Raw genomic sequence first — 44,338 nt, 5'->3', positions numbered from 1 at the left:
GATTAAAAGTTATGAACTCTCAATCGTTCAGGTATAGTAGAGGCTGAACTACTTATGTCTCAGTCTCTTTCTTGTGTCTAGGGTTTCACTTTAAATTGTTAATTGTTTTCGCTGCATCAACTGTATTTTTCAATAGCATCGTAATCGTCATTGGACCAACACCGCCTGGTACTGGTGTAATATACCCTGCTACTTCTTTTGCTGGTTCATAATCAATATCACCAACAAGCTTTCCATTTTCCATCGTGTTCCCAACGTCAATAACGATAGCACCTGGCTTTAAGTCTTCTGCTTTCACTAAGCGTGGTCTACCAACAGCAGACACTAAAATATCAGCTTGCTTGATCATTGCTGATAGGTCTTTTGTGCGTGAATGAGCAATCGTTACCGTTGCATTTTCTTGAAGAAGAAGCATAGCAACCGGCTTTCCAACAATGTTGCTGCGACCAATTACAACTGCATGTTTACCTGAAATCTCTTCACCTGAACGCTTGATTAGCTCAATGATTCCGTGTGGTGTACATGGGAGATAGCACTCGTCTCCAATCACCATATTTCCAACACTTACAGGGTGAAAACCGTCTACATCTTTTTTAGGAGAAATCGCGTTTAACACAGCTTTTTCATCAATATGATTTGGTAATGGCAGCTGTACTAAAATTCCATGTACAGCTTCACTTTCATTCAGCTGTTGAATTTCTTGTAATAATTCTTCTTGTGTAATGTTAACATCACGCTTAATTACTTCTGATGCCACGCCAATTTCTTCACATGCTTTTGCCTTAGCTTTCACATAAGAGTGTGAAGCTGGATTATCACCTACTAAGATAACTGTAAGTCCTGGTACAACACCTTGCTCTTTTAATTGTGCGACTTCTTCTTTTAAATCGGCACGTAATTCTGCTGCTACTTCCTTACCTTTAATAATCGTTGCTGTCATGTAAAACGGCTCCTTCCAAATCTTTATCTACGAATTATATTAAATAATCTAACACAAAAGTTCGTATTTTTTCAACATTTTTATAAAAAACTATTATTTTTTTATATATAATTCAAAAATAAACGGATAATATCTACAAAAAAACGTGTATGATATAAATCACACACGTCGCTTGCTCTATTCGTCATCTTCCATTAATCTTCCATAGATATGACTAACAATTACTTTTAACACTGTATAAGTTGGCAGTGCTAATAACAATCCTAAAAATCCAGCTACGCTACCCGCTATTAATAAAAGCAAAATCACGGTTACAGGATGAACGTCAAGCTTTCTTCCCATTACTTGAGGAGAAATTAAGTTACTTTCAATTTGTTGAATAATTAGTACGCCTAAAATAACGTAAAGCGCCATATACGGATCTTGAATTAATCCCATAATGACACCAGGAAGAGTCCCAATAAACGGTCCAATAAACGGAATAAGATTCGTAAATAATGCAATTAACGCTAACACAAGTGCATTATCTAACCCAATTAATAAATACCAAATATAAACGCAAACCCCAACGAACATACTGACAATAATTTGCCCTTGGATAAATGCACTCAATCCTGTATTTATCTTACTTAAAATTCCGTCGATATCATGACGATAGCGCTTTGGTGTCAAACGAACGATGCGCTTAGGTAAGTTTTCTCCATCTTTTAACATATAGAATAGTACAAACGGAACGGTAATAATGACAATAATTGTGCTTGTCAAAACGTCAAAAATCTTTAACGTACTTGTACCAATCGTCGTTGCCATATCCCCCACGTTCCCAAGTATATCAGTCAAGCGCTGCTCTAAATCAAACTTTGTTGCTTCTTCCGCAAAGCGAGCGGTGAACGGTGAATGTTGGAGATCTTTAATTAAATTCATCACGTCTTTCGCGAGCGTTGGTAGATAATTTGCTAAGGACAACAGCTGTTCTTGAATAATAGGATATAAAAATACGATTCCACCGGTTAGAAAACCAATGAATGAAAGAAAAACAAATAGAATCGCTAATGTTTTGGGGACCTTTGCTCTCATAATCAGTCGAACAATAGGGCTAAGTAAGTAATACAAAACCCCTGCGATTAAAATCGGAGCTAATATAGTTGTAATCATAACGCCAATCGGCTGTAAGATATACTGCACTTTTGACAGCATAAATAGAATTAATAATAATAATAAAATTCCTAATCCACTTTTAAAGAAACGCGGCATTTTCACACAATCTACTCCCTAATTTTATCTTAATTTATTTGTTAACTTTACTAGCTTAAAGATTCACTCCTCCTTACACATGTATAAATATATGTATTTCGTATATACGTAAATACGAACTATATTTCATCTAGTTTCATATTTTTTTAAAATTTTCACATTGTACTTTATCATACCAAATTAACAGGAAAATTCAAGAAATCCGGTCTCATCATACACAAAAAAAGAGCTGGGACATAACCAAATGGTCCTTTTAATTTGTTTCCGGAATGAACAAAAAGATATCCGATCTATCAAAAGTCGTTAACTTCTAATAGTTCGGATATCTCGTTAGCTAAAATATTTATACCCCAGCATAAAATTTGTATAGAGGTTATGAAAAATCTTTATTATATTCCATATAAACTACTTGCGTAACCAGAAAATCTTCTACGCCGTGCTTACCATCCGCTCCTCCTAATCCAGATTGTCTCATACCAGCATGATAACCTTGCATGGCTTCAAAATTTTCTCTATTTACAAATGTCTCACCAAACTTTAATTCGTTTGCTGCTTTCATTGCCTCATGAATATTATCTGTATAGATTGATGAAGAAAGACCATATTTAGAGTCGTTCCCAAGCTCTATGGCTTTATCTAGGTCGTTATAAGTCATAATTGGCAGAACTGGCCCAAACACTTCTTCCTGCATGATTTCCATATCCTGCGTCACGTTCAATAAAACGGTAGGTTCGTAAAAATAACCTTTTTCTTTCTCTAAACGTTTGCCACCTGCTTGAATTTCCGCACCTTGCTTTACTGCATTTTCCACCATCTTTTCTACTGTTTCAAGGCGCTCTTTACTAACAAGCGGTCCCATTTCAACATTTTCATCTGTTAAAGGATTTCCAATTTTCACATTGGACATTTCCTGCGTCATCTTTTTAATAAATTCCTCCGCAACGTCTTCATGAACATAGACACGTTCAGCATTTGTACAAGCTTGACCTGCGTTTGTAAGACGAGATGTTTTAATGCTTTTAACCGCAACGTCTAGATTTGCATGCTTTGTTACGATGGCTGGCGCTTTCCCACCGAGCTCTAGGTTGACTTTGGTAATGTTTTTCGCTGCTGTTTCCATCACTTTTGTACCCGCCGGAACACTTCCAGTCATTGTGACAATGCCTACTTTCGGATTACTGGCCATCGCTGTACCAATTGTAGATCCTGTTCCTGTAATAAAATTATAAACTCCTGCGGGGAGCTCTTTCATGTGTGCAATAATTTTTGTAAATTCAGCAGCTGTGTTTGGTGTTTGTTGACTTGGTTTTAAAACGATGCTACAGCCGGTAATCAATGCTGTCGCTACTTTTCGCGCTAGAATAAACATCGGAAAATTCCACGGCACTATTCCTGCTACAACACCAATCGGACGTTTGTACAAAAAGATGTTTTCATTGCGTTGATCACTTGGAATAATTTCACCTTCAATGCGACGAGCCCATTCTGACATGTAGTAAAAGTACTCAATAGCAGTATCAATTTCTCCTTCAGCTTGATCTTTACTTTTCCCTTGTTCTTCCATAAGCAGCTCCACAAAACGTTCACGCTTTTCTTTTATTTGATTTCCAAGCTTTCGAACCACTTTCCCTCTCTCTGCAGAAGGAACCTTCTCCCACTTTTTTTGTGCTTCGTATGCCGCATCGATTGCTTTGTTTGCATCTTCTTCTGTACCCTTATAAATTTTCGAAATAACTTCTTCTGTAGAAGGGTTTACTACTTCAATCAATTCACTCGATGTTGAGTCTGTATACTGTCCGTTAATATACAATTTATGCGTCATCATTTCAGGCCCACTCCCCGTTATTCATTAAATAGTTAGTATGTTCTTATTGTGTATCTTCCACTCTTTCTGAATTTTAAACATAAAAAAGCAGGGAAGGTATTAAACCTATCCCTGCGTTGTTAATGGATTCATAAATTGCTTTGTTTTTAAATTCGTTATTTTATAAGGTTCAGTAGGTGCGTGAACAAAGTGACTTTCAGGCGGTTCGACCTTTTCCTCTACCCATTGAATAAGCAGCTCGAACGCCTGATATACGTATGGAAGCATGGGTTGAAGCTTACGATTGGGATCCACATGCTCATTCCAAACAAGCCCATCAATATGATTTCCATTTTCAATTACGTAATGACGGTGCCATTTAGCTTTACCTGTTTTTTTTACTAGCTGTTCATAAGGATAAGCATGTACGCGCGGGAAAATAAGGGTATCATATGCTGCCGTTACGCTAATTAAAGGCGCGGTAAGGTCTCCTGTGTTTTCAATTTCTTTCACTTTTTCTTTAACCTTCTTTGGGCGCTTTGCATAACTATACTGTTCAAAGATATCATCACGGGAACGGTCGCGGATACCTTGCTCATTCAAAGCTAAATATTCAGGCCACTGCAGTCTTTTAGGCGCATGAGAATCAAAATGATCTCGGTAAATATTAAGCGTTAAAAACCAATAATATTGATCGTGGTAAGGCCACAAAAATTCGGTTCCTTTAGGTAATCCAGCTTCATATAAAGAATTGACTGCTGCCAAGTTCCCACCATATAGAGCAGCCTTTGCTGACTGAACAACAGTTGTAAGAGATGTAATCAAGTTAGGCTCTTCTGCTCTCCAGAGTACACCTTCCCACTCTACAGCTCCGTTAAAAAGCTTAGGCTCACCGTTTTTCCCGTCGCTTTCTATCGCATACCGAATAACGTAGCCACCATTTGAAATGCCAAGACCATATGTCGGAATCTCAGATGCTACTTGATCCGTCTTACGGTGCGTAAATAAGTATTCTTGAGCATAGCGTACCGTCGCACGAAATTGCCTATTCCATTTAGCAATAGAGGCACATTCTACTGATAGGGCATTTTTTGCTTTTGCAAACGGATCACCTTCTTGCTCCTCTCCAGGTGTTCCTTTATCAGAAGCTACAAACGCATATCCTTTAGCTAGTACGTAGTCACTAAACAATAAATCGGTTGACGTTTCGCCTCGCGTAGCCGGAATACCAGCAGCCACTAGCTTTCCATTCCAATTATCAGGAATTCGCAGAACGATATTCCCATCTTCTACTCTATCTTTGACCTGAACTCCCGTAATCCCTTGAGGTTGATACATATGATACCATCCTGTTTTTTCTTGTTCGCTCCCCCAGGAAACAGGTGCTAAACCGCTATTTCCATCAACGGTTGCCGCTGCAAGCTGAGCGGGGTTTTTCGTTGTCAACCAGTTGTCATTTTTTCCATCAAATACTTGGACATTCACACTATCAATCTCCCGTCATATTTATATGTTATGGATGATTATCTAGGTGAAAACACTATAGTTAAATTTTACCTCTTCCATCATAAAAAGTATAGGTAAAGATTATAGAGGTGGGATAAAGATGATAAACGCTTGGGAACTAAGACTTACTTTTATAAACCCTGCTGCTCAGTCGTATGAAACATGGATAGTATCTGAGTTTGACCTTATTAAAGAACAAAACGTTATATCATACAAAAATCAATGTGCTTCTATACTCGGCTCGTTCACTGTTCCTTCCAATGAGATAACGCCGCTAAAAACTGCAATTGAAGTTGACTTACTAAAAATATTTGATTGCTATTATAGTAGCTTACCCGCTAAAGAAACCTTTCTTGATACACCTATTTATATTAACGTTTTAACAAAAAATTCAGCTTATAGTACATGGAAGTACTTTAAAACACCTCGATATTACTTAGAAAAACTTCACCAGTACACCAACCATCCCGTTTACTAATTGATAAACAATCATTTAATTTATACTAATTGAAAGCGAGTGAAATGGATGTATTATTACCATTGGAGCTACCCAGACTATACTCCAAACTATCATACAATGCCTCAATACACCTACGCTGTACCAACAATCAATACGTCTTACGAAGAACCATATCGATATGACGAGAGTCAGTATGCATACTTGCCTCATCAAGCTGAATTCATACGCGCTACTAAAGACGTAGACCGCGTGATGAAAATCTTAAAAAGGCAATACCGAAGTATCTATCGTGAAGCACAGCGTGGAGGCATGGACGATAAACTAACAGAATATTTGTTTCGTTCAATTGTAAGATTTGTAGATGATAACTATAGTAGCTTTACAGGAACGATTAATCAAAAAGTTGAAAAAGCGTACCGACAGCTTCAACGAAAAGAGCCGTGGATTTTTGAGCTTATGACGTTATACAGCGTGTCCCCTGCTTCACAAGCTCGCATCACCACAACTGTTTTAACCGTCGCTTTCGAGCATCTCCGCAAGAACCCTGGACCTGGGGCACCTAACCCACGCTAAAAAAGAGGACTACAGTGTAGTCCTCTTTTTAAACGTTATGGCAGTACAGTAGCTCCCATTAAGTAATGATCTACTTGTTTTGCTACTTCGCGCCCTTCATGAATAGCCCATACAATCAGGCTCTGACCACGACGTGCGTCTCCAGCAGCAAATACCCCTTCAACATTTGTTGTATATTTACCGTACGCTGCAGCCACTTTGTTATTTTTCGTTTCAACACCTAACTGCTCAAGCACAGGTTGCTCAGGCCCCTCAAAGCCAATTGCGATAAAGACAAGCTGAGCTGGCCAAACTTTTTCTGTTCCTGGAATTTCGTTAAATGTATAACGACCGCTTTCATCAACAAGCTTCTCCATTTGAATTGTATGAAGCTCCTTTAAGTTGCCATTTTCATCAGCCACGATTTTTTTTGTTTGAATTGAATACTCTCTCGGATCATCTCCGAACTTTGCTTGAGCTTCTTCATATGCATATTCAAGGTTAAATACTTGAGGGTACTCTGGCCACATGTTATCAGATGTACGTTCTGTTGGAAGCTGAGGATGCTTACCAAATTGAACGACGCTACGACACCCCTGACGTAGTGCTGTTGCTACACAGTCTGCTCCTGTGTCCCCTCCTCCAATAACAATTACATCTTTACCTTTAGCATCAATGTACTGACCGTCTTTGAAATTGGAATCTAACATACTTTTTGTTGTCGTTGTTAAATAGTTCATCGCAAAATGAATGCCTTTTGCTTCTCTACCCTCAATGACTAAATTACGCTGCTTTTGAGCACCTGTACAAAGGATAACCGCATCGTACTGCTCTTGAAGTTCCTCGCGCGTCACATCTTTACCAACTTCTGTATTTGTGACAAAATCAATACCTTCTTGCGTTAGTAAGCGAATTCTTCTTGCGACTACCTCTTTATCAAGCTTCATATTCGGAATACCATAAGTTAACAAACCGCCAGGACGATCTGCACGTTCATATACAGTGACTGAGTGTCCAGCTTGGTTTAACTGATCTGCACTCGCTAAACCTGCTGGCCCTGAACCGATAATTGCTATCTTTTTACCTGTGCGCTTCTCTGGGATACGTGGTGTAATCCAACCGTTTTCAAACCCTTTATCAATAATTGCTCGTTCAATATTTTTAATTGAAACCGCAGGATCTGAAATAGCTAATGTACAAGACCCCTCACAAGGCGCTGGACAAACGCGCCCTGTGAATTCAGGAAAGTTATTTGTTTTCATTAAACGATCAAGCGCTTCTTTCCACTGACCTCTATATACTAAATCGTTCCATTCTGGAATCAAATTATAAATTGGACAGCCCGATGTAAAAGCGTTAATATCCATCCCCATATGACAAAATGGAGTTGCACAATCCATACATCGTGCTCCTTGTCGACTCAGTGCTTCATCAGATAAAGGAGCAGCATATTCGTTCCAGTCACTTAAACGTTTTAAAGGATCTCTTTCTTTGCCTTTTTCACGTTTAATTTCCATAAATCCTGTTGGTTTTCCCATTTTACTCTCCCCTTTCTTACTGAGCTACCGCTTCTTGTTGTTTTGAAATTGACTTTTTTTCTTGCTGTGCATTTTCTTCAAACGCGCTCATGATTGCTTCCTCTTCAGAAAGCCCCGCTTCTTTTTGTTCTTCAATTCGAGTAATCATACGCTTATAGTCATTTGGAATAACTTTTACAAACTTACTGCTCATTTGTGACCAGTTTTCTAAAATAAACGCTGCTTTTTGGCTATCTGTATATTCAAGGTGACGCTCAATCATCGCTTTTACTTCGTCAGCTTCTTGAGCTTCTAAACCTTCAAAACCAATCATTTCTTGGTTACATAGTTTCTTAAATTCTGCTTTATCATCTGCTAGTACGTATGCAATACCACCTGACATACCTGCACCGAAGTTTTTACCAACAGTTCCCAGAACAACAACTCGACCGCCTGTCATATACTCACAGCCGTGATCACCGATACCTTCTACCACAACATGCGCACCGCTGTTACGAACTGCAAATCGCTCACCTGCTCTGCCACTTACATACGCTTCACCACTTGTCGCACCGATAAACGCAACATTTCCAACAATAACATTATCACCTGAAACGATAGTGGATTGCTTTGGCGCAGATACTGTAATCTTTCCACCTGACAAGCCTTTACCGATATAATCGTTGGCATCTCCTGTTAAATGAAGCGTCATACCAGTTGGAATAAATGCTCCAAAACTTTGACCAGCTGAACCTGAGAAGCGAAGCGTAATCGTATCCTCAGCCAATCCTTTCTCACCATAACGCTTGGTGATTTCACTACCAACAACGGTACCTACCACTCGGTTTGTATTGTGAATATCTAACGAAAGATCCACTTGATATTGCTCTTCAATCGCTTGCTGTACAGCAGGTAAGATTTTTTGCACATCTAGAGACTGGTCAATTTTATGATTTTGCGGCGTCTTAAACGTACGAATACCCTCTACCTGATGTAAAAGTGTTGTCAAATCTAAATGCTGCGCTTTCCAATGTGACTGTGCACGTTCACTAACATGCAGCACATCTGTACGTCCAACCATCTCTTCTACCGTTCTGAATCCTAACTCTGCCATAATTTCACGAACTTCTTGTGCAACAAAGCGCATATAGTTTACGATATGATCTGGCTCACCTAAGAACTTTTTACGAAGCTCTGGATTTTGTGTTGCTACGCCAACAGGACATGTATCTAAATGACAAGCACGCATCATGATGCAACCTAATACAATTAGCGGAGCCGTAGCAAATCCGTACTCTTCTGCACCTAAAAGTGCTGCCATAACAACATCTTTTCCTGTCATTAGCTTTCCGTCTGTTTCTAGCACTACTTTCTCGCGAAGACCGTTTAACATTAACGTTTGGTGAGCTTCTGCTAAACCTAGCTCCCAAGGTAGGCCCGTATGTTTAATACTCGTTTTTGGTGACGCACCTGTTCCACCGTCGTATCCACTAATAACAATTACATCTGCCACACCTTTTGCAACACCAGCTGCAATCGTCCCAACACCTGCTTTTGATACAAGCTTAACGCTAATACGAGCGTTACGGTTGGCATTTTTCAAGTCATGAATAAGCTGAGCTAAGTCTTCAATTGAATAAATATCATGATGTGGCGGAGGAGAGATTAAGCCTACTCCCGGAGTAGATCCACGTACATCTGCAACCCATGGGTATACTTTGTTCCCAGGCAGCTGTCCACCTTCTCCTGGCTTAGCACCTTGAGCCATTTTAATTTGCAACTCATCAGCATTCACTAAATAGTGACTTTTCACACCAAATCGCCCTGATGCAATTTGTTTAATGGCACTGCGACGGTTATCACCGTTTTCATCAAGCTCATAACGTCTTGGATTTTCTCCACCTTCACCACTATTGCTTCTAGCACCTAATTTATTCATCGCAATTGCTAATGCTTCGTGTGCTTCTTCACTCAAAGAACCAAACGACATAGCACCTGATTTAAATCGCTTGACAATAGAATCCACAGATTCTACTTCATCGATTGAAAGAGCTGGGCGTTCTTGTTTAAAGGCAAAAAGGTTACGTAAGAACCCGATACGCTCTTCGTTTGCAGCTTCTGAAAACTGCTTAAATAAATCATAGTCACCTTTTCGACAAGCCCATTGTAAGGTATGAATCGTTTTCGGGTTAAACGCATGATGCTCACCTGTTTTTCGCCATTGGAAGTCACTTCCTGACTCTAAAGTTTGTTCGTACGCTTCAGCATAAGCTGCTTCGTGTCGTGTGCGCGCTTCTTTTCCAATGACATCTAAGCCAATTCCTCCTAACTGAGATGCTGTACCTGTAAAGTAAGCTGCAATAACTTCTTCACCGATTCCAACTGCTTCAAAAATTTGAGCTCCTCGGTAACTTTGCACAGTAGAAATCCCCATTTTAGACATTACTTTTACAACGCCTTCGGTAACTGCTTTTACATATTTCGCTACCGCTACTTGATAAGAAGTTTTTAAATTGCCAGCTGCAATTTCATAATCATACGTTGCAAACGCTAAATAAGGATTAATTGCATCTGCTCCATAACCAATTAAAGCTGCAAAATGATGAACTTCACGAACTTCTCCAGATTCAATAACTAAGCTGACTTTTGTACGACTACCACGACAAATTAAATGCTGGTGAAGAGCACTTGCAACTAATAAAATTGGCATTGGTGCACGGTTTGCATTAATCTCTCGATCACTTAAGATTAAAATACTAGCACCCTCTACGATTGCTTTTTCTGCATCGTTAAATAAATCTTCTAAAGATGCTTTCAAATCATCCTTAAATACCGTTGAAAGAACAGCACTCTTGAAACCTTTAATGCTATCTTCTTTTAATGTTTGAAGCTGTCCATTCGTTAACACTGGTGTTTCTAGCTGGATGCGACGACTATTTTCTTTTGTTGGGTGTAGCAAATTGCCCTCTGCACCTAGCAGCGTCATTGTTGACGTCACCAGCTGCTCACGAATTGCATCAATCGGTGGGTTCGTTACTTGTGCAAACAACTGTTTAAAATAGTTGAATAAGGACTGAGGACGATCTGAAAGAACTGCAAGTGGCGTATCATTCCCCATTGAACCTAACGGATCTTTTCCTTCGTTCACAACCGGCAGTAAATATTTATGAATATCTTCATACGTATAGCCAAACGCTTTTTGACGAACAACTAAGTCATCAAAAGATTCTGGCTTTTCATCAGCTGAAGCAGCTAACTTTACCATCTGCTCATCTAACCACTGCTGATACGGTTCCGCTTGCGCCATTTCAGCTTTAATTTCTTCATCTGAAATGATGCGTCCTTCTTCTAAATCAATTAACAACATTTTCCCTGGGCTTAAACGCTCTTTATAAAGAACATTGTCCTCTTCTACTGGAATAACCCCTACTTCAGAAGAAAGGATAATATAGTCATCTTTTGTCACATAATAACGCGCTGGACGCAACCCATTTCTATCTAAAATTGCACCAATTTGTTTTCCATCAGTGAATGAAATAGCAGTCGGTCCATCCCACGGCTCCATAAGAGCACTATGGTATTCATAAAATGCGCGCTTCTCATCAGACATATGAGGATTTTCAGTCCAAGGTTCTGGAATCATCATCATTGCAGCATGCGCTGGCTTTCTACCTGCTAACACAAAGAATTCAAGCGCATTATCTAGAATGGACGAATCGCTACCTTCACTATCTAAAATTGGCAGTATTTTATGAAGATCTGAACCAAAAGCTTCTGATACGAACTGCTGCTCACGTGCTTTCATCCAATTTTGATTTCCACGAAGCGTATTAATTTCTCCATTGTGAATTAAATAACGGTTTGGATGCGCGCGCTCCCAGCTTGGAAACGTATTTGTACTAAAGCGTGAGTGTACTAAAGCAAAAGGAGATGTAAAGTTTTCATCTTGTAGGTCAAGATAAAATGCATCTACTTGCTCTGGTGTTAATAAACCTTTATAAACAATCGTTCTGCTAGATAAGCTTGAGAAGTAAACGCGATTTTTACGCTCTGCTGCCCAATATTCAGCTTGTTTACGAATAATATATAGTTTGCGTTCAAACGCTAAATCATCTGTAATACTTTCATCTGCACCAATAAATACTTGGCGCACGTGCGGACAGCTTTCCTTTGCTACTTTTCCGATTTTTCCGACATTTGTTGGTACAGTTCTCCAGCCTACAAGCGTTTGTCCTTCTTGTTCAATTAAAGCATTGATATACCCTTCAATTTCTTTTTGTTCTTGCTCATTATTTGAGAAAAAGATCATACCTACACCGTAGCGACCTTTTTGAGGTAATGAAAAATCAGTACATGCTTTTGTGAAAAAGTCATGTGGAATTTGAACCATTAGTCCCGCTCCATCACCCGTTAGCGGATCACTTCCTTGACCACCGCGATGATCGAGTTGACAAAGCATATTTAGTCCTTTTTTTACGATGTCGTGCGATGCCACTCCTTTTAAGTGTGCATATAATCCGATTCCGCATGCATCGTGCTCAAACTCAGGACGGTAGAGACCTTGAGCTTTCGGCATTTGATTGTATGTCATATTTTTCTCCCCCGTTCGTTTTCTTTATCTATTTATTAAGACCACTTGTTTATATTTTAAGTTTTCAAATTAATATAAACAATATATAATTTAGATGAAACCAATCTCATTTTGATATATAGAAAAGGAGTAAGCCGATGGAACTTAGACAATTACGCTATTTTATGGAAGTTGCCAGACGTGAGCACGTATCTGAAGCAGCTGAACATTTACATGTTGCGCAGTCTGCTATCAGTCGACAAATTGCCAACTTAGAAGATGAACTGGGCGTGGAGTTATTTCAAAGAGAAGGAAGAAATGTAAAGTTAACGTCGATTGGAAAGCTGTTTCTAGAACATACAGAAACGGCCATGAAAGCAATTGATTACGCAAAGGAACAAGTGGATGAATATTTAGATCCTGAGCGAGGAACGATTAAAATTGGATTTCCTACCAGTCTATCAAGTCATCTATTGCCTACGATTATATCTGCGTTTAAAGAGAATCACCCAAACGTCGCTTTTCATTTAAGACAAGGGTCTTATAAATTTCTAATTGAATCCGTTAAGAAGCGGGATATTAATATTGCGTTTTTAGGCCCTGTACCAGTAGACGATGAAGATATTGAAGGGCACATTTTATTTACAGAAAAGATACTGGCACTTGTTCCTTCAAGTCATCCTTTAGCAACACAGGAAAATTTACGCCTCCGCGATTTACGTAACGAAGATTTCGTTTTATTCCCAAATGGATTTGTGCTTCGTAAGATTGCCGTAGATGCTTGTAAGCAAGCTGGGTTTATGCCAAATATTTCATCTGAAGGTGAAGATTTAGACGCAATTAAAGGGCTAGTCTCTGCAGGTATGGGAATTACACTTTTACCTGAAAGCACCGTTTCTGAAACAACGCCCAGGTTTACAACAAAGATTCCTATTCACACACCTGAAGTAAAACGAACAGTCGGAATGATTATTCCAAGAAACCGAAATTTAGCACCTTCTGATCAAATTTTTTATGAGTTTGTTAAATCCTTTTTCGCTATGTTAGAACAGTATAAATGAAGAAACTCTTCATTTATACTGTTCTATTTTATATATGCTTAAAAAATATTAAGTAGTTCGTTTACCATTAAGACAATAAACAATAAAATACAGACAGCTAGCATGATGTTATTCCATAACGGATTACGATACTGTTTTTCTACTCGCTTTGAATTTAAAAGCCAAAGTAGCGACAGAGCTAAAAATGGCATAAATAACGCTCCTAGCGCCCCGTATGCCATAATAAGGCCAACAGGCTTTCCAATAAACAATAAAAGCATGGAAGGAAATGTTAACCAGATTAAATACGCACGGTATGGTTTGGTTTTCTCCACGACGACCCCTGGATTTTTCGCCTCTTTTTTCATAATGCGAACAAAATCAGCAAATAGATATGGTACACCGTTCCATACCCCTAACAATGACGTAAAGGAAGCTGCCCAAAAACCGATTAAAAACAGCCAGCGCATCGGTTCATTAAAGCGCTCGCCTAGCATACTCGATAACTGAATAAGACCTTGTTCACCACTCAACGTTATGCCTGTCCCAAATAAAAACTCCGCTCCTACTACGAGAAGAGACAGCGTAAAGATAGCGGTTACAATATAAGCAACAGCTGAATCAAGGCGCATAATTGAAATCCACGAACGATGGTTCCAGCCTTTTTCACGAATCCAATATCCGTAAGAAGCCATTGTAATAGAACCACCTACTCCTCCAATTAAAGCTAGAGCGTTCATCAGCGATCCTTCAGGTACTTTTGGTACCATGCCTCCAGCAAGTGCTGTTAAATTTGGAGATAGTAATATGGCAGTGCCTACAACCGTAACAAACATGATGCCAACAAAAACAGTCATTAGCTTTTCAACCAATGCATATCTCCCATTCCAAACTAATAAAAAACCAATAAGTGCATGAATAATAGCCCAAGCCCAAAGCGGGAGCTGAGGAAATAACGCATGCATGGCTAAGGCACATGATGATGAAACAGCAGCTCCAAATACAAACCCCCAAAGGACTGAATACACTCCAAAATAGCTGGTAGCCCATTTCCCCATTGAATTCCAGCCTTCTAAAATAGTTTGTCCAGTTGACAATTGCCATCTTCCTACGCCTTCATTTAAGTAGTACTTTAAAATGGCCCCTACTACAATAGCCCATGCGAACGTCATCCCAAGCGTCGCCCCCGCTACCAATGCGGCTACTAAATCCCCTGCTCCTACACCCGTTGCAGCCGTAATCAATCCCGGACCTACTTTTGAAAGTCGACTCCTCAGCCGAGTAGGTGCTTCATTCGTATGTAATTCTACAGTCATACAATTCCCTCCTTTGTTTTACTAGACTCTCGTTATCTATTATACTATTTTTTGTAAATTTTAGAAAGTTTAGATTTTTCAACCCTTTCGATATTTTATTTATCATTGACGCTTTTTTCTTTTTTCTACTATACTGAAATGATGAACTCTTAATGAAACAAGGTGAATCTATGGACTTTAAAATTAATTTCTTATCTTTTTACGTCATCCAAGTAGATGGTAAAGACGAGCAAGCAGACAAACGCTACAAGCATTTTCAAACGCTGAATACAGAAGAATACGAAGAAAGCTCAATTAAAGACTTCTTAGACGGTGAGTTTAAAAAAATTGTTAAACGTAAGGTTGAACGCCATCCAAAAGCTGAACAAGTTCCTACAAAGCTTGGTTACTTTGTCACGGAACCTGGGCACGCATTAGATTCTAATCCTAACTATAATTTATTTCATCGCACGCGCTTTGCAACGGCAAAGGAGGAATTTGAGGAAAATAGCGAACAGTTTATTCACGCATATTTAGATACCGCAGCTGTACGAGGCGGTGCTTTTTTAGTTATATCCGCTGTACCGCGCAAATATTTCGATCAGGCGTTTGTATTTATTTTAAAATGTGATTTTGAGCCCAAAGTTGCCTCAATCACCGATGAATCAACGCTCATTCGCCATGTCGAAATGGCCATTACAACCAAGAACATGAAGTCTATTCAATACCCATACATGCCTGAAGAAGGCATGGTCGAAGAAAGCGAACTTGTCATCCACCAAGCGTCTCACGCTCGTTACTTTGAAGACTTCTTGAAATTCATTGACTACAACGAGCCGATGCCCGAGATTATGAAAACACAAGTGATGGATATGGTGCGTGAACACGTCAGCGAAACGTTTGAAGCAGAAAGCGTAGAACTCGAACAGTTTGAATCAGACATGGAACTGTGGGCAACAAGTGAAAAGCGTGAGCTTCAAGAACGTTTGGATACCCATCAAGTTATGGAAGCTGCTGCTCATATCGTCGAGCATACGCCTGATGCCGAGCTTAAAATGAAGCTTGGCGAAACGGAGATTAAAGGACTGTTAGCGGATTTCGGGGAAAATATTCACTTAGCGAAAGTGAACGGACGCTATGTGGCGTTAATTGAAGCAGAATCGATTTTGTTTGAAAAAGGCGCGTCTCCAATTGAGTTTCATAAGCCTGGGGATTTGCACGGGATTATTGAGAAAATCAGCAGTAAGCGCTGGGAAGAATGAGCCAAAAATAATAAACGGACGCATCTATTTTTTACTTTACTTGCAATACTGAACTGTTTCTGTTATTCTTAAGAAGAATTATTTTTGTTCGGTAAGGATTGACAAGTTAACAACTTTCGTCTGAAGATTTGAGCAAGAATAGTAACACAATGTGTGCAAAGCACACGAGGAGGCAACAACAATGGAACAAGGTAAAGTAAAATGGTTTAACGCAGAAAAAGGTTTTGGATTCATCGAGCGCGAAAACGGAGACGATGTATTCGTACATTTCTCAGCAATCCAAAGCGAAGGTTTCAAATCTTTAGATGAAGGTCAAGCTGTAACTTTTGAAGTAGAGCAAGGTCAACGTGGACCTCAAGCTACTAACGTTCAAAAAGCGTAATTAATACGGACATCTATGTACAGACTCTACTTGTAGAGTCTGTTTTTAATTTACATTGAAATTTGGACATAATAAAAACCCTACTCACGAATGAATAGGGAACATCAAAACACAGATAGTAACTGGTAAAGAAAATGGTAAACTTAGTATAGCATAGTATTCTTATAATACCTAATTTTTTATTACACATCTCATGATAATCAGTAACTAACCATCCACTGCGATATCCGCCCTCTCCCTCTTTCTCCTCGTCTTAACTTTCACTTATTTGTACAGTTACAATAATTTGTTTACATTCTACTTTAAATATTCTCAAAATACAGTATTTTAAGCTCATGCCTTTTTTAACTAATGGCACATTAAACAAACAATCACTACTTTAGACTCAACTGTAAGAGCTATTTCAGATGGCTCAATAGAAAATGCAGATACAAGCTTTTGGGACACGCTTGCCTCCCAAACAACTCGCCCTTCTGGAGAAGACGAGTAATAAAAATTATCACAGGAAAGCGACTGATAGGCGCTTTCCTTTTTTTCTATTTATAACAATTGTACCCTTTTCCCTTTGCTGAACTATTGATGAAAAGCCTTAGCTCCTACCTCTCCTCTCACCTTTTGCTTCCATTGCTCTATTTTTAAGTGTGATATAGCACAAAACACTCTCCCATTCTAAGTAAACATGATGAAACAATAGAAATGTTCAAAAAACATTGACTATCTTTTCTTTTGTTGATATGATTTTTCTATTGGTTTTTGAGCCAATGTTAAATTGAATATTCCCCAAGCAATGATTGTTGTGGATAACACTACAACAGGAGCAGCTTCTGGAGAGACCGCTTAGGCGGCGCCGAAGGATTCACAATCTCAGGCAAAAGGACAGAAGAGTAACGATACATACGTATGTTATTCGATGACCTATTCGAGATTGGATTCTTCCAATCTCTTTTTTTATTTTCTATATTATTTTTGAGGTGATTATTATGCAACAAAAGCGCGCTGTGGTTAGCGTAATTGGACAAGATCAAGTAGGGATTATTTCAAGCGTCACAACTGTCTTATCAAATCAAGGTGTTAACATCCTCGATATTAGTCAGACAATATTACAAGATTTCTTTACGATGATGATGATTGTCGATGTATCAGCTATTGAACTAAACTCGCTACAACATTCTTTAAATAACGTTAGCGAAGAGCTTGGTTTAAAAATTCACGTGCAGCTTGAAGAAACGTTTCAAGCTATGCATCGCGTATAAAAGGAGGAATAAATATGAGTATTGCTTTAACAGAAATGATGGAAACCATCCGAATGGTTCAAATGGAGAACCTCGATATCCGTACAGTAACAATGGGTATCAGTTTAAGAGACTGTGCTGATTCTAACTTTGAAACAATGAATCAAAATGTCTACAACAAAATTGTTTCATATGCAGGTGAATTAAAAGAAACTGCTGAACAGGTTGAAAAAGAATATGGAATTCCAATTGTAAATAAACGTATTTCAATTACTCCTATCGCAGAGATTTTAGGTCATGCAACGGTTGAACAAACAATCACGCTCGCTAAAACATTAGACCGTGCTGCACAACAGGTTGGTGTCGATTTTATCGGAGGCTTCTCAGCTCTTATTCATAAAGGAATTTCAAAGAGTGATCAAACGTTGCTAGACGCGTTACCTGAAGCTCTTAGCGTAACAGAACGCGTTTGTTCTTCAATCTCAGTAGCCACCACTCGTACCGGTATTAATATGGATGCTGTAAAACAGCTCGGCGTTATTATTAAAGAAGCGGCTAACCGTACAAAAGATCGTGATGGCATTGCTTGCGCCAAGCTGGTTGTGTTCTGTAACCCTGTTGAAGATAATCCATTTATGGCCGGGGCTTTTCACGGCTCAGGTGAAGGTGAAGTGGTCTTAAACGTAGGTGTTAGTGGCCCTGGTGTTGTTTTAAATGCACTAAAACGTCATCCTAATGCTGATTTAGGTGAGGTATCTGAAGTAATTAAAAAGACGGTATTTAAAATTACGCGCGCTGGTGAGTTAATTGGACGCGTAGTGGCTGAACGACTAAACGTTCCCTTTGGCATCATGGATTTATCACTGGCTCCTACTAATGCTATTAACGACAGCGTTGCTGAAATTTTAGAAGAAATTGGGTTAGAACGTGTGGGTACTCATGGTACAATTGCTGCGTTAGCACTTATGAACGATGCTGTGAAAAAAGGAGGCGCAATGGCTAGCTCTTACGTTGGTGGTCTAAGTGGGGCTTTTATTCCGGTCAGTGAAGATAACGGGATGATTAAAGGTATTACCGACGGTTCTCTAAATCTATCAAAACTTGAAGCGATGACCTGCGTATGTTCTGTTGGTTTAGATATGATTGCTTTAACAGGAGATGTTAGTCCTGCTACGCTTTCAGGAATGATTGCTGATGAAGCGGCAATTGGAATGATTAACAAAAAAACAACCGCAGTACGCGTTATCCCTGTTCCCGGTAAAAGTGAAGGTGAAATGGTAGAATTCGGTGGTCTTCTAGGACGAGCTCCAGTCATGGGTGTTAACCCTTATAGCTCTGAGCGATTAGTAAATCGCGGTGGACGAATTCCTGCTCCCCTACAAGCATTGATTAATTAAGTAAAAAGAGTCAGCGTAATCATTACTCTTCACGCTGACTCTCTTTATACGCTTGCAGACAAGATTTGCAAATGCAAGAATGACTAGATTTTGCTTTTAACGCATCTGGAAACTCTTCTTCTGCGCACCAGCAAGTAAACTCTTCTTCTTTTAAAACATGCTGACATCCATTCTTTTTTCCACACAGTGGACAGGTTCTGTTAATCATAACTCACTCTTTCTTTACATCCCAATGTGTAGCTTTATCAAAGATCGGCTTCCATATGCGCTCCGGTAAATAGCCAACTCCGTAGGAAGAACCAAGACCCATTGTTGATACAATAAGATGACGACATCCTTTTTCCCAAAACCTGCTGCTTGCTTTCACCTTTACATCCTGAATCTTTCTGCGCTGCATAACCGTTGTTTTTCGAGTAATAAACTGCGATCGAATACTTAAAAATTCATGGGTCATCGCTACGCCTCCTTGGTGATATCCAAACCATGTTAACAACGAAGTAGCTAACAAAATGACAACCACTCCCCACACAAGCTGAACTTTCCAAAAGCTGATTGCTACTGCTGCAATGCAAGCTGTAATGAAGACATATGATAGCTTATACCATACATAATTGCGCACTACGTTTGGCTTAAACTCAAGATAACGATAAGTAGGAAGATACTCTGAAAAAACCTCCGTTATTTCCTTTTGTTTTAAAAATGGGTGTAAATACACTTTTTGCTCTAAATCAGAAGTTACGACTTTTAACGAAATGGCTCCCCAACCAAATAAACGCTGAAGCAAACCTTCTTCAACTGTAACCGCCTTAATTTTTTCAAAAGGAATCGTAAGCGAGCTTTTGTTTAATAGCCCGTATTGAACTTGAAGGTGCTTTTCATAGCGCTCCACCATAAAATTACCAAAGCGGATTACGTACAAGATAATAGAAAGTATATATGCTATGCATAAAATAAAAAATACTAATATGATAATAGCTAATATAGACTGCGTAACAATCTGTTCATAAGCATCTTGAATCCACGGGTTGATTAAGTCATCCACGTATTCGTATAGTACACCCAGTCCAGCAAAGATATAGCCAAAGTTCGCCGATAGCGCAGCAGCAATCACTAAGCGACTGGTGGGCACCTTTAATGTTTTAATGATTTGTTTTCTTTCAGGACTCTCTTCTACTGAAAAAGACTCCCCTGCTTGCAGCATTGTTTTTAACTCATGGGCGTCTTTCATTAAAACACCTGGTAAATCGACTTCTGCACCCATTCCTGTTCCACCTGCTGTTTCAATACGAAGCCGTGCCAGTTTAACTAGGCGAAACAGAAAAGGCTGATCAATTTGAATCGATTGAATACGCGTTCGTTGGATAAAACTATTTTCTTTTTTAAAGACTCCTTTTTTAATTCGAATTTCTTTTTCTGTAACTTCGTAGCGAAATGTTTGCCATTTAACAAATGCAAAAAACAAGCTGATACCTATAATAATTAAACCAACCCACCAGTATGTCAGTACTTTATCTCGCTGAAGAATGATTAAAAATGCAAATGGTAAAATATTGTCTTTTATGTACTTTGCAGCTTGAACAATAACGGCAAGTGGGTGCAGCTTTTTATTCATATTCGTCCTTCACCTCTGCCATCTTTGCGATTGTTTCGCGTAAATTATTTGCGTCTTCTGATTGTAGTGCCGGAAATTCAAGAAATCCTGCAGCTGTTACAACATTAATTGAAGCCAGACCGTATTTACGCAAAATTGGCCCCGTTGATGTTTCCACATGTTGAACCTTCACAATCGGCACTTTTGTATGATTCCAGATAAACAAACCTTTTTGTACTTCGATATGCGTCTCTGTTAGTTGATACGAATACACTTTCATGTAAATGCTCGGAGCGATGACAACATAAACAATAAAGCTAACGATTAGCAGAGCTCCAGAAACCCAAAAAATCCAGATCCACCAATTAAAAAAATAGACAAGAACATAATAACCAATCGTTCCTGCTAACCACAATATATGTGGCAATAGCGCTTGAATTCTCATTGCGCTTTTTGCTTCGGAAGGTAGCTTCCCCTGTAAATGTGTAATTTCCATATGTATTTCCTCTCAATTCATGTATTCTTTCTTCTTATACGCTTGAGCTGCCCAAAAAGTTTCAATAATATGTATTTTTTCATATTTTTTCATATTTTTTCTAATTTGTATACAAAAAGAGAGTAGGACATACCAAAACAAATTTTCAACAAGACGAACACTCCCTTTTCTCACCTCCTTACATTGTCACAACATGTTCGTTCCATTGCGCTACGGCCACTCGCTTTCCGCGGGGAGGAACCTGAGCTTCCTCGCTATGCTGCGGGATCTCCGTTTTCCCTCTCTTTCCCGCAGGAGTCGAGTGCCCTACGCTCCATTCCACCCTGTTTCCAAACTAGGTTTTCCCAATCAACAAAAAACCTGAACGATTAAAAGTGAGGAACTCTCAATCGTTCAGGTTTATCATTGACTGAATTACTTATGTCCCAGCCTCTTTTTATTCATTATTGATAAACGTTCTTTTTTACGTCACTTTGTACTGCTGCGCGCTCTACTGCTTCAGCAACAGCTTCATGTACATTAACATTTAGCGGATGAGGCACTAGATCCCCTGGCTTTGTTGAATTTGCAATCGCTTCTGCAGCTGCAACTAGCATTTTGTGAGTAATATCACGAACACCAGCGTTTAGTACGCCACGGAAAATACCTGGGAATCCTAATACATTGTTTACAGAGCGTCCATCTGTTGCATAAATTGCACCAGCTTCTAACGCATCTTCTTGTTCGATTTCAGGTTTTGGATTTGATAGAGCCAAAATAATTTGTCCCTTTTGTACCCATTCTTTTTTAATAAGTCCTGGTACACCAGTTGTTGCAATAACAATATCACTTTGCTCCATTAGCTCTTCTAAGCTATCAACTGTTTCGCCTCCATAAGAGCGAAGACGATCTTTTGCTTCTTCAGATTTATCAGCGCCAACTACGCTTTCGACACCATATGCCATTAGCATGCGGCATATGGCAATACCAGCTGCCCCAAGGCCAATTTGACCAACGCGAGCTTGTTTTAAGTTAACACCTGCACTGCGACAAGCTGAGATAGCTGCAGCTAACGTAACTACGGCCGTTCCATGCTGATCGTCATGCATAACAGGAATGTCTAGTTCTTTCTTTAAGCGCTCTTCCACTTCAAAACAGTGTGGAGAACCAATATCTTCAAGCAAGATACCACCAAATCCTGGTGAAATATTTTTAACTGTTTGAATAATTTCTTCGGGACTATTTACATCTAATAAGATAGGAATAGCATTAATATTAGTAAGCTGATCAAAAAGAGCTGCTTTACCTTCCATAACAGGCATACCAGCTACTGGTCCAATATTACCTAAACCCAAGATTGCTGTTCCATCTGTTACAACAGCTACAGTGTTGCTAATGCTTGTATAAATTTTTGCTTTTTCCGGCTGTTCTTTAATCGCCATACATACGTTAGCTACACCTGGTGTATACACGCGTCGTAAATCCGCTAACGTTTCAATTTTCATTTTACTTTTCATTTGAATTTTCCCGCCTTCGTGAGCGTGTAAAACTTCATCTGAAACTGTGTGTAGCGTAATTCCGTCCAAGCTACGAACTGCATCTAATAATTCTTCTAGCTGCTCTTCGCTCTCAACCTGTACAGTAATACTTCTTCGCGTATAGTTATGGCCTACCTTAACTGTTTCAACCTCGCCAATATCGCCACCTACGCGACCAATTGCCGTAGCTACTCGTCCTAGATTTCCTGGTACGCTTGGTGTTTGAATCATTAAAGTACGGATAATATTGCTCATGTTGACTCCTCCATTTTTATCATTTTAGTGTTAATTATCAGTCTGTCTACTTGTCTAACGATTATTGACGATCAAAAAGTGAGTTACCTGCAATACCTGGATTTGTCATTTCATAAGGATTTAAGATTAAATCTAGCTCTTCTTCTGTCAATACGTCATATTGTAAGCAAAGTTCCCGTACAGATTTCCCTGTCATAATGGCTTCTCTGGCAATACGAGAAACAACTTCATAACCTAAATGTGGGTTAACAGCAGTAATGACGCCTACGCTTTTCTCTACATATTCTTTCAACCGTTCTTCGTTTGCTTCAATACCTTCTAAGCAATATTTTGTAAACGCGTCAAAACCGTTGTTCATAATGCTAATAGACTGCAGTAGGTTAAAGACAAGCACAGGCTCCATTACGTTTAACTCAAGCTGTCCTGCTTCTGAAGCTAAGCAAATGGTAGTATCATTTCCAATAACTTGGAATGCTACTTGGTTAATCAGCTCTGGCATTACTGGATTTACTTTTCCAGGCATAATAGAAGATCCCGGCTGACGAGCAGGAAGGCTAATTTCTGCTAAGCCTGCCCGTGGACCTGAAGCCATTAAGCGTAAGTCGTTTGCAATTTTAGACATATTCATCATACACACTTTTAAAGCAGCAGATACTTCGGTATAAGCGTCTGTATTTTGCGTTGCATCCACAAGGTGCTCAGCGCCATATAATGGTAGTCCACTAATTTCTGCTAGATATTTCACAACGTTCTCGATATATTTCGGATCAGCATTTAAACCTGTTCCTACCGCTGTTGCTCCCATATTCACTTCATATAAGTGTTGGCGAGACTGGCTTATACGTTTAATATCTCGCTCTAAAACACGGCTATATGCAGCAAATTCTTGTCCTAAACGAATAGGTACTGCATCTTGAAGATGTGTTCTTCCCATTTTAATAATTGGATCAAACTGCTTCGCTTTCTTTTTAAATACTTCAACCATCTTGTCCATTGTTGCTAATAAATCATCTAATAGGCGCAATGTTGATAAATGAATAGCCGTCGGGAACACGTCATTCGTAGATTGTGACATGTTTACATGACTGTTCGGACTAAGCTTTACATAATCACCTTTTTCATACCCCATTAGTTCTAGCGCTCGGTTTGCGATAATTTCGTTCATATTCATATTCATTGACGTACCCGCTCCACCTTGAATCGGATCTACAATGAAATATTCATGCCATTGACCTGCAATCACTTCGTCAGCCGCCTGTACGATAGCGCTTCCAATACCATCGTATAATCGTTTTGTATCCATATTCGCCATAGCAGCTGCTTTTTTGATCATCGCAAGAGCACGAATCATCTCTTTGTTCACTTTGTATCCAGTGATTGGAAAGTTTTCAACTGCGCGCATTGTTTGGACACCGTAATATACGTCTTTTGGAAGTTCTTTTTCGCCAAGAAAATCTTTTTCAATACGACTTTGCTGTTCCTTTTTCGCCATACTGCGACCTACTTTCTATTAGTTAATCTTTATGTGAGCGTGCTTAATTCTCAGCTTTTTTGTTTTAACTAGCGTACTACGCTGTATGACACCTTCTATTAAACACTTAATATACGCTTTGATTATAAAGAAAATTATACTAATAATCAAGGTAACTCCAAAAGAGGTTTTACTTTTTTTAGTATCAAAACAAAAACACCTGTTCTCATTTCTATTAATCGATTATTTTTTATCATAAAAAAGGGTTTTATCATAAATAAACGAAATGTTATGACTATACGCTGTGAAAAGGAGGACCTGTATATGAAAGCCATTTGTGTATTTGCTGGATCTAATTCTGGTGTTCATCCTCACTATAGAAACGTTGCCGTAGAACTTGGAGCGTATATGGCTCAACACGATTATAAATTAATTTACGGGGGCTCAAAAATGGGCCTGATGGGTGAAGTAGCCAATGAAATGTTAAAGCATGGTGGTCACGTAGTTGGCATTATGCCAAAAGGACTATTTAGCGGTGAAATTGTTCATACCGCCCTCACGGAATTAATTGAAGTAAGCAGCATGCATGAGAGAAAAGCCACCATGCACGATTTATCTGACGGCTACATCGCTCTTCCAGGAGGGTTCGGTACGTTTGAAGAATTGTTTGAAGCACTTTGTTGGGCACAGATTGGAATTCATAAAAAACCAGTTGGATTACTCAATGTTAATGGATATTATAATGCGTTAATGAGTATGGTTGAACATGCTGTAACAGAGGGCTTTTCACAAGAATCAGCCATTCAGCTTATCAATATTTCAAGCAGCCCGCAATCGTTAATTTCATCAATGATGAACTTCACTTCTCCTTCCACTCGTTACACAAAATGGAACAACACTTCTTCTTAAATCAAAAAAAGAGTACGCTACTGTACTCTTTTTTTATTTGTCTTCTACATATTTTCTATCCACTTTGGACATTCTCTAAAAAAAGAGAGAATAGGGAGATGGTGTCATGGAGCACATTTTTGATTTGCTGTTACGAGGAATATTAGCTTATTTTTCTCTGCTTATCTTAACTAGAATTATGGGAAAAAGAGAGCTATCCAAGATGAACTTCAGTGACTTTGTTGTGGGAATCACCATTGGATCCATTGCTGCTACGGGCGCGGTTGACCATAACCAACCTTTTACTAACTATATACCAGCTTTGGTCATCATTCTCGTCCTTGAAATTTTATTTTCTTACCTTTCAATGAAATTTGATAAATTTCGGCTATTAAACAATGGTGAACCCATTATCTTAATGGAAAACGGGCGAATTCTTGAACAAAATTTAAGAAAGGCACGCTTAAATGTCGAAGAGCTTGCTAGTCAGCTTAGGCTTCAAAGTATCTTTTCTTTTCAAGATGTAGAAACGGTCCTTATTGAACAAAACGGTGGCTTTAGCGTGCAGTCACCAAGCTGTCACCATGGAAGCAATGAGCATTGTTAAAAGCCGCAGCGGACTACCTCGGCTTCTCATTAAAGATGGAAAGCTAGTTGAAAAAGAATTAACTGCGTCCTCTTTTACACTCGACTGGGTGCACCAACAGCTCTCTATTCGTAATATCGCCAGCATTTCTGATGTTATGCTTGGTCAAATTGACCGTAGTGGCTTTATCTATATTGATTTGTATGAAAAAGAACAAACGACGTAACAATTTCTGCTGCTTCCTGTGAATTTTTGCAAGAGTCTATCAATAAAAGCGGTATTTTCTCGACTGCTCTGGGATTTATTGTTGGAGCAGGAACTTTTACAGTATTCGATGTATTGTTAGCTAGAAAAGGTGGTCATAATCCCAAGCGCTCTACTTCCCAATGTAAACAAAGTTCTGGTTTAGATTATTTTTCTTATCAGCTATTGTAAAATTATCCTTATGATGTATATAATTACAATGTTATTTTCAAGCAAAGAATGGAGACTTATCATGCGCTACTCTGCTTTTTTATGTTGTTTTTTTGTTTTTATCACGCTATTAGTTGGATGCCAAGCTATAAATAATGCTTCTCAAAAGAATGATTCGATTGAAGCTGAAAAATTAAAGGCTAACCACTATTCATATAATGAAGATCAACGTGATGCTATTTCTGTTATTAATGAGCTTCCTGGACATGAAAATGTTCATAACGTAACGTTGCAAACCCAAAAATCTCCTTCCTATATTTCAGTTGATTATACACAAGCATCGACCGAAACGAGCAGGCAGTTTGAACACAATTGGTCGGCGGATTTTACTAAAAAACGCGTATTCAACAACGCTACCATACTGCTTGGGTTGATTGACCATGCTGATTCTGTCCACTTTAACGTTCATACCGTTGTTCCTCAAAGCATTACGATTACACGTGCAGAACTAGAAGCATTCTATCGACATCCGCTTACACCAAATGCTTCAAAGGGTATTCAAAACGTTAACGTTGAAAACAATAACAATGAGTATAAAATAAATGAGTTTTTTCGTCGTCACCCAATTACAGAACTAGACTAATCACTCTGTGCGAAGCATCTTTTAGCTGCTTCGCTTTTATATGCCTTTTTGCCCTTACGTGTGTGATCTAGGAAACTTCCTTTCACGTAACTTGAACAAAAATTGAACTACCTGTTCTTTTGTAGTACGATATGAACATATTGTCATAGAAAGGAATTATTAAAATGGCCTATAAAATGATTGTACTAGATTTAGATGATACTCTTTTACGAGATGACCATACAATCTCTCCCCGTACAAAGCAAGCTTTAATGGATGCGCAAGAAGCCGGAGTAAAAGTTGTGCTAGCTTCCGGTAGACCAACCTATGGCATGATTCATATTGCTGAAGAGCTTCGACTAGCTGATTACGGAAGCTTTATCCTCTCCTTTAACGGAGCAAAAATTATTGATTGGCGTACTAAGGAAGAATTGTTTAGTAGTACATTATCACCTGAAACCGTTCATCAATTAGATGCATTGAGTAAACAAGAAAACGTATTGATTCATACCTATGTAGGAGATGAAATTATTACGGAAGTAGAAAACGAATTTACGGATATCGAAAGCAATATTACTGGCTTACCTATTAAACTAGTACCTAGCTTCGTTGACGCTGTGAAAGATCCTGTTGTAAAAGTCTTGATGCTTGCACCAAGTGAAGAGCTGGTTCATGTTGAAGAAAAGCTACAAAAACAGCTTGATGGACAGCTAAGCGTTATGCGCTCAAAACCATATTTCTTAGAGTTCACAGAAGTTGGAGTAACAAAAGGTACAAGCCTTGATTTTCTTATTCAGAAGCTAGGGATTACGCGAGACGAAGTAATTGCCATGGGCGACAGCTATAATGATGTAGCCATGATTGAATTTGCGGGTTTAGGCGTTGCGATGGGAAATGCACCTGAAGATATTAGAAAGTTAGCAAATCACGTAACAGATACAAATATGAACGATGGTGTTGCGAAGGTAGTAGAAGAATTTGTTTTAAATCGTTTAGCCGTTAAATAAAGAAAAGCCAGCTGGCGCTGGCTTTTTTATGTGTCATTTTGTTGTAACAAGCTCTGGAACTTCATTTGTTTGAAGCATTTTATTGCGTAAACCTTCCACATCGATTGGTTTCCTTGCCACCCCTGAATCCATTGCCGCTTTCGCTACGGCAGCTGCAACATGAGCTGCGACTCTCTTATCGAATGGATCTGGAATTACATAGTCAGCATGGATATTTGTTTCATCAATTAATCCAGCAATTGCATACACTGCAGCTACTTTCATTTCTTCGTTAATTTCTTTTGCTTGTACATCTAGTGCACCGCGGAAAATGCCTGGAAAAGCTAATACGTTATTGACTTGGTTAGGGAAGTCTGAACGTCCTGTACCAATCACTAAAGCTCCTGCTTCTTTCGCTTCTTCTGGCATAATTTCCGGAACTGGATTTGCCATAGCAAAAATAATTGAATCATCATTCATTGAACGAATCATTTCTTGTGTAACGGCTCCTGCTGCTGAAACACCAACAAAAACATCTGCATCTACTAATGCATCCGCTAAGGTACCTTCTTGTTGATTTTTGTTCGTCATGCGTGCCATTTCTTCTTTAAATGGATTCATACCAACAGGACGTCCTTCATAAATAATTCCTTTTGTATCACATAATATAACGTCTTGCACACCCATGTTTAAAAGAAGTTTTACAATGGCAACACCTGCAGCACCAGCACCGTTTGCTACAACTTTAATATCTTCAAGCTTTTTATTTGCTAAGCGTAGCGCATTTAACAAACCTGCAGCCGTAACAATTGCCGTTCCGTGCTGATCATCATGAAAGATTGGGATATTACAAGCTTGTTTTAAGCGTTCTTCAATTTCAAAACAGTAAGGTGCTGCAATATCCTCTAAGTTAATACCGCCAAACGTAGGTTCAAGAAGTTTAACCGTTTCAACTACCTTGTCTGGGTCCTCAGTATTTAAACAAATAGGAAATGCATCGACGTTTGCAAATGACTTGAATAGCAATGCCTTCCCTTCCATAACTGGCATTGAAGCACCTGCACCAATATTACCTAATCCAAGAACGGCTGTCCCATTTGAAACAACGCCAACCAAATTCCCTTTCATCGTATAATCATAGATTTTCTCAGCATCTTCTGCAATTTCAAGACATGGCTCTGCTACTCCTGGTGAATAAGCAAGGCTTAAATCTTTTGCGCTTTGAACTTCTACTTTGGAATGTACTCCAAGCTTTCCTTGTTTTTCTTTATGCATTTTAAGTGCTTCTTCACGTAATGTCATTTTATTTGTCAACGTCCCTTCTTTTATTAGCTAAATGCTTTCATTAATAATGTTGCAATAATTACTGTCGATGCGCCTCCTAAACGAGTTGCTACCTGAGCAAACGGCATAAGTGACATTCGATTTGATGCTGATAAAATGGCAACATCTCCAGTTCCTCCAAGACCGCTATGGCAACCTGTAACAATGGCAGCGTCAACCGGATACATTTTTAATAGTTTACCAACAAAATAACCCGTTCCTACCATCGCAATTACAACAGATGCACAAATTACGATATAAGCAGGTGTGATAATTTTCACAACGTCATCTAATGGAATAAATAAAATCCCTAAACCAACCATTAGTGGCCATGTTAAGCTTGATGAAATAAATTTGTATAAATGATAAGATCCTTGTTCCATCTTTTTCGGCATAAGCTGTAAAGATTTGACTAGTGTTGCTGCTACAATCATTAACACCGGACCTGGGATTCCTAAAAATTTATGAGCTAAGCTACCGAAGATAAAGAACGAACAAGCAATTAATACGCCTGCACCCATTAAAGAGAAATCGACAGGTTTATCAATGTTTGTCTCCTCGTTCATTTTATCTCCGCCTGCTGTTTTAACTAATACACCGTTACCCGTAAGTTCCGGTTTGCTTTCTCCTAAGCGCTTCATCATACCCGCACAGATAACGGCTACAATGTTTCCAATTACAGCAGCTGGTATCATTTGTGATACAAACGATTCCGCTGAGTCACCTAGAATCTGAGAATACCCTAGAGAAAGCGGAAGAATACCTTCACCGATCCCTCCTCCAATAATTGGGACAATAATATAGAAGAAAGTATGCTTCATTTCATAACCGAATAGTAGTCCTACAAGTAGACCAACCCCAACTGATGCCAGTGTCCCAACAACTAGTGGAATAAACATTCTGGTAAAGCCTTGAATTAAAACTTTTCGATTCATTCCCAAGATACTTCCCGCTACTAAAACTGAAATATAAAAATAGAGAAAGTTTGATGTTTTCATTAATGTTGTTACCGCTTCCATAGAAGCAGGGTTTATCAAATTATAAAAAACTAGAATGGATGGAACAAGCAATGCTAATATTGCGGGTCCACCGATATCTTTTAAGATAGGAATTTTCATACCCAAGTCTCCAAGTAAAATCCCCATTACCATAATAACTGCAAATCCACCGATCATATCGGGTGGAAGCTGATTATAAACAGATGCTCCGTAAACAATTAGCGCTAACACAACGTAAAGTGGGAGCGGAAGTACACCTACTTTTACATCGTTAATTTTGGCCCATAGCCCTTTTGATTTCTTAGGTTGTTGATACTCAGAAAACGTTTCCAATTTACGAGCTGTACCCATTCCCTTAACCTCCTGTCTTTCTACAAAGTCTATGATACTTAATGTTCAGATAACTTGATACGTTTTGTAACTTTTAAAGCACTTTTGTAACTAAAAAAATTAAATGATTAAAATGTATAGAGCTAGCCATGTTCGGCTAGCCTTAAAAGTGTAGTGAATATTTTAACAATGTTTCCATACATATATAATAATGACGAATTGAGAGTAGGAGGAAATAGTTATGCTCAAACCTGATACAGCTATCATTTTAGGTCTAATGATTGAAGAGCCGTTTACACGATTAGAAGATGAAGCGATTAGGCATATTGCCGTAAATGAGCTTGAAAATGGATTGGCAGTATTTAATGAAGCATCCAATCTTTATTACGAAAAATTTCTTTATTTTGATGAGCACACGAAGGTACAGCTTCGTAAAGAAGTTTTCTCGCTTCATTTAACGCTGAACCAAATAAAAAATGCATATGCTAATGGTTATACATCCGAAGCCGTTCATATCTATCAAATTATTGCTGAAACTGAAAACTCAACGAATACGATGAACGCTCTCTTTCAATTTCCCACTTATAACGGTGAAGAAGATGATCAAAGCTACAGGTCATTTATGAATATCTTTGGATCAAAAAAATAAAGAGTTTGGGACATAACAAAATGATTGCTTCTAAAAGACGAACACTAGTTGTTCCCATCTCTTTGGTTTGTCTCAACTCGTTCGTTCCATTGCGCTACGGCCACTCGCTTTCCGCGGGGAGGAACCTGAGCTTCCTCGCTGCGCTGCGGGATCTCCGTTTTCCCTCTCTTTCCCGCAGGAGTCGAGTGTCCTACGCTCCATTCCACCCTGTTTCCAACATTGTTTTCATAACCAAAAAAACCTGAACGATTAAAAGTTATGAACTCTCAATCGTTCAGGTATAGTAGAAGCTGAACTACTTATGTCTCAGTCTCTTTATTAATTAATCCCCTTCATTAATTGCTTAATTTTTGAAGAAGAAAGGAAGATGATGATACCTAGAACAACAGAAATTCCACCTAATAATCCGAAATATGAGGATTGTGAAATCCCCTCATAGAATCGAACGATTTGTGCGTTGATTGCCTGTGCAGCTGCGCTTGCTAAGAACCATAAGCTCATCGTTTGTGCGGAGAATGCTTTTGGCGCTAGTTTTGTTGTTGTCGATAATCCAACTGGGGATAAGCAAAGCTCACCAATTACAACTAAGAAGAAGCTTAAAACAAGCCATAATGGACTTGTTAAATGATTCGCATCACCTGTTACTGACGGGATAACCATTACTAGGAATGAAAAACCGGCAAATAACAATCCTAAAGAAAATTTTTGCGGTGTAGACGGTTGGCGATCTCCAAGCGTTACCCACAGCCTAGCAAATACAGGTGCTAATAAAATAATAAATAACGGGTTAAGCGACTGGAACCACCCTACTGGAATTGTAAAACTTCCATAAGTTAACTGCGTTGATGTTTCAGCATAAATGGCTAAGATTGTTGAACCTTGCTCTTGAATTGCCCAGAACATGACAGCAGAAATAAATAATGGAATATAAGCAAGTAATCGAGAGCGTTCAACATCAGTTGTTTTGGAACTACGATACATAACGGTGAAATAAATAATTGGAATAATAACAGCTAAGAAACTAATGAATGCAATAACATTCGTTAGAGTTAAGAAGCCTGCTACTCCTGCTATAATTAAAAAGATTACGAGAACAGCAACGATTAAACCAATAATTCCAAACGTTTTTTACGCTCACCAGGCTTTAACGGATTTGGAACTTCCGTACCTGCTAAACCTAGGTTTTTCTTTTTTGTCATAGAAAAAACAATTAATCCACCTAACATTCCAACTGCTGCGGCACCGAAACCTAAATGGAATCCGTAGTTTTCTCCAAGCGTAGATACGATTAATGGAGCGATAAAAGCACCTAAGTTAATTCCCATATAGAAAATACTAAATGCGGCATCGCGTCGGTTGTCGTTCTCTCTATATAAGTCTCCCACAACACTTGAAACGTTTGGCTTTAATAAGCCTGTCCCTAAAATAATAAACAGCATGGCTACTAAAACACCGTTAAATCCGGCTGGAAGAGCTAAAACGATATGACCAATCATGATCAACACGCCGCCCCAGAACACTGTTCTTGAGGTTCCTAATATCCTATCAGCAATCCATCCGCCAATAATTCCTGACATATAAACAAGCGCTCCATAAATGGACATAATGGATGCTGCTGTTCCATTATCAATACCTAGTCCACCTTTAGACACTTCCGTGTATAAATACACGATTAGAAGTGCTTTCATTCCATAATAGGAAAAGCGCTCCCAGAACTCAGTGAAAAATAGCGTAAATAATCCTTTTGGATGGCCAAAAAATCCTTTTTGAGGAACACTTTGGACAATTTTCTCTTTATCAAGCGACATATTTTACATCCTTTCTCTCTATCTTTCTCCCTTTTTCCCCTGTTTACTAATTTTTAAAATATCAAAAAATTATGATGATATATAATTAGAAACAATAAAATTTTATTCTTATAAAATGATTCTGTCAATATAAAAAATATAAATAAACATATTTTTTATACATCTTTTTTCTTATCCGCGCTTTAAAAACAGCTATATAACCAGCTTATTCTAAATAAAAAATCCTTTATATTTTTTATTTTAATTATTCATCCCCCTGATTTTTTATAATATCAAGCTAATATTTTCTATTTCTTTTTACCCTACTATTCTTTTAAAACTGTGTCTTTTACCCTATATAGTTTTTCGATATAATAAAAGGTATAAAAAAAAGAGTTTGGGACATAACAAAATGATTGCTTCTAAAAGACGAACACTAGCTGTTCCCATCTCTTTTTTGTTGGGTGTGAGCTTCCTCGCTGCGCTGCGGGATCTCCGTTTTCCCTCTCTTTCCCGCAGGAGTCGAGTGTCCTACGCTCCATTCCACCCTGTTTCCAACATTGTTTTCACAATCAAAAAAACCTGAATGATTAAAAGTTATGAACTCTCAATCGTTCAGGTATAGTAGAGGCTGAACTACTTATATCTCAGTCTCTCAACGTACGTTTGTATTTTCGATTTGTTGTACAAACCTTGACTTATTAATAGGTTGCTGAAACGTGTTAGTGTCAAACTCGTATACTATTTCACCTTCACAAATCGTATAGCGAATTGTACAGCTGAATTCATAGCCTTCATAAATGCTGTGCTTGTGTTTAAAAAACATGCGGTTTTGCTTTACGATGTAGGAATTCTTTAAATCAACGATTGTTAGATCTGCATCTCCGCCCACTTGAATACTACCTTTTTGAGGATACAACCCAAAACGCTTGGCAGGAGCCGTTGAAGTTAACTGTGCAATTTTAGTAAGAGGGATGCTTCTTTTTTGATACCCTTCTGTGATCATTGCTTGAAGCGTATATTGCCCTCCCGATATTCCTCCCCACACCTCAAACATATTATTTGATTTCTTCAAGTCCATAGGACACGGCGAGTGGTCAGAAGATATCATATCAATTTCACCTTTTTCCATCGATAACCACAGTTTCTCTTGTTCTGCTTTTGACCTGAGCGGTGGTGCACATTTAGCCAGTGCTCCAATTTGTACAAAGTCTTTTTCTCCAAACAATAAGTAGTGTGGGCAAGTTTCTAAAGTAACATCTTCCCCTCTTTTTTTAGCATCTACGATTAAGTCAACAGCTTCTTTGCTACTGATATGTACAAAATGGAGTGAACATCCAGTTTGCTCAGCATACTCTAATGCTTCTTTAACTGCTTCTACTTCCACTTCAATTGGCCTTGTTTCTAAATAGCTTCTAATCGATGTAAGCCCCTGTTCCTCTTTTTGTTTTTGAAGCTCTTTAATCGTTTTGTCTTTCTCTGCATGCAAAGCGAGAACCTTACCCAACTTCGCGATTTCTTTCATCCCTTCATAGAGCGTAAGTCCATCTGAAAATTCGAACTCTGATCCTGCTTCTGACATAAATGCTTTAAAACCAATAGCCCCTTGCCTTGCCATCTTTTTAAGTTCATCTTTATTACCAGGTACTAATCCTCCCCATAAACCAAAGTTTACAAATGACTTCTCATTTCCAAGCTTCTTTTTATTTAAAAAAGCTTCTTTCGTTATGGTAGGCGGAACACCATTTAGAGGCATGTCAAAATAGGTTGTACACCCTCCTGCTGCCATCGCTTTTGAACCATTATCAAATCCCTCCCAATGCTCTCTTGCAGGCTCATCAAAATGAACATGTATATCAATAGCTCCAGGTAATACATGCATTCCTTCTGCTCTTAGTACCTCTTTCGCTAGGCTGGTATCAATAGTAGACTTTAAAGCAATAATCTTACCCTCATATATACCAATATCTATTACGCATACCTCGTTTTCTAACACAACCGTTCCACTTTTGATAAGTAAGTCATACTTTTTCATCCATAAACCCCTTCCACTTGCATTAGATTATTTTAAATATAACTGAATTTTCTAATTTTTTCATCGTGTATTTTGCCTTTTTTTAAAAGATGTTTTGTGCAAACTAGACAAAAAATGTACCTAGATACACGAGTATCCGGCACATTTTCATTGAGGTAAACTGATTCGAAAAGTGGTTCCTTTCTCAGGTTCACTTTCCACTTTAATTGTTCCTTTATGCATATCAACAATCCATTTCGCAATTGCTAAACCAAGACCATGTCCGCCCATTTGTCTAGACCTAGATTTGTCCGCTCTGTAAAAGCGATCAAAAATTCTTTTTTGTTCATCTTTATGGATACCAACACCCGTATCAGCCACTCGAATTTCAACTGCATTCGGTCTTTGCTTAATCAATACTTTTACGTGTCCTTGTGGAGTGGTGTATTTAATTCCGTTATCCAATAATATATACATGAGCTGCGTAAGCTTTTCTTCATCTCCCGAAAGCTCTATCTGGTCAGGTGCTTCTAGATGTAAGCTAATATTTTTAGAGTGAGCAAGTGGCTCAACGGACTGCATTACTTTTTCAACCATTTTTTTAATATCAAATTTATTAAAGGCTTGCTGGTTTTTGCTAGCATCAGACCGAGCCAGCGTAAGCAAATCACTTACAAGCTTAGTCATCCGCTTTACTTCTGCTTTCATATTACCGACAAGCTTTTTAGAAAAAGGATCTTCATTTACTTCATCCTGCATTTCGAGCGCATTAATAGATGATAGCATCACGCTTAATGGCGTTCTCAATTCATGAGAAGCATCGGCTACAAACTCTTTTTGCTTTAAAAATGCGTTTTCAATGGGAATCATTGCACGCTTTGACATTAAACGACTCATGTAAATGGCTACGCCTACAAATAAAACTGTTAACGATAACATGATGACCAAAAGCCACTTTAGCAACTGGTATAGAAACGAAACGTTTTTACCAATGTAAAGCATCCCTAAAAACTCACCTTTATAAAAAATTGGCTGTCCAGTCATAAGCAAATCAATACTTACCTTAAATTCATCTTCAGCATGACCATTCCGCTCAAACTTTTCCACATTTGGATGAATTGTTTCAATGCGTTCTTTACGCACTTCATTTTCAATCGGAATCCAGCCGTTAATTAAGTTTAGCAATTTCGGTCTTAGTCCTTCACTTGCTTCGCTGCCCATTAGTAACTGACCTTCTGGACTAACGACATAATAAAAGAACGCATCTTCCCTTGCCACAACAATATCTTGGTATTCATCTTCTACTTGGTCATTTTGCTCGACCAAAAGACTTTTCACAAATTTTGTTTCTTGCTTGAGCAACATGTTTAAGCTTTGCTGCTGGTTACTGCTAATCACAACGTAAACAAGTGAATAGACGATAAACACAAATAAAAGCAGAAATATCATTAACAGCGCACTGTAGCGAAAGGTAAGACGATTTTGCGTTTTGCTAAATAAATCTTGCTTCATCCGGTTACGAGCTCTTCTTATTAACTTTTTAGTCAATTTTATAACCTACTCCACGTATACTTTGGATGAGCTCTTGTTTCCCAAAATGATCTAGCTTTTTTCGCAGGAGTTTGACCGTTGCATCGATTGTTTTAATGGATACATCCGATTCATAGCCCCAAACGCGATCTAATATAATATCTCTTGATAAGACCTGTCCCTTATTTTTCAGTAAAAAGTCCAACAGCTGAAATTCTCTTGGGCTGAGCTGGATTGATTTGTCTCCACTATTCATCATTTGACTCGAACGGTTTAAGGTGATTTGATCGATTTTAACAGTTTCTTCAACAATTGGAGCATAGTTGCGGCGAGACAAAGCTCTCAGCCTGGCCAACAGTTCATCAATTTCAAACGGCTTCACCATATAATCGTCCGCACCAGCATCTAATCCATGCACGCGATCTTGAACAGCATCTTTTGCTGTTAACATTAAAATTGCGCCATTATAGCCTTCCTTTCGAAGCTGTTGGCAAATTTCTACTCCATCTCCGTTTGGCATCATCCAATCCAAAATGAGAATATCATAATGCGCATCAACAGCATAAAAGTAAGCATCACGCCCCTCCGTCACCCATTCGACGTTAAAGCCTGCTTTTTTCTTTAACATATAACTTACTAGCTCTCCTAGTTGCAAATCATCTTCTGCTAATAAAACATTCATATTTTCTCAGCTCCATTCATTTATAAATATACTACTTTATCGCTAGGACATAAACAATCAGCAGGTAGGTTTACCTGCTGATTGTTTATGTCCTTATTTATTTTATTTATGTCAACGGTTAAAAGCATGTTGAGAATGAGAATTTGATTGGTTGTTTACACTTTCTGTTACTTGTACCACGCGGCGACATATTTCAGCTCGTACTCCGCGCTCTTTTAATTTTTCTACGATTTGTTCTAACTTATTGTAAGGCTTTTGCGTTTTCATTTTCATTCCTCACTTTATTTAGAATAATGGATTACGAAAAATTCTCAATGTCATACTTTTTCTTTGTTTCTTCTAACCAAGTTGGATATTCAGACTGAAATTTATTCTCTAACAAGAGTTGTTTAATTTCCTCTTTGCTATTTTCATAGTTCGCATCTTGAGCTGCTTTTTTATCAATTACTTTAATAACGTGATAACCATACTCTGTTTTAACAGGCTCACTAATTTCATTAACATTTAAGTCGAATGCAGCATCACTAAACTCTTGAACCATATCTTCTTTACTAAAGTATCCCAAATCTCCTCCATCTTCCTTAGAGGCTGTATCCGTCGAATATTCTTTTGCTAACTCAGCAAATTTCTCACCATCGCTCAGTTTTTTCTTAACTTCATTAGCCGTTTTTTCATCTTTTACAAGAATATGACTTGCTTTTACCTGCTCTGGCTGATCAAATGAGTCTTTGTTTTCATCAAAATATGATTTCATCTCGTCTTCAGAGATGTCAATTGTATCTTCTACCAGCTTTTTAGCTTTTAAGTTTGTTTCTAAATCCTTTTTTACTTCGCTTTCTTTAATACCATTTGCTTCTAAAGCTTGATTAAACGTATCTTCTCCACCATATGATGTAATTAACGCATCAAGCTCTTTGTCGAGTTCTTTTTCACTAATTGTTACACTTTTCTTTTCCGCTTCTTTATTAATGACTTTTTGTTCAATCATTGAATCTAAAACGTCAGTTCCACCTTGAGACATTAACACTTCATATAATTGGTCTTTTGTGATTTTGTCTCCATCAACACTTGCTACTGCATCAACGCGATTGACTTGGTACACGACACCCGCAATGATAGCACCAGCAGCAATGATACCAAGAAAAGAAAAAAGCTTTTTCTTTTTCTTCTTATCCATTTTCTTACCTCTCCTAACTTCCATCCATGACTTACGCTATGTATGTAAGCGCAAGAATTATGAGCTTTTTGAACAGTTTTCTTTCTACGCTTCTAACTATACAAAAACAAAATGAAAAGTTGGTGAAAGCGTAAAAAGAGTTTGCTCTGTTTACGAACCATGTGAGGTAATCTTTGAAGTTGTTTATCTTATATAGAGAAATTTGGAGGACATTATGATTAAAGAAGTTGCTTTTTTCCGTATTAAAAAAGAGCTACTAGCAGAGTTTGAAGAAGCATTTCATCAAGCCGCTCACGTTATCGCATCTGTACCAGGATATATTAATCATTCCATTCATCGATGCATTGAAACAGATACTAAATATATGATTATTGTTGAATGGGAAAATGTTGAAAGTCATATGGTGAATTTTGTCCAATCTTCATTATTCGAAGAATGGGACAAACAAATGGGACGTTTCTTCGAGCCAAACGTTACAATGGACCATTATGTCAATGTTCATCCCTCTAAACATTGACATTCGTATGAAAAAAGCTTATTCTTAGCTTAGCACCCTATCCATCACCATTTCGCTTGTTGCGGGACACTTAACCAGTTCGGAATGGATAGGGTGTTTTTGTCTGTTTCAAATATAAAAAATACATAGAATAATAAAGAGACTGAGACATAAGTAGTTCAGCCCTTACTATACCTGAACGATTGAGAGTTCATAACTTTTAATCATTCAGGTTTTTTGTTGATTGTGAAAACAATGTTGGAAACAGGGTGGAATGGAGCGTAGGACACTCGACTCCTGCGGGAAAAAGAGGGAAAACGGAGATCCCGCAGCGCAGCGAGGAAGCTCAGGTTCCTCCCCGCGGCAAGCGAGTGGCCGTAGCGCAATGGAACGAACGTGTTGAGACAAACTAAAGAGATGGGAACAGCTAGTGTTCGTCTTTTAGAAGCAATCATTTTGTTATGTCCCAAACTCTTTTCTTACTTTGCCTCACTTTGATCTGTATATACGTTTAATCCTTTACGTCGTCTCCAATAATAAACTGCATAACATAGCAGTGGTAATAACCCAAGTTAACCAATATAACCACCCTACAGCAAATCCTGTTCCAATTACACCTCCGAGTGAGACCATAAATAAGTGACGACTTTTCATCGTCCGCTTCAGATCATTTTGTCCTTCATGTTGTGCCATTAACTTCACTTCTTTCCTTCTATCTTTCCCAACATTCTTTTACTCGCTTTTCGTTCTAGTTGTTTGACTACAAGCAAGTATTACTATCAGAATCATTGTTTGATTATAAAATTTTTCTGGTTTTTTACAACATTTCATGAATACAAAATAGAAAGCTAACGTTTTCAAATAAAAAACGCTAGCTTTTCAGCTAACGTTCTTATTTTCATCTGTTGTATACCAAATAAATTTTCCAGTATAACCATAAATAATAGCAATAATAATAGAAACAAAGCTTAACCACATAAACGGTAGATAAGCAAACGTTGATACACCTAGGATCGTTGTTAAGAAAATACCATTATCGGTCCATGGAACCATACCTGAGGTTAACGTTCCACCTACTTCAGAGTTACGCGCTAATACAAGTCGATTGATTTTTAAACGATCATAGCTATCTTGCATAATCTTTGGCGTTAAGATAAGCGATACGTACATAGCGCAACCGAAGATATTTCCTAGTAGACCTGTAAAAATCGTAGCTGTCGTGACGTTCCCGGCATTTATTAAAAGTTGTTCAAATTTAGAGAGAAGTACTTTTAGTACACCTAACTCTTCCAGCAAGCCACCAAAGCCTAATCCAAAAATAATAACAATAATTGAACCAACCATACTCTCAATTCCACCGCGGTTTAGCAATTCTGTTATAAAGGTGATGTCTGACTCGATGGAAAACCCGCTGTAAGCTGTATGAAAAGCAGTTGATACGCTTAAATCTTGAAAAAGGACTCCCCATACTACACCAAGTAAAGAACCCACTGCAATTGATGGTAGTGACGGCTTTTTTAATGCTAATAAAACAATAACAACAACCATTGGAACAAGCATCCACACATTAATTTGGAACACATCGTGTAAAGATGATTTTAAAAACTCTACTCGCTCACTATCAAAGTTGTTACCACCGTACATAAATCCAGCAATGGTAAACAAAATAGATGTAACAATATAAGCTGGAATATCTAAGTAAAGCATTGCTCGCACATGAGCAATTACATCCACTTTTGCCATGGAAGCAGACAAGATTGTACTATCAGATAGTGGAGATAGCTTGTCTCCGAAATATGCTCCAGAAATAACTGCCCCAGCTACGAGCGGTAGAGGCATTCCCATTCCTTCCCCTATCGCCATCATTGCAATACCTGCTGTTCCTACTGTGCCCCATGATGTACCCGTTGCAACAGAAGTGATTGAACAAATAACTAAAGTAGCTAATAAAAAGAACGTAGGGTTAATAAACTCTAAGCCGTAGTAAATTAATGATGGAACAATCCCTCCAGAGATCCATGTTCCAATTAAAGCTCCTACTGCCAATAAAATCAGAATCGCTTCTAACCCGTTTCCAATCCCTTTTGTAATCGCTTTCTGTAAAAAATCATATTTATACCCTAAGCGAATACCTAACGCAATAACAATAAACCATGAAATAAAGAGCGCTAGCTGGATGGGAAGTTCGAAAATGAGTGCGAATGAAACAACAACCGCTAGAAATAAAAGTAACACGATCATAATTTCACCAATTGAAGGTAATCTTGGTGTTTTCAAAATCAAATCCCCCTAAACTTATGACTTGAATACTAGATGGCTGCAGGATGTAAAAGCGCACACATCTTTTGATAAAAATGTATAATTCGAACAAATTTATGTAAATATACTTTCAATTCATTTACCTTTTCACATCTAAAAAGGCCATTTTTATCCCATGTAATATTCACTATTTTCACAAGGCAAATAGTACCACAACCTCACAGGCTCGTTCAAGCCTTTATTTATATCGATTTCTTCACATTTTTTGAAAAGAATAAAAATACGTAACAAGATGTTGTGCATAATGCACAATTGTTTCATCTTTATTTATTGGTAGATAGGCTGTCGTAATCGTATTTTTTTCATAGAATAGTGTCCATCTTGTAAAATCCAGGGTTGATGAAAAAGCTTTCCTCGAAAAACTTTCTGTTTGTGCACCGTAAAGAGACGATCTCTATCCCTTAACCACTCATCAACGGTTCCTTCTTTTGTATAATAAGGAGGAGATATAGGCTTATACGTCAGCAAAATTTCTTTATGTTGAAATCCTTTATGCTTTCTTCTGCATTGAAATTCAGTCAACTCCCCACGTTTGTTAACCATTATGTCGGCATGTAGATAAGGTAAATGATTTCAAACAGTCTTTCTTTAGTATACACTCGCATTATTTTTAAAATTACGAAGGCTTGTCCATTTACTACTTCTAAATTCTATTCCCTTGCATACTACTAATTAATAACGAGTAAAAAGGAGTGACTTAGGTATGATGCTATATGACTTGCACAATAAGCTTTATTATCAAGTGTTCAATTCAGCTCAACCTAAAATGACCGATTCACACCAAGGAAGAAGCTGGGGGTACGTAAAGAAGCTTGTGAACGGCAAACCAATTAAGTTTTGGCTAGACTATACGTGGGGACGCTTTATGTATTTTAGCTATAATGAGAAATGGTATCGAGTTGAATACCTGCAAGCAAATGATAAAAAGCAGGTGTCTGATTTATTTAATGGTGCCTTAATTGACTTAATTTTAGAGGGAGAAGAGCTTAATTTAGTACGCGGAACTTATGAAAATCGACGTCTTTTATTATAACAAAAAAATAAAAACACGGATTAAACCGTGTTTTTACTCATTTTCTGCTGTTGTTGTCCGAGGTGTGATTAAAATTTCTACCCGGCGGTTTTTCTTTTTGCCTTCCTCAGTGTCATTGGAGGCTACCGGCTTAAATTCACCAAAGCCCTTTGCACTGAACATACTTGGGTTTAAGCGATTGTTTTCTAGAATAACCTTCATAAAGTTAATCGCTCTCATAACGCTAAGCTCCCAATTTGATTGAAAGCCGGCGTTGCGTATCGGTACATTATCAGTATGACCACTAATGATAATATTACGAGGAGGGTCCATTACAAGCAAATTTGAAATTTCTTTTGCTAGACGTATATCTTCCGGTCGAACATCAGCTCTTCCAGATGCAAAAAAGACGTTATCCCGAATCGAGATTAGTAACCCTTCATCTGTTAATGAGGTTTGCAACTTGTCTTTAATTCCATTATCTTCCATATATGCATTTACTTTTTGTTGAACAGTTAACAGCTCTTGCTGGTCGGCATCGTGAGCAATTTTCTGCTTTTGCTCTTCCGTTAACGGCTTTTCTCCTTCTTTTTCACTAGGATCCATTCCGCTATCTCTTGCTACATTTTTTTCCGTTGGGTCTTCAGCCGGGAGGTTTTCTTCTTTTGGAGTAGGTAGTGTTTGAAACTCTAACACACCTGTTCCCCCTTCAAACGTTGCATTAAACGCTTTTGATAAGGCTTGAAACTTTTGAGCATCAACAGAACTTATGGCAAACAAAACGATAAATAACGCAAGTAATAGCGTTAATAAATCCGCATACGGTAATAGCCAGCTCTCGTCAACATGAGCGTCCTCTTTTTGTTTCTTTGAACGCTTTTTACTCATTTTCAGCCACTTCGCTTTCCTGCAATAGCTTCTTACGCTCAGCTGTTGGTAAATAAGATGCCAGCTTTTGTTCAATCACTTTTGGTGTTTCACCTTCTAGTAAAGACAGAACGCCTTCGATCATCATATATTTAACCTTTGCTTCTTGCTTAGATTTACGTTTTAATTTGTTAGCAAATGGATGCCAAAAAACGTACCCCGTAAAAATACCTAGTAGTGTTGCAACGAAAGCAGCGCTGATAGCATGCCCTAAACTAGTTGTGTCAGCCATGTTTCCTAAAGCAGCAATTAACCCAATGACTGCTCCAAGTACCCCTAAACTCGGTGCATATGTACCTGCTTGTGAAAAAATAGCTGCGCCAGCCTGATGGCGGTCTTCCATTGCTTCAATCTCTTCAGATAACACGTCTCTAATGTAATCTGCGCTTTGCCCATCAATTGCTAAATTTAATCCATTTTGCAAGAAAGGGTCTTCCACATCAGCTGTTTTTGCTTCTAATGATAATAACCCTTCTTTTCGAACAACTTGTGCCCATTCAGAAAACATAAACACAAGATCTTTTGGTGTAGCCATCTTTGGCTCTTTAAAAAGAACGCCAAATAACTTAGGTACCCTTTTTATTTCACTTGTTGGAAACGCAATGACTACCGCTCCGATTGTTCCTAGAACAATGATTAAAATGGCCGCAGGGTTCATTAAAACAGCTGGGCTAACGCCTTTAAGAAACATTCCTATCATTAGTGCAACCAATGCTAAAATCAAACCAAAAAAAGATGTTTTATCCATTTCTATGTCTCCTATCTTTGTCCGCTCAGTGCATCGTGATTTTAGTGTATCTGCTTTTTATTTCGACATTTAAAACGAATTTTTGAATGTTTTTTTGTTTTTCTTAAAATAAATATCAATGTCAGGATGTTTTCATAAGGACTGATAATGAGCATTTTCCGATACAAATATTTCCATTCGATTAGAAATGATAGGTACCCTATGCCACTTGGAGCTCATTTTTAATTTGCTCAAGTGACGTTCCATTTGTGGTTTCACGATACACAAACTCAATGATACTGCCGATTTTTTGTTTTCTTATGCACTGAA

39 protein-coding genes, 5 pseudogenes and 1 riboswitch are annotated in these 44,338 nt (G+C 38.3%); of the genes and pseudogenes, 17 read left to right on the top strand and 27 right to left on the bottom strand.

Annotated elements, in window-relative coordinates:
- Positions 1–85 precede the first annotated feature (85 nt).
- The 4 genes from folD to AS180_RS12890 all read right to left on the bottom strand — a co-directional run bounded on the left by folD (position 86) and on the right by AS180_RS12890 (position 5,483).
- Complete coding sequence (gene folD / locus AS180_RS12905) at positions 86–940, bottom strand: bifunctional methylenetetrahydrofolate dehydrogenase/methenyltetrahydrofolate cyclohydrolase FolD (protein WP_025908880.1); 855 nt, start codon at positions 938–940, stop codon at positions 86–88.
- 177 nt (positions 941–1,117) lie between these two features.
- Positions 1,118–2,194, bottom strand: a complete 1,077-nt coding sequence (locus AS180_RS12900; protein WP_025908881.1) for an AI-2E family transporter — start codon at positions 2,192–2,194, stop codon at positions 1,118–1,120.
- A 373-nt stretch (positions 2,195–2,567) separates the two neighbouring features.
- On the bottom strand, positions 2,568–4,019 hold the full coding sequence (gene aldA / locus AS180_RS12895) for an aldehyde dehydrogenase (protein WP_025908882.1): 1,452 nt from the start codon (positions 4,017–4,019) through the stop codon (positions 2,568–2,570).
- Positions 4,020–4,124: 105 nt separating this feature from the next.
- Positions 4,125–5,483, bottom strand: coding sequence for a hypothetical protein (locus tag AS180_RS12890; RefSeq protein ID WP_025908883.1), 1,359 nt, complete (start codon positions 5,481–5,483; stop codon positions 4,125–4,127).
- A gap of 121 nt (positions 5,484–5,604) precedes the next feature.
- Between AS180_RS12890 and AS180_RS12885 the strand changes: the two genes are divergently transcribed.
- Positions 5,605–5,982, top strand: a complete 378-nt coding sequence (locus AS180_RS12885) for a hypothetical protein (protein WP_025908884.1) — start codon at positions 5,605–5,607, stop codon at positions 5,980–5,982.
- Between the two features lie 48 nt (positions 5,983–6,030).
- Positions 6,031–6,537, top strand: coding sequence for a hypothetical protein (locus tag AS180_RS12880; protein WP_224840366.1), 507 nt, complete (start codon positions 6,031–6,033; stop codon positions 6,535–6,537).
- A 35-nt stretch (positions 6,538–6,572) separates the two neighbouring features.
- Here the strand turns inward: AS180_RS12880 and gltD are convergent, their stop codons facing one another.
- Positions 6,573–8,054 carry a glutamate synthase small subunit gene (gene gltD, locus AS180_RS12875; protein ID WP_025908886.1) on the bottom strand — a complete coding sequence of 494 codons (1,482 nt, stop codon included), beginning with the start codon at positions 8,052–8,054 and terminating at the stop codon, positions 6,573–6,575.
- 16 nt (positions 8,055–8,070) lie between these two features.
- Complete coding sequence (gene gltB, locus AS180_RS12870; protein WP_025908887.1) at positions 8,071–12,624, bottom strand: glutamate synthase large subunit; 4,554 nt, start codon at positions 12,622–12,624, stop codon at positions 8,071–8,073.
- A gap of 137 nt (positions 12,625–12,761) precedes the next feature.
- On the opposite strand from gltB, the gene AS180_RS12865 reads away from it, so the two are divergent.
- On the top strand, positions 12,762–13,664 hold the full coding sequence (locus tag AS180_RS12865; RefSeq protein WP_025908888.1) for a LysR family transcriptional regulator: 903 nt from the start codon (positions 12,762–12,764) through the stop codon (positions 13,662–13,664).
- Positions 13,665–13,702: 38 nt separating this feature from the next.
- Here AS180_RS12865 and AS180_RS12860 read toward each other — a convergent pair whose 3' ends face one another.
- Positions 13,703–14,959 carry an Nramp family divalent metal transporter gene (locus AS180_RS12860; protein ID WP_061786198.1) on the bottom strand — a complete coding sequence of 419 codons (1,257 nt, stop codon included), beginning with the start codon at positions 14,957–14,959 and terminating at the stop codon, positions 13,703–13,705.
- A gap of 170 nt (positions 14,960–15,129) precedes the next feature.
- Here AS180_RS12860 and AS180_RS12855 point away from each other — a divergent pair, with 170 nt between their 5' ends.
- The 5 genes and pseudogenes from AS180_RS12855 (at position 15,130) to AS180_RS12840 (ending at position 19,211) form a co-directional block, all read left to right on the top strand.
- Positions 15,130–16,200, top strand: coding sequence for a DUF3900 domain-containing protein (locus AS180_RS12855; RefSeq protein ID WP_025908890.1), 1,071 nt, complete (start codon positions 15,130–15,132; stop codon positions 16,198–16,200).
- 181 nt (positions 16,201–16,381) lie between these two features.
- The gene (locus AS180_RS12850) at positions 16,382–16,582 is read left to right on the top strand and encodes a cold-shock protein (protein ID WP_025908891.1); all 201 of its coding nucleotides are present in this window, start codon (positions 16,382–16,384) and stop codon (positions 16,580–16,582) included.
- Between the two features lie 358 nt (positions 16,583–16,940).
- A pseudogene (locus tag AS180_RS23570) lies at positions 16,941–17,072 on the top strand (carboxypeptidase); the annotation flags it as partial.
- Between the two features lie 324 nt (positions 17,073–17,396).
- A riboswitch (glycine riboswitch) is annotated at positions 17,397–17,472 on the top strand.
- A gap of 90 nt (positions 17,473–17,562) precedes the next feature.
- Positions 17,563–17,835, top strand: coding sequence for an ACT domain-containing protein (locus AS180_RS12845; protein WP_025908892.1), 273 nt, complete (start codon positions 17,563–17,565; stop codon positions 17,833–17,835).
- A gap of 14 nt (positions 17,836–17,849) precedes the next feature.
- Positions 17,850–19,211 (top strand): PFL family protein, encoded by a 1,362-nt coding sequence (locus AS180_RS12840; RefSeq protein ID WP_025908893.1) that lies wholly within the window; start codon positions 17,850–17,852, stop codon positions 19,209–19,211.
- A 22-nt stretch (positions 19,212–19,233) separates the two neighbouring features.
- Here AS180_RS12840 and AS180_RS12835 read toward each other — a convergent pair whose 3' ends face one another.
- From AS180_RS12835 to aspA, 6 genes are all read right to left on the bottom strand, one after another.
- On the bottom strand, positions 19,234–19,419 hold the full coding sequence (locus tag AS180_RS12835) for a cysteine-rich CWC family protein (RefSeq protein ID WP_025908894.1): 186 nt from the start codon (positions 19,417–19,419) through the stop codon (positions 19,234–19,236).
- A 3-nt stretch (positions 19,420–19,422) separates the two neighbouring features.
- Entirely contained in the window at positions 19,423–20,823 is a 1,401-nt protein-coding gene (locus tag AS180_RS12830; RefSeq protein WP_025908895.1) for a PH domain-containing protein, read from the bottom strand.
- Positions 20,816–21,298, bottom strand: a complete 483-nt coding sequence (locus tag AS180_RS12825; RefSeq protein WP_025908896.1) for a PH domain-containing protein — start codon at positions 21,296–21,298, stop codon at positions 20,816–20,818. The genes AS180_RS12830 and AS180_RS12825 overlap by 8 nt, the downstream gene beginning before the upstream one ends.
- 178 nt (positions 21,299–21,476) lie before the next feature.
- Entirely contained in the window at positions 21,477–21,620 is a 144-nt protein-coding gene (locus AS180_RS22615) for a hypothetical protein (RefSeq protein ID WP_156413489.1), read from the bottom strand.
- A 121-nt stretch (positions 21,621–21,741) separates the two neighbouring features.
- The gene (locus AS180_RS12820; RefSeq protein WP_062686890.1) at positions 21,742–23,070 is read right to left on the bottom strand and encodes an NAD-dependent malic enzyme; all 1,329 of its coding nucleotides are present in this window, start codon (positions 23,068–23,070) and stop codon (positions 21,742–21,744) included.
- Between the two features lie 61 nt (positions 23,071–23,131).
- Entirely contained in the window at positions 23,132–24,562 is a 1,431-nt protein-coding gene (aspA, locus tag AS180_RS12815) for an aspartate ammonia-lyase (RefSeq protein WP_025908898.1), read from the bottom strand.
- Positions 24,563–24,865: 303 nt separating this feature from the next.
- Here aspA and AS180_RS12810 point away from each other — a divergent pair, with 303 nt between their 5' ends.
- The 5 genes and pseudogenes from AS180_RS12810 to AS180_RS12790 all read left to right on the top strand — a co-directional run bounded on the left by AS180_RS12810 (position 24,866) and on the right by AS180_RS12790 (position 28,058).
- Entirely contained in the window at positions 24,866–25,450 is a 585-nt protein-coding gene (locus AS180_RS12810; protein WP_025908899.1) for an LOG family protein, read from the top strand.
- Between the two features lie 106 nt (positions 25,451–25,556).
- Positions 25,557–26,241: pseudogene (locus AS180_RS12805) on the top strand (YetF domain-containing protein).
- Positions 26,242–26,267: 26 nt separating this feature from the next.
- On the top strand, positions 26,268–26,450 hold the full coding sequence (locus tag AS180_RS23565; protein WP_156413487.1) for a hypothetical protein: 183 nt from the start codon (positions 26,268–26,270) through the stop codon (positions 26,448–26,450).
- 10 nt (positions 26,451–26,460) lie between these two features.
- Positions 26,461–27,072: a DUF4825 domain-containing protein gene (locus AS180_RS12795; RefSeq protein WP_081801828.1), complete on the top strand. Its 612-nt coding sequence runs from the start codon at positions 26,461–26,463 to the stop codon at positions 27,070–27,072.
- A gap of 164 nt (positions 27,073–27,236) precedes the next feature.
- On the top strand, positions 27,237–28,058 hold the full coding sequence (locus AS180_RS12790) for a Cof-type HAD-IIB family hydrolase (RefSeq protein ID WP_025908903.1): 822 nt from the start codon (positions 27,237–27,239) through the stop codon (positions 28,056–28,058).
- 33 nt (positions 28,059–28,091) lie between these two features.
- Here the strand turns inward: AS180_RS12790 and AS180_RS12785 are convergent, their stop codons facing one another.
- Entirely contained in the window at positions 28,092–29,339 is a 1,248-nt protein-coding gene (locus AS180_RS12785) for an NADP-dependent malic enzyme (RefSeq protein WP_035320327.1), read from the bottom strand.
- A 26-nt stretch (positions 29,340–29,365) separates the two neighbouring features.
- The gene (locus AS180_RS12780; protein ID WP_062686889.1) at positions 29,366–30,709 is read right to left on the bottom strand and encodes a 2-hydroxycarboxylate transporter family protein; all 1,344 of its coding nucleotides are present in this window, start codon (positions 30,707–30,709) and stop codon (positions 29,366–29,368) included.
- Positions 30,710–30,929: 220 nt separating this feature from the next.
- Here AS180_RS12780 and AS180_RS12775 point away from each other — a divergent pair, with 220 nt between their 5' ends.
- Positions 30,930–31,337 (top strand): hypothetical protein, encoded by a 408-nt coding sequence (locus AS180_RS12775; protein WP_025908906.1) that lies wholly within the window; start codon positions 30,930–30,932, stop codon positions 31,335–31,337.
- Positions 31,338–31,381: 44 nt separating this feature from the next.
- Here the strand turns inward: AS180_RS12775 and AS180_RS22605 are convergent, their stop codons facing one another.
- From AS180_RS22605 to AS180_RS12750, 7 genes and pseudogenes are all read right to left on the bottom strand, one after another.
- Positions 31,382–31,543 carry a hypothetical protein gene (locus AS180_RS22605; RefSeq protein ID WP_156413486.1) on the bottom strand — a complete coding sequence of 54 codons (162 nt, stop codon included), beginning with the start codon at positions 31,541–31,543 and terminating at the stop codon, positions 31,382–31,384.
- A 112-nt stretch (positions 31,544–31,655) separates the two neighbouring features.
- Positions 31,656–33,145 (bottom strand): annotated as a pseudogene (locus tag AS180_RS12770) (peptide MFS transporter).
- A 634-nt stretch (positions 33,146–33,779) separates the two neighbouring features.
- Positions 33,780–35,159 carry an allantoinase gene (locus tag AS180_RS12765; protein WP_035320329.1) on the bottom strand — a complete coding sequence of 460 codons (1,380 nt, stop codon included), beginning with the start codon at positions 35,157–35,159 and terminating at the stop codon, positions 33,780–33,782.
- 147 nt (positions 35,160–35,306) lie between these two features.
- A complete protein-coding gene (locus AS180_RS12760) occupies positions 35,307–36,686 on the bottom strand; it encodes a sensor histidine kinase (RefSeq protein WP_090752807.1) in 1,380 nt (459 codons plus the stop codon).
- On the bottom strand, positions 36,679–37,350 hold the full coding sequence (locus tag AS180_RS12755; protein WP_025908909.1) for a response regulator transcription factor: 672 nt from the start codon (positions 37,348–37,350) through the stop codon (positions 36,679–36,681). The genes AS180_RS12760 and AS180_RS12755 overlap by 8 nt, the downstream gene beginning before the upstream one ends.
- Positions 37,351–37,461: 111 nt before the next feature.
- Entirely contained in the window at positions 37,462–37,623 is a 162-nt protein-coding gene (locus tag AS180_RS22600; protein ID WP_220387605.1) for a hypothetical protein, read from the bottom strand.
- A gap of 25 nt (positions 37,624–37,648) precedes the next feature.
- The gene (locus AS180_RS12750; protein ID WP_025908910.1) at positions 37,649–38,527 is read right to left on the bottom strand and encodes a peptidylprolyl isomerase; all 879 of its coding nucleotides are present in this window, start codon (positions 38,525–38,527) and stop codon (positions 37,649–37,651) included.
- Positions 38,528–38,741: 214 nt separating this feature from the next.
- On the opposite strand from AS180_RS12750, the gene AS180_RS12745 reads away from it, so the two are divergent.
- Both AS180_RS12745 and AS180_RS22595 read left to right on the top strand, forming a co-directional pair.
- A complete protein-coding gene (locus tag AS180_RS12745; protein WP_025908911.1) occupies positions 38,742–39,044 on the top strand; it encodes an antibiotic biosynthesis monooxygenase family protein in 303 nt (100 codons plus the stop codon).
- A gap of 248 nt (positions 39,045–39,292) precedes the next feature.
- Entirely contained in the window at positions 39,293–39,436 is a 144-nt protein-coding gene (locus AS180_RS22595; protein WP_156413441.1) for a hypothetical protein, read from the top strand.
- Between the two features lie 175 nt (positions 39,437–39,611).
- On the opposite strand, the pseudogene AS180_RS24060 reads toward AS180_RS22595, so the two are convergent.
- From AS180_RS24060 to AS180_RS24055, 3 genes and pseudogenes are all read right to left on the bottom strand, one after another.
- Positions 39,612–39,716: pseudogene (locus AS180_RS24060) on the bottom strand (amino acid ABC transporter permease); the annotation flags it as partial.
- 186 nt (positions 39,717–39,902) lie between these two features.
- Positions 39,903–41,300: a Na+/H+ antiporter NhaC gene (gene nhaC, locus AS180_RS12740; protein ID WP_025908913.1), complete on the bottom strand. Its 1,398-nt coding sequence runs from the start codon at positions 41,298–41,300 to the stop codon at positions 39,903–39,905.
- Positions 41,301–41,609: 309 nt separating this feature from the next.
- A pseudogene (locus AS180_RS24055) lies at positions 41,610–41,900 on the bottom strand (DUF2071 domain-containing protein); the annotation flags it as partial.
- Between the two features lie 145 nt (positions 41,901–42,045).
- Here AS180_RS24055 and AS180_RS12730 point away from each other — a divergent pair.
- On the top strand, positions 42,046–42,375 hold the full coding sequence (locus AS180_RS12730) for a hypothetical protein (protein ID WP_025908915.1): 330 nt from the start codon (positions 42,046–42,048) through the stop codon (positions 42,373–42,375).
- 33 nt (positions 42,376–42,408) lie between these two features.
- On the opposite strand, the gene motB is transcribed toward AS180_RS12730, so the two are convergent.
- The gene (motB, locus tag AS180_RS12725; protein ID WP_062686888.1) at positions 42,409–43,242 is read right to left on the bottom strand and encodes a flagellar motor protein MotB; all 834 of its coding nucleotides are present in this window, start codon (positions 43,240–43,242) and stop codon (positions 42,409–42,411) included.
- Positions 43,235–44,029, bottom strand: coding sequence for a flagellar motor stator protein MotA (gene motA / locus AS180_RS12720; RefSeq protein WP_025909154.1), 795 nt, complete (start codon positions 44,027–44,029; stop codon positions 43,235–43,237). Before motA ends, motB begins: the two co-directional genes overlap by 8 nt.
- Between the last annotated feature and the right edge of the window lie 309 nt (positions 44,030–44,338).

The sequence above is a fragment of the Priestia veravalensis genome, from assembly GCF_001457055.1.
Taxonomy (GTDB): domain Bacteria; phylum Bacillota; class Bacilli; order Bacillales; family Bacillaceae_H; genus Priestia; species Priestia flexa.
The sequence above is the reverse complement of the archived record's forward strand: the minus strand, read 5'-3'. Positions and strand labels throughout refer to the sequence as shown.

What these genes read in the sequence shown, in the direction of transcription:
- folD (WP_025908880.1), bottom strand. Translation starts at nt 940, where the DNA reads ATGACAGCAACGATTATTAAAGGTAAGGAAGTAGCAGCAGAATTACGT.
- AS180_RS12900 (WP_025908881.1), bottom strand. Translation starts at nt 2,194, where the DNA reads ATGCCGCGTTTCTTTAAAAGTGGATTAGGAATTTTATTATTATTATTA.
- aldA (WP_025908882.1), bottom strand. Translation starts at nt 4,019, where the DNA reads ATGATGACGCATAAATTGTATATTAACGGACAGTATACAGACTCAACA.
- AS180_RS12885 (WP_025908884.1), top strand. Translation starts at nt 5,605, where the DNA reads ATGATAAACGCTTGGGAACTAAGACTTACTTTTATAAACCCTGCTGCT.
- AS180_RS12880 (WP_224840366.1), top strand. Translation starts at nt 6,031, where the DNA reads ATGTATTATTACCATTGGAGCTACCCAGACTATACTCCAAACTATCAT.
- gltD (WP_025908886.1), bottom strand. Translation starts at nt 8,054, where the DNA reads ATGGGAAAACCAACAGGATTTATGGAAATTAAACGTGAAAAAGGCAAA.
- gltB (WP_025908887.1), bottom strand. Translation starts at nt 12,624, where the DNA reads ATGACATACAATCAAATGCCGAAAGCTCAAGGTCTCTACCGTCCTGAG.
- AS180_RS12865 (WP_025908888.1), top strand. Translation starts at nt 12,762, where the DNA reads ATGGAACTTAGACAATTACGCTATTTTATGGAAGTTGCCAGACGTGAG.
- AS180_RS12860 (WP_061786198.1), bottom strand. Translation starts at nt 14,959, where the DNA reads ATGACTGTAGAATTACATACGAATGAAGCACCTACTCGGCTGAGGAGT.
- AS180_RS12855 (WP_025908890.1), top strand. Translation starts at nt 15,130, where the DNA reads ATGGACTTTAAAATTAATTTCTTATCTTTTTACGTCATCCAAGTAGAT.
- AS180_RS12850 (WP_025908891.1), top strand. Translation starts at nt 16,382, where the DNA reads ATGGAACAAGGTAAAGTAAAATGGTTTAACGCAGAAAAAGGTTTTGGA.
- AS180_RS12845 (WP_025908892.1), top strand. Translation starts at nt 17,563, where the DNA reads ATGCAACAAAAGCGCGCTGTGGTTAGCGTAATTGGACAAGATCAAGTA.
- AS180_RS12840 (WP_025908893.1), top strand. Translation starts at nt 17,850, where the DNA reads ATGAGTATTGCTTTAACAGAAATGATGGAAACCATCCGAATGGTTCAA.
- AS180_RS12835 (WP_025908894.1), bottom strand. Translation starts at nt 19,419, where the DNA reads ATGATTAACAGAACCTGTCCACTGTGTGGAAAAAAGAATGGATGTCAG.
- AS180_RS12830 (WP_025908895.1), bottom strand. Translation starts at nt 20,823, where the DNA reads ATGAATAAAAAGCTGCACCCACTTGCCGTTATTGTTCAAGCTGCAAAG.
- AS180_RS12825 (WP_025908896.1), bottom strand. Translation starts at nt 21,298, where the DNA reads ATGGAAATTACACATTTACAGGGGAAGCTACCTTCCGAAGCAAAAAGC.
- AS180_RS12820 (WP_062686890.1), bottom strand. Translation starts at nt 23,070, where the DNA reads ATGAGCAATATTATCCGTACTTTAATGATTCAAACACCAAGCGTACCA.
- aspA (WP_025908898.1), bottom strand. Translation starts at nt 24,562, where the DNA reads ATGGCGAAAAAGGAACAGCAAAGTCGTATTGAAAAAGATTTTCTTGGC.
- AS180_RS12810 (WP_025908899.1), top strand. Translation starts at nt 24,866, where the DNA reads ATGAAAGCCATTTGTGTATTTGCTGGATCTAATTCTGGTGTTCATCCT.
- AS180_RS12795 (WP_081801828.1), top strand. Translation starts at nt 26,461, where the DNA reads ATGATGTATATAATTACAATGTTATTTTCAAGCAAAGAATGGAGACTT.
- AS180_RS12790 (WP_025908903.1), top strand. Translation starts at nt 27,237, where the DNA reads ATGGCCTATAAAATGATTGTACTAGATTTAGATGATACTCTTTTACGA.
- AS180_RS12785 (WP_035320327.1), bottom strand. Translation starts at nt 29,339, where the DNA reads ATGACATTACGTGAAGAAGCACTTAAAATGCATAAAGAAAAACAAGGA.
- AS180_RS12780 (WP_062686889.1), bottom strand. Translation starts at nt 30,709, where the DNA reads ATGGGTACAGCTCGTAAATTGGAAACGTTTTCTGAGTATCAACAACCT.
- AS180_RS12775 (WP_025908906.1), top strand. Translation starts at nt 30,930, where the DNA reads ATGCTCAAACCTGATACAGCTATCATTTTAGGTCTAATGATTGAAGAG.
- AS180_RS12765 (WP_035320329.1), bottom strand. Translation starts at nt 35,159, where the DNA reads ATGAAAAAGTATGACTTACTTATCAAAAGTGGAACGGTTGTGTTAGAA.
- AS180_RS12755 (WP_025908909.1), bottom strand. Translation starts at nt 37,350, where the DNA reads ATGAATGTTTTATTAGCAGAAGATGATTTGCAACTAGGAGAGCTAGTA.
- AS180_RS22600 (WP_220387605.1), bottom strand. Translation starts at nt 37,623, where the DNA reads ATGAAAATGAAAACGCAAAAGCCTTACAATAAGTTAGAACAAATCGTA.
- AS180_RS12750 (WP_025908910.1), bottom strand. Translation starts at nt 38,527, where the DNA reads ATGGATAAGAAGAAAAAGAAAAAGCTTTTTTCTTTTCTTGGTATCATT.
- AS180_RS12745 (WP_025908911.1), top strand. Translation starts at nt 38,742, where the DNA reads ATGATTAAAGAAGTTGCTTTTTTCCGTATTAAAAAAGAGCTACTAGCA.
- AS180_RS12730 (WP_025908915.1), top strand. Translation starts at nt 42,046, where the DNA reads ATGATGCTATATGACTTGCACAATAAGCTTTATTATCAAGTGTTCAAT.
- motB (WP_062686888.1), bottom strand. Translation starts at nt 43,242, where the DNA reads ATGAGTAAAAAGCGTTCAAAGAAACAAAAAGAGGACGCTCATGTTGAC.
- motA (WP_025909154.1), bottom strand. Translation starts at nt 44,029, where the DNA reads ATGGATAAAACATCTTTTTTTGGTTTGATTTTAGCATTGGTTGCACTA.